This is a genomic window from Pseudomonas sp. GP01-A4 (genome assembly GCF_058780865.1).
The window spans coordinates 1-47,768 of the sequence record NZ_JBYSWF010000060.1; the positions used below are offsets into that span (position 1 = coordinate 1).

At 60.1% G+C, this 47,768-nt stretch carries 40 protein-coding genes and 1 pseudogene; 29 read left to right on the forward strand and 12 right to left on the reverse strand.

The features are described from left to right. The 5 genes from AC3WKX_RS26510 to AC3WKX_RS26530 form a co-directional block, all read left to right on the forward strand. Positions 1 to 1,327 (forward strand): efflux RND transporter permease subunit (locus AC3WKX_RS26510; RefSeq protein ID WP_173910804.1); only part of this gene is annotated, 1,327 nt, incomplete at its 5' end. Next, the gene (locus AC3WKX_RS26515) at positions 1,324 to 2,745 is read left to right on the forward strand and encodes an efflux transporter outer membrane subunit (protein ID WP_102606465.1); all 1,422 of its coding nucleotides are present in this window, start codon (positions 1,324 to 1,326) and stop codon (positions 2,743 to 2,745) included. The genes AC3WKX_RS26510 and AC3WKX_RS26515, both read left to right, overlap by 4 nt. A gap of 67 nt (positions 2,746 to 2,812) precedes the next feature. Then, entirely contained in the window at positions 2,813 to 3,718 is a 906-nt protein-coding gene (locus AC3WKX_RS26520; protein ID WP_102606464.1) for a DUF808 domain-containing protein, read from the forward strand. 34 nt (positions 3,719 to 3,752) lie between these two features. Then, positions 3,753 to 4,736, forward strand: coding sequence for a GlxA family transcriptional regulator (locus AC3WKX_RS26525; protein WP_087694455.1), 984 nt, complete (start codon positions 3,753 to 3,755; stop codon positions 4,734 to 4,736). Between the two features lie 71 nt (positions 4,737 to 4,807). Next, complete coding sequence (locus AC3WKX_RS26530) at positions 4,808 to 6,799, forward strand: FUSC family protein (RefSeq protein WP_102606463.1); 1,992 nt, start codon at positions 4,808 to 4,810, stop codon at positions 6,797 to 6,799. A 30-nt stretch (positions 6,800 to 6,829) separates the two neighbouring features. Here the strand turns inward: AC3WKX_RS26530 and AC3WKX_RS26535 are convergent, their stop codons facing one another. Both AC3WKX_RS26535 and AC3WKX_RS26540 read right to left on the reverse strand, forming a co-directional pair. After that, positions 6,830 to 7,618 carry an MlaA family lipoprotein gene (locus AC3WKX_RS26535; RefSeq protein WP_003210582.1) on the reverse strand — a complete coding sequence of 263 codons (789 nt, stop codon included), beginning with the start codon at positions 7,616 to 7,618 and terminating at the stop codon, positions 6,830 to 6,832. Continuing rightward, positions 7,611 to 8,909, reverse strand: coding sequence for a hypothetical protein (locus AC3WKX_RS26540; protein WP_003210581.1), 1,299 nt, complete (start codon positions 8,907 to 8,909; stop codon positions 7,611 to 7,613). Before AC3WKX_RS26540 ends, AC3WKX_RS26535 begins: the two co-directional genes overlap by 8 nt. A gap of 236 nt (positions 8,910 to 9,145) precedes the next feature. Between AC3WKX_RS26540 and AC3WKX_RS26545 the strand changes: the two genes are divergently transcribed. Further along, entirely contained in the window at positions 9,146 to 9,514 is a 369-nt protein-coding gene (locus tag AC3WKX_RS26545) for a hypothetical protein (RefSeq protein WP_003210580.1), read from the forward strand. 98 nt (positions 9,515 to 9,612) lie between these two features. On the opposite strand, the gene AC3WKX_RS26550 is transcribed toward AC3WKX_RS26545, so the two are convergent. Beyond that, entirely contained in the window at positions 9,613 to 11,166 is a 1,554-nt protein-coding gene (locus AC3WKX_RS26550) for a glycoside hydrolase family 17 protein (RefSeq protein ID WP_102604581.1), read from the reverse strand. Between the two features lie 330 nt (positions 11,167 to 11,496). Between AC3WKX_RS26550 and AC3WKX_RS26555 the strand changes: the two genes are divergently transcribed. The 3 genes from AC3WKX_RS26555 to AC3WKX_RS26565 all read left to right on the forward strand — a co-directional run bounded on the left by AC3WKX_RS26555 (position 11,497) and on the right by AC3WKX_RS26565 (position 14,554). Next, positions 11,497 to 12,348, forward strand: coding sequence for a glycine betaine ABC transporter substrate-binding protein (locus AC3WKX_RS26555; RefSeq protein ID WP_008433997.1), 852 nt, complete (start codon positions 11,497 to 11,499; stop codon positions 12,346 to 12,348). Positions 12,349 to 12,587: 239 nt separating this feature from the next. After that, positions 12,588 to 12,899, forward strand: coding sequence for a DUF485 domain-containing protein (locus AC3WKX_RS26560; RefSeq protein ID WP_003210577.1), 312 nt, complete (start codon positions 12,588 to 12,590; stop codon positions 12,897 to 12,899). Next, on the forward strand, positions 12,896 to 14,554 hold the full coding sequence (locus AC3WKX_RS26565; RefSeq protein WP_003210576.1) for a cation acetate symporter: 1,659 nt from the start codon (positions 12,896 to 12,898) through the stop codon (positions 14,552 to 14,554). Before AC3WKX_RS26560 ends, AC3WKX_RS26565 begins: the two co-directional genes overlap by 4 nt. 162 nt (positions 14,555 to 14,716) lie before the next feature. Here AC3WKX_RS26565 and gltA read toward each other — a convergent pair whose 3' ends face one another. After that, on the reverse strand, positions 14,717 to 16,006 hold the full coding sequence (gltA, locus tag AC3WKX_RS26570) for a citrate synthase (protein WP_003210575.1): 1,290 nt from the start codon (positions 16,004 to 16,006) through the stop codon (positions 14,717 to 14,719). A gap of 363 nt (positions 16,007 to 16,369) precedes the next feature. On the opposite strand from gltA, the gene sdhC reads away from it, so the two are divergent. The 10 genes from sdhC to brnQ all read left to right on the forward strand — a co-directional run bounded on the left by sdhC (position 16,370) and on the right by brnQ (position 29,497). Further along, the gene (sdhC, locus tag AC3WKX_RS26575; protein ID WP_008433998.1) at positions 16,370 to 16,744 is read left to right on the forward strand and encodes a succinate dehydrogenase, cytochrome b556 subunit; all 375 of its coding nucleotides are present in this window, start codon (positions 16,370 to 16,372) and stop codon (positions 16,742 to 16,744) included. Then, entirely contained in the window at positions 16,738 to 17,106 is a 369-nt protein-coding gene (sdhD, locus tag AC3WKX_RS26580; protein WP_003210573.1) for a succinate dehydrogenase, hydrophobic membrane anchor protein, read from the forward strand. Before sdhC ends, sdhD begins: the two co-directional genes overlap by 7 nt. Positions 17,107 to 17,109: 3 nt before the next feature. Further along, positions 17,110 to 18,885, forward strand: a complete 1,776-nt coding sequence (gene sdhA, locus AC3WKX_RS26585) for a succinate dehydrogenase flavoprotein subunit (protein ID WP_003210572.1) — start codon at positions 17,110 to 17,112, stop codon at positions 18,883 to 18,885. Between the two features lie 11 nt (positions 18,886 to 18,896). Continuing rightward, complete coding sequence (locus tag AC3WKX_RS26590; RefSeq protein ID WP_003210571.1) at positions 18,897 to 19,601, forward strand: succinate dehydrogenase iron-sulfur subunit; 705 nt, start codon at positions 18,897 to 18,899, stop codon at positions 19,599 to 19,601. Positions 19,602 to 19,863: 262 nt separating this feature from the next. After that, on the forward strand, positions 19,864 to 22,695 hold the full coding sequence (locus tag AC3WKX_RS26595) for a 2-oxoglutarate dehydrogenase E1 component (RefSeq protein ID WP_003210570.1): 2,832 nt from the start codon (positions 19,864 to 19,866) through the stop codon (positions 22,693 to 22,695). A 44-nt stretch (positions 22,696 to 22,739) separates the two neighbouring features. Next, positions 22,740 to 23,972 carry a 2-oxoglutarate dehydrogenase complex dihydrolipoyllysine-residue succinyltransferase gene (gene odhB, locus AC3WKX_RS26600; RefSeq protein ID WP_008434003.1) on the forward strand — a complete coding sequence of 411 codons (1,233 nt, stop codon included), beginning with the start codon at positions 22,740 to 22,742 and terminating at the stop codon, positions 23,970 to 23,972. A 95-nt stretch (positions 23,973 to 24,067) separates the two neighbouring features. Continuing rightward, entirely contained in the window at positions 24,068 to 25,504 is a 1,437-nt protein-coding gene (gene lpdA / locus AC3WKX_RS26605) for a dihydrolipoyl dehydrogenase (protein ID WP_003210568.1), read from the forward strand. 214 nt (positions 25,505 to 25,718) lie between these two features. Beyond that, positions 25,719 to 26,885 (forward strand): ADP-forming succinate--CoA ligase subunit beta, encoded by a 1,167-nt coding sequence (gene sucC / locus AC3WKX_RS26610; protein WP_003210567.1) that lies wholly within the window; start codon positions 25,719 to 25,721, stop codon positions 26,883 to 26,885. Next, positions 26,885 to 27,766 carry a succinate--CoA ligase subunit alpha gene (gene sucD / locus AC3WKX_RS26615; protein WP_003210566.1) on the forward strand — a complete coding sequence of 294 codons (882 nt, stop codon included), beginning with the start codon at positions 26,885 to 26,887 and terminating at the stop codon, positions 27,764 to 27,766. Before sucC ends, sucD begins: the two co-directional genes overlap by 1 nt. 417 nt (positions 27,767 to 28,183) lie before the next feature. Next, on the forward strand, positions 28,184 to 29,497 hold the full coding sequence (gene brnQ / locus AC3WKX_RS26620) for a branched-chain amino acid transport system II carrier protein (RefSeq protein WP_003210565.1): 1,314 nt from the start codon (positions 28,184 to 28,186) through the stop codon (positions 29,495 to 29,497). 149 nt (positions 29,498 to 29,646) lie between these two features. Here the strand turns inward: brnQ and AC3WKX_RS26625 are convergent, their stop codons facing one another. After that, positions 29,647 to 29,889, reverse strand: a complete 243-nt coding sequence (locus AC3WKX_RS26625) for a hypothetical protein (RefSeq protein WP_003210564.1) — start codon at positions 29,887 to 29,889, stop codon at positions 29,647 to 29,649. 157 nt (positions 29,890 to 30,046) lie between these two features. Here AC3WKX_RS26625 and AC3WKX_RS26630 point away from each other — a divergent pair, with 157 nt between their 5' ends. The 4 genes from AC3WKX_RS26630 (at position 30,047) to AC3WKX_RS26645 (ending at position 33,761) form a co-directional block, all read left to right on the forward strand. Beyond that, the gene (locus AC3WKX_RS26630; protein WP_003210563.1) at positions 30,047 to 30,523 is read left to right on the forward strand and encodes a PaaI family thioesterase; all 477 of its coding nucleotides are present in this window, start codon (positions 30,047 to 30,049) and stop codon (positions 30,521 to 30,523) included. Next, on the forward strand, positions 30,520 to 30,972 hold the full coding sequence (locus tag AC3WKX_RS26635) for a PaaI family thioesterase (protein WP_102606230.1): 453 nt from the start codon (positions 30,520 to 30,522) through the stop codon (positions 30,970 to 30,972). The genes AC3WKX_RS26630 and AC3WKX_RS26635 overlap by 4 nt, the downstream gene beginning before the upstream one ends. An 89-nt stretch (positions 30,973 to 31,061) precedes the next feature. Then, positions 31,062 to 32,966: a molecular chaperone HtpG gene (gene htpG / locus AC3WKX_RS26640; protein WP_003210561.1), complete on the forward strand. Its 1,905-nt coding sequence runs from the start codon at positions 31,062 to 31,064 to the stop codon at positions 32,964 to 32,966. A 66-nt stretch (positions 32,967 to 33,032) separates the two neighbouring features. Beyond that, positions 33,033 to 33,761 (forward strand): dienelactone hydrolase family protein, encoded by a 729-nt coding sequence (locus AC3WKX_RS26645; RefSeq protein ID WP_008434010.1) that lies wholly within the window; start codon positions 33,033 to 33,035, stop codon positions 33,759 to 33,761. Between the two features lie 135 nt (positions 33,762 to 33,896). Here AC3WKX_RS26645 and AC3WKX_RS26650 read toward each other — a convergent pair whose 3' ends face one another. Next, entirely contained in the window at positions 33,897 to 34,769 is an 873-nt protein-coding gene (locus AC3WKX_RS26650) for a pirin family protein (RefSeq protein ID WP_102606229.1), read from the reverse strand. Positions 34,770 to 34,833: 64 nt separating this feature from the next. After that, complete coding sequence (locus AC3WKX_RS26655; protein WP_003210558.1) at positions 34,834 to 35,250, reverse strand: OsmC family protein; 417 nt, start codon at positions 35,248 to 35,250, stop codon at positions 34,834 to 34,836. 140 nt (positions 35,251 to 35,390) lie between these two features. On the opposite strand from AC3WKX_RS26655, the gene AC3WKX_RS26660 reads away from it, so the two are divergent. From AC3WKX_RS26660 to AC3WKX_RS26670, 3 genes and pseudogenes are all read left to right on the forward strand, one after another. Next, positions 35,391 to 36,395 (forward strand): amidohydrolase family protein, encoded by a 1,005-nt coding sequence (locus AC3WKX_RS26660; RefSeq protein ID WP_008434016.1) that lies wholly within the window; start codon positions 35,391 to 35,393, stop codon positions 36,393 to 36,395. A gap of 148 nt (positions 36,396 to 36,543) precedes the next feature. After that, positions 36,544 to 37,314: pseudogene (locus tag AC3WKX_RS26665) on the forward strand (MCP four helix bundle domain-containing protein); the annotation flags it as partial. Beyond that, on the forward strand, positions 37,306 to 38,169 hold the full coding sequence (locus AC3WKX_RS26670) for a methyl-accepting chemotaxis protein (RefSeq protein WP_404942412.1): 864 nt from the start codon (positions 37,306 to 37,308) through the stop codon (positions 38,167 to 38,169). The pseudogene AC3WKX_RS26665 and the gene AC3WKX_RS26670, both read left to right, overlap by 9 nt. A 503-nt stretch (positions 38,170 to 38,672) precedes the next feature. Here AC3WKX_RS26670 and fabB read toward each other — a convergent pair. From fabB to AC3WKX_RS26695, 5 genes are all read right to left on the reverse strand, one after another. Next, a complete protein-coding gene (gene fabB / locus AC3WKX_RS26675) occupies positions 38,673 to 39,893 on the reverse strand; it encodes a beta-ketoacyl-ACP synthase I (protein WP_003210553.1) in 1,221 nt (406 codons plus the stop codon). Positions 39,894 to 39,904: 11 nt separating this feature from the next. After that, positions 39,905 to 40,420: a 3-hydroxyacyl-[acyl-carrier-protein] dehydratase FabA gene (gene fabA, locus AC3WKX_RS26680; RefSeq protein WP_003210552.1), complete on the reverse strand. Its 516-nt coding sequence runs from the start codon at positions 40,418 to 40,420 to the stop codon at positions 39,905 to 39,907. Positions 40,421 to 40,668: 248 nt separating this feature from the next. Next, a complete protein-coding gene (locus tag AC3WKX_RS26685) occupies positions 40,669 to 42,570 on the reverse strand; it encodes an ATP-binding protein (protein WP_003210551.1) in 1,902 nt (633 codons plus the stop codon). After that, positions 42,567 to 43,478 carry an ABC transporter substrate-binding protein gene (locus AC3WKX_RS26690; protein ID WP_052024261.1) on the reverse strand — a complete coding sequence of 304 codons (912 nt, stop codon included), beginning with the start codon at positions 43,476 to 43,478 and terminating at the stop codon, positions 42,567 to 42,569. The genes AC3WKX_RS26685 and AC3WKX_RS26690 overlap by 4 nt, the downstream gene beginning before the upstream one ends. 20 nt (positions 43,479 to 43,498) lie before the next feature. Further along, positions 43,499 to 45,631 carry a TonB-dependent receptor plug domain-containing protein gene (locus AC3WKX_RS26695; protein ID WP_085984626.1) on the reverse strand — a complete coding sequence of 711 codons (2,133 nt, stop codon included), beginning with the start codon at positions 45,629 to 45,631 and terminating at the stop codon, positions 43,499 to 43,501. Between the two features lie 195 nt (positions 45,632 to 45,826). Between AC3WKX_RS26695 and AC3WKX_RS26700 the strand changes: the two genes are divergently transcribed. The 3 genes from AC3WKX_RS26700 to sixA are packed head-to-tail and all read left to right on the forward strand — an operon-like array spanning position 45,827 to position 47,656. Further along, positions 45,827 to 46,852 carry an NAD(P)H-dependent glycerol-3-phosphate dehydrogenase gene (locus AC3WKX_RS26700; RefSeq protein WP_003210548.1) on the forward strand — a complete coding sequence of 342 codons (1,026 nt, stop codon included), beginning with the start codon at positions 45,827 to 45,829 and terminating at the stop codon, positions 46,850 to 46,852. 10 nt (positions 46,853 to 46,862) lie between these two features. Continuing rightward, positions 46,863 to 47,210 carry a DUF4389 domain-containing protein gene (locus AC3WKX_RS26705; protein WP_063028225.1) on the forward strand — a complete coding sequence of 116 codons (348 nt, stop codon included), beginning with the start codon at positions 46,863 to 46,865 and terminating at the stop codon, positions 47,208 to 47,210. Further along, complete coding sequence (sixA, locus tag AC3WKX_RS26710) at positions 47,207 to 47,656, forward strand: phosphohistidine phosphatase SixA (protein ID WP_102606228.1); 450 nt, start codon at positions 47,207 to 47,209, stop codon at positions 47,654 to 47,656. Before AC3WKX_RS26705 ends, sixA begins: the two co-directional genes overlap by 4 nt. The last annotated feature ends 112 nt before the right edge of the window (positions 47,657 to 47,768 follow it).

The window sequence follows — 47,768 nt, forward strand, 5'->3', positions numbered from 1 at the left end:
GGGCGGCGGGGCGGTCAACAGCGCGCAGATGTTTGTATTGCTCAAGCCCCTGGGCGAGCGCAAGGACAACGCCACCGAAATCATCGGCCAGATCCGCCGCAGCCTCGGCGACTTGCCGGGCACCAAGCTGTATTTGCAGTCGGCCCAGGACATCACCGTGGGTGGCCGGCAAAGTGGCGCGCAATACCAATACACCCTGACCGCCGATGACCAGGAGTCGCTGGACGAATGGGTGCCCAAGGTGGTGGCGGTGCTGCGCAAATTGCCGCAACTCACCGACCTCAATACCGACCAGCAAGACAACAGCTTGCTGGCCAATGTGCAAATCAACCGGGACACGGCGGCGCGCCTCGGGGTGAGTGTCTCGGCGGTCGACCAGACGCTGTACGACGCCTTTGGCCAGCGCCAGGTCGCGACCCTGTATCGCGCGGCCAACCAGTACCACGTGGTGATGGAAATCGCGCCGGAATACTGGACCGACCCTTCCGCGCTCAAGGGCATTTATGTGCCGACGGGCACCCAGGCCACGACCACCAAGGGCACCACGGCGGCGCCCAACCTGACCACCGGGCAGACCCTGGTGCCACTCTCGGCACTGGCGGATAACACGGTGGCGCGCACCGCAATTTCCATCAGTCACCAGGGCACGTTCCCGGCGGTGACAGTCTCGTTCAACCTGGCGCCCGGCACGTCCATCGGCCAGGCCACGGCGATGGTGGACGATGCGGTGAAGCAACTGCGCATGCCCGCCAGTGTGGTCGGCCAGTTTGCCGGTACGGCCCAGGTGTTCCAGTCGTCGGTGGCCAGTGAGCCACTGCTGATCGTCGCTGCGTTGCTGTGCGTGTATATCGTGCTGGGCATCCTCTACGAAAACCTGACGCACCCGCTGACCATTCTTTCGACCCTGCCCTCGGCCGGCGTCGGTGCGTTGATCGCCTTGCTGCTGACCGGCACCGAGCTGTCGATCATTGCGCTGGTGGGGGTGATTCTGTTGATTGGTATCGTGAAGAAAAACGCGATCATGATGATCGACTTCGCGATCACCGAGCGGCGGGAGTTCGGCCTCACGGCCAAGGAAGCGATTCGCCGAGCGTGCCTGATCCGTTTCCGGCCGATCATGATGACCACCCTGGCGGCGATCCTTGGCGCGCTGCCGCTGGTGCTCGGCACCGGTTATGGCTCTGAGTTGCGCCGGCCGTTGGGGATTTCGATTATTGGTGGCCTGCTGTTCAGCCAGGTGCTGACGCTGTACACCACCCCGGTGATCTACCTGTGGCTCGACCGGGCGTCACAGCGCCTGGGTCGGCGTAAGGAAGCAAGGTTATGAACGTGAAATACAGCGTGCTTTGCATCAGCCTGCTGCTCGGCGGCTGCATGGTCGGGCCCGATTACCAGAAGCCCGCCATGGAGCTGCCGCAGACCTTCAAGGAAGGCGCGCAGTGGCAGCGTGCGGCGGCCAACCCCCAGGGGGCCATGGACAGCCAGTGGTGGCTGGCCTATCAGGACCCGGTACTGAACGATTTGGTGGCGCGCTCGGCCAAGGCCAACCAGTCGATCATCGCGGCGGAGGCGGCTTATCGTCTGGCCCAGGCGCAGGTGGCGTCCAGCCGGGCAGGGTTGTGGCCCACCGTTGGCGTAGGGTTGTCGGGTTCGCGGGGAACGGCGGGCAGCGGCAGCGGTACGTCGACTACCGGCACCACGACGGGCGGCGTGCAGAACAGTGTCAGCGCAACCTTGACCGCCAGTTGGGAGCCGGACCTGTGGGGCCTGGTGCGGCGCGGGATAGAGTCCAGCCAGGCGACGGCCCAGCAATCGGATGCGTTGCTGGCCGGGGTGCGGCTGTCCATCAGTTCCAGCGTGGCGAGTAACTACCTCGCCCTGCGGCAGATGGACATCGACGTGCGCCTGTTGCAGCAACAACAGAAGATCAACCAGCAACTGCTGGACATGATCCAGGTGCAGTTCACTCAGGGCGTCGCCACCAACGACCAGTTGCTGGTGGCGCAGGACCAGTTGACCACTTCGATTGCCGACTTGCAGACCTCCCTGCGCGACCGCGAGCAATACGAACACGCGCTGGCCGTGCTGGTGGGCGTGGCGCCGAGTGAATTCAGCGTGGCGGTGCGCAATGACTACAGCTTCGTGGTCCCGCGGCCACCGTTGACCTTGCCGTCGACCCTGCTGCAACGGCGTCCCGATGTGGTGGCGGCGGAGCGCTCGGCAGCGGCGGCCAACGCGAAAATCGGCGTGGCCGAAGCTGCGTTCTTCCCTACGCTGGATCTGACTGCCGAGGCCGGTTACCGCGGCAGTGCGTTGGGCGGGTTGTTCTCCCTGCCCAATCGCATCTGGACGTTGGGCCCGGCGCTGGCGGAAACCCTGTTTGACGGCGGCGCCCGCGAAGCGGCGGTCAAGCAGGCCGAGGCCAGCTATGACCAGATCGCCGCGACCTACAAGGGTACCGTGCTCAGCGCCTTGCAGAACGTTGAAGACAACCTGTCGGCAATCAACCACCTGCAAACCCAGGCCGATGCGTTCCAGCAGGTGTACCAGCGTAATCAGCAACTGTTCGGCAGCCAGGAAGCACAGTTGCGCGCCGGCACTGTGAGCCAGGAGGCCGTGCTGACCCAGCAACTGGTGTTGCTGCAAGCCGAGCAGAATCTTCGCGACACCCAGGGCCAGCTCAGCCAGGGCAGTGTGGCGCTGATCCAGAGCCTTGGCGGGGGCTGGCAAACGCCTGCGCTCTGAACGGCTCGCTAACCCGGTGTGCGCCGCGTTATTCTCGGCGCACTTTGAATCACGGGAAGCCTGAGCCATGGCAGGAAGCAGTTTGCTGGTATTGATCGACGACATCGCTGCGGTGCTCGACGATGTGGCGTTGATGACCAAGATGGCTGCGAAGAAAACCGCCGGCGTGCTGGGGGACGACCTGGCGCTGAATGCCCAGCAAGTCTCCGGGGTGCGCGCCGAGCGGGAAATTCCGGTGGTGTGGGCGGTGGCCAAGGGCTCGTTCGTCAACAAGCTGATTTTGGTGCCGGCTGCGTTGCTGATCAGCGCGTTTGCGCCGTGGGCGGTCACGCCGTTGTTGATGCTGGGCGGCGCTTACCTGTGTTTTGAAGGTTTCGAAAAACTCGCCCATAGCTTTTTCCACAAACGCGCCGAAGAGCAGGCGCACCTGGTGGAAGCCGTGGCGGATCCGGCCACGGACCTGGTGGCCTTCGAGAAGGACAAGATCAAAGGCGCGATCCGTACCGACTTCATCCTCTCCGCCGAAATCATCGCCATCACCCTCGGTACCGTGGCCGATGCACCGCTGATGCAGCAAGTGATCGTGTTGTCGGGTATCGCCATCGTCATGACCATCGGCGTCTACGGCTTGGTGGCCGGTATCGTCAAACTCGATGACCTGGGCCTGTGGCTCACCCAGAAGCCCGGCCAGGCGGCGCGCAGCATCGGCGGGGCGATCCTGCGGGCGGCGCCGTACATGATGAAAAGCCTGTCGGTGATCGGTACGGCGGCGATGTTCATGGTCGGCGGTGGCATCCTGACCCATGGTGTGCCGGTGGTGCATCACTGGATCGAGACCGTGAGCCAGAGTACTGGCGGCCTGGCGTGGTTGATGCCGACGTTGCTCAATGCAGTGGCGGGGATCATTGCCGGGGCCGTGGTGTTGGCGGTGGTCAGCGTGGTGGGTAACCTCTGGAAGCGTGTGAGGGCATAGGCATTTGATCGAGCGACGGCAATTCAGCGGGGGCATGAAAGGCAAGAACCTCCGTTACCTGAATGAAAATCCCGGCGACGCCCGCCAGACGGTGCGTGCGGGATTTGTGTTGCTCGAACATTTTTCGCTGCCGGCGTTTACCCAGGCGCTGGATACGCTGATCACCGCCAACCTGCTGCGGCCCGCTTCTTTTTCTACATCGACCTTCGGCTTGCGGGAAGGCGAGGTGATCAGTGACCTGGGGCTGGTGATCCGGCCCGATGCGCGGCTTGAGTCTTCGGTGCTTAAAGAGTTGGACCTGTTGGTGATATGCGGTGGCTATCGCACTGAACTGAAGGCTGCGGAGGAGTTTATCCACCTGCTGAAAAGCGCCTCGGAGCAGGGTGTGAGCCTGGCCGGTTTGTGGAATGGTGCGTGGTTCCTGGGGCGTGCGGGATTGCTGGGCGGCTACCGCTGCGCCGTGCACCCGGAACATCGCCCGGCCCTCGCTGATTTTTGCAAGGCGACGCAGGTCAGCAGCGAACCCTATGTGATTGATCGCGACCGGCTGACGGCATCGAGCCCTTCCGGTGCGTTTCATATGGCGCTGGACTGGATCAAGGGGCTGTACGGCAAAGCGCTTGTGGAGGGGATCGAGGACATCCTGGCGTTTGAGGAGTCGCGCTACCGGCGGGTGAAACCCACGGAAAACGTGTGCTTGAGCGCGCCCCTGCGCGAGGTGGTCAACCTGATGGACGCCAACCTCGAAGAGCCTCTGGAGCTTGAGCAACTGGCCGTTTATGCGGGCCGTTCCCGACGCCAGTTGGAGCGTTTGTTCAAGGAGCAGCTTGGCACCACGCCCCAGCGTTATTACCTGGAACTGCGCATCACCGAGGCCCGTCGGCTGCTGCAACACACCGAGCTGTCCCAGGTGGACGTGCTGGTGGCCTGCGGGTTTGTCTCGCCGAGCCATTTCAGCAAGTGCTACAGCGCCTACTTTGGCTACAGGCCATCCAAGGAAAAGCGCCTGGTCAAATAGCCTGAGATTGGCATTCGCCACAAATATAGATACGATGCTAATCATTAGCTTGCTATCTATATGTAGGTTTAATGAAATCCTCCACCTTCCAGCTCCCTGATTTCTGGCAGGCGACGTTGACCCCGTCCCGTAGCGATCTGCTGTTTGCCTTGCGCAACATGATCGCCGGCGGGGTCGCGTTGTACCTGGCCTTCTGTTTTGACTTGCAGCAACCGCAATGGGCCCTGACCACCGTATTTATCGTGGGCCAGTCCACCAGCGGCATGGTCCTGGCCAAAGGCGCCTATCGGCTGGTGGGTACGTTTGTCGGGGCCATGGTTTCCATCGCGATGATCGGTGTATTTGGCCAGGCGCCGCTGCTGTTCCTGCTGTGCATGGCGCTGTGGCTGGCGTTCTGCACCACGGGGGCATCCTTGCTGCGCAATCATGCGTCCTATGGGTTTGTGCTGGCGGGTTACACCACGGCGATTATTGCGCTACCCGCTACGGCGGCACCGCTGGGAGTGTTCGATGAGGCGGTGGCACGCTGCCAGGAGATCAGCCTGGGGATTCTTTGTGCCTCCATCGCCAGTACGATTCTGTGGCCGCGCCGGGTCGAGCAGGTGCTGGCGGTTCAGGCGCGCGCCGCCTGGCAGGCCGGGGTGCGGGCTGCCGCTTCGGAGCTGTTGGGTACCGACCAGCGTAAAGGCTTGCTCGAAGCATTGAGCCGCCTGGTGGCGGTGGACAGCCAGCGCGACCATGCCTGGTTTGAAGGGCCCAAGGGCCGGCGCCGCTCCCAGGCCTTGCGGGTGCTCAGCCGTGATCTGCTTAGCCTGCTGCGGGCGGCGCGGGGCGTGGCGCGCCAGCGGATGATGCTCGATGAAACGGCGGCGGTCGGGCCACTGATTGAAGCGGTGGCTTTGGCGTTGCAGCAGGAGCGTCTTGATGAACTGCCCGGGTTGTCACAACGGCTTGGCCTGGCGTTGCAGGATCCGCAGCTTGGCCAGGAGGCGCACTTTTGCCTGGTGCAACTGGCGCAGGTGTTGCGCTTGATTGAGCGGGGTGCATTGACGCTGTCGGCGGTCGAGCAGGGCAGGGTGCCGCCCGGCGCACCGGGGGCGATGTCCTGGCACCGGGATATCGAGCAGGGGGTGCTTGGTGGGCTGCGCAGTGCGTTGGCGTTTCTGGCGGTCGCGGCGTTCTGGATCTTTACGGCATGGCCTTCGGGTTTGGGCGCGGTATCGATTTGTGGCGTGGTGTTGAGCCTGTTTGCAGCGCGGGAAAACCCGTCGGCCTCCAGCCTGAATTTCCTCAAGGGCATAGCGCTGTCGATCCCGGTGGCCGGTTTTGTGTGCTTCGTGCTGTTGCCCGGCTTCGATGGCTTTCCCTTGTTATGCCTGGCGTTGGGAGTGCCGCTGTTTTTCGCCTCGTTGTGCATGAGCCGCCTCAAGCTGGCGGCCACGGCCTCGGCGTTCTGCATCTTTTTCGTCAACAACGTCGGGCCCAGCAATGTGATGACCTATGACTTCGCCGCGTTCCTCAACAAGGCCATCGCGACGCTGGTGGGGGTCGGGATTGCCGTGGTGGTGTTTCGGCTGATCCAGCTCAATCCCGGCGAGCATCACTATCGGCGGATGTTCAAGGCTTCATTGTTCGACCTGGCGCAATTGACTTCCCGTCCCCTGGAGCAGGCTGAAAGCTGGTTTGGCGGGCGCATGGCGGACCGGCTGATTCGCTTGTCGCGCTACAGCGAAACCTTGCCTGCCGATCGCCGTGTCCACTGGGATAACGGATTGCTGGGGCTGGACCTGGGGGATGAGTTGCTGGAGTTGCGCGCCTGCCTGGCGGACAGCCGGGGTGCGTTGGCGATTGAGCGCGATCGCTATTTGCGGGCATTGGAGTCGGTGTTGGAGGAGGGTGGACCGAGCGTGGCGAATGAGTCGCTGATGGATGTGGCCAGCGTTGCGATGCTTGAAGCGCTTGAACAGCCTTCGGGATTGGCGGAGCAGGATCGGGAAATGGCCAGGGCGGTGGTGCTGCAACTGCGGTTTACGTGGCGTAAGTGGTGTCGGCGGGGGATGTAGGCGCTGGCAAGCCAGCGCCTACACGGGGCATTACTCGGCGATCTGCAACTTGCGCGCCTCGGTGTACACGTAGCGCACCTTTTCATACTCGAACGGCGAGTTCATCTGGCCGTAGCGGAAGCTGGTCTGGTAGCGCTTGTCGACGGCGCGCAGGGCCCAGATTTCCGGGTGGTTTTCGCTGACCTTGGACACGTTCAGGAAGTTGATCTCGGTCTCGGCGCCGTAGTCCACCAGCAGGCCGGTGGTATCCCGCAGGTTCGACGGACCAAACAGCGGCAGCACCAGGTAGGCGCCGCCCGGTACACCGTAGAAGCCCAGGGTCTGGCCGAAGTCTTCGCTCTGGCGCGGCAGGCCCATGGCGGTGGCCGGGTCCCACAGGCCGGCGATGCCGATGGTGGTGTTGAGCAGCAGGCGGCCGGTGGTTTCCAGGGAACGATGGCCCTTGAGCTGCAGCAGGCTGTTCAGCAGGTTGGGTACATCCCCGAGGTTGTTGAAGAAGTTGCTGACGCCGGTACGCAGGAAGCTCGGGGTGACATAGCGGTAACCGTCCACCACGGGCAGGAACACCCACTGGTCGAAGCGGTAGTTGAAGTGGTAGACCCGGCGGTTCCACGACTCCAGCGGGTCGTAGACATTCAGGGCGTTGACCGACGAGCGCTCGAACTCACGCTGGTCCAGGCCAGGGTTGAACTTGAGGTGGCTCAGGGGCTCCTTGAAGCCGTCGGAGTCCACTACGGTCGGCGTGTGGGCCTTGCTGTTGTCGGCATTGGCCACGCCTGCGCACATCAGGGCGGCGAGCAGCAGAAGATATTTAGCCACGGAAGAACTCCAGCATGGCGTCGGCGTTGACGCGGTAGTTGAGGTTGCCGCAATGGCCGCCCAGGGGGTAGACGGTCAAGCGATCGCCGAAGGTTTTACGCAGGAAGCCAAGGTCGCCAGGGCCCAGGATCACGTCGTCGGCGTTGTGCATGACGGCGATTTTCGGGCTGTCGTGCAGGTAGTCCTTGAGGGCATACAGGCTGACCTGGTCAACCAGTTGCAACAGGCTGCCACCGTCGGAACGGGCGCGCCACATCGGGATCACCTGTTCGGTGAGGTAGCAGTCGAAGTCGCACTGCAGCGCACGCTTGAGGAATGGGGTGAGGCTGGTGCCTTCGCTGATCGGGTACTTGGGCGGGATGATCAGGCCGCGGCGGTTGATCAGGTCCGAGGTGAAGGCAATGTCGGCCGCCGAGAAGCGGAACGAAGTGCCGATCAGCATCGCCATTTGTTCGTTGGTCAGGTGTTCCTTGGAGTTCTGGAAGTCGTACAGCAGGGCATCGTTGAGGTCGATGTAGCCCTTTTGCTGGAAGTAGCGGGTCAGTTTGTTCAACACCAGCTCATAGAAGGTGGTGCTGTTGTTGATGCCCTTGACCTCGGTCTGCACCAGCTTGTCGAGGTTGGTGATCGAGGTATAGAGGTTGACCGGCGGGTTCAGCAGCAGGACTTTCTTGAAGTTGAAGCTGCGACGGGTTTCATCCAGCTTGCTGACAAAGGCTGCGTCGAGGGCGCCGAGGCTGTAGCCGGTGAGGTAGAAGTCGGTCACGGGCAGCGTCGGGTTTTGCGCGCGTACGGCCTGCATCACGCGGTACATGTCTTCGGCGTCTTCCTGGCTGATGCCGGGAGTGGCGAAGCGCGAGGCGGCAGCGATGAAGTCGAAGCTGGTGGGGGACGACAGCTGGACGACGTGGTAACCGGCCTTGTAGTAGAGCTTTTTCAGGTATTCGTTGATGGTGCTGTCAAAGCGTGCGCCGGTGCCGGCGATCAGGAAGATCAGCGGTGCGGCACGGTCCTGCTTGGCGATGCGGTAGGTGAGTTTCTTCACCGCCCAGAAGTTGTCAGGCAGGCTGAACTCGCGCTCGGGGCGCATCGTCAGGGTGTAGTCGGACTGATTGATTTGATCGTCCGATGGCAGTTCCGGCCGCAGGTTCGGCGGGGTGGTGGCGATGGTCGCTTCAAACGGGTTGGTCAAAGGGTAGCCATAGCTGGCCTGGTCGATATCGACCGCCAGTGCTGACGCACTCAGAAAAAGGCTGCCCAACAGGGCCGCACAGCGCAAGGAACGGAGCATGACTAAATCCCTAAGAGGAAAACGTGCTGAAGTGGAGTTCGCAGGCTATGACCACCGCGTTGCTGCCGAAGTGCCAGCCTTCGGCACTAAAAGTCGGAAAAAACGTCGGAATCGGGGTAATAGTAGCGAGACGATACACTTTGGCACGCCTTAATGAACACTTATCTGTTTGCAAAACTTGCCAACGGCCACCGGGGGATTAAGCTGGGCGCCGTTTTCGCCTATCGGAGTGCCCCATGTCCCGCCGTTTTCCGCTGATCCTGTTGCTTATTGCCCTGCCGCTTTGGCTGGCCGCCAGTTATGGCGCGCGTTACGGATTCATGGAGGATGGCCGTTGGGTGGGCATTTGCGCTGACGAAGCCAGCCGCTGGGAATGCCAGGTGCGTTCCAACCTGGGGTTGATGATTCACTTCAAGGTGCTGGGCTGGGCGGCGCTGGTCACGGCGGTGCTGGCGTTTTTCGTGCCGGGCCGGGCCGGGTGGGGTTTGGCGGTGTTGGCGCTGGTGTTCGGATTTCCGGCGTTGGCGTTGTACAACACGACGTTTGCGGTGTTTGCGGTGGTGATTGCGGGGTTGCGGTTGGTCCGTAAGCCTCGCGTTGCCTGACAGGGCCTCTTCGCGAGCAAGCCCGCTCCCACATTTGACCGAGTACATCCCTTGGAATGCGGTCGAGTGTGGGAGCGGGCTTGCTCGCGAAAGCGGTCTTAAGCCTTGCGCACCCGCAAGCAACGCCACAAGGCTACGACCATGAACAGGCTAACCACCGCCCAACCCCACGCCTGCTGGTTCATCAACCCTTCACGGAACAACTGCGGCGCAATGCCGGCACCGATGATGAACGCCAGCAACGCAATCTCCCGCCGCAGCCCGCTCACCGGACGCACCAGGTACACCAGCGCCGGCAGCACCAGCGCGGCACTCGGGAAGCTGCGGTAACGCGGGTCAAATACCAGCGCCAGCATCATTACCGCACCGGCAAACCCGGCGATTGCCACCAGCCAGCCAGCGCGCTGCTCCAGCCAGTTGAAGGCGCGTTCGCGCCAACCTTCTCGCGTACTCAACGCCAGGGCGGCGTGAGCAAGTACCGCAAGGTTCAAGGCCACCAGCAATCCAGCCCACACCCACTCATCCGTGAAGCGCGCGGTGACCCGGTTCAACTCGGCCCAGGTGCCGATCGAGCAGGCCGCCACGGCGCCCAGCAATGGCAACAACAACGCAGCCCGGGCCGTGCGCACGCGGCCACCCAGCAGCAGCGTGCCCAGCAGGATAATTCCGCCAACCCCCAGCCACAGCGGCCAGTACGGCACATTGGTCACCGGGCCGGCGAGCACGCCCTTGTCCTGGCGGTCCGCATCAAACAGGCCCCAGTAACCCCCCACCGCCCCTTCACTGGCACGTTTCCACGGCTGGTCAAAGGCTTCGATCAGGTTGTAGTGCCAGCCATTGGCCTCGGCCATGGCCACGAACCCGCGCATGAATTTCGCTTCGTTGACCCGGCTCGGCACCGCCGTTTCCCGCTGGCGGCCTTCGCTCGGCCAGCCGGTCTCGCCGATCATCACGTCCTTGGGCGCGAATTTGTTGCCGAAGGTCTGGCGCACATCGCCCACGTGCTTGAGCGCCTGGTCGATGCCCGAGGGGTCATCTTCCCAGTACGGCAGCAGGTGGATGGTCAGGAAGTCCACGGCCGGGGCGATTTCCGGGTGTTGTAGCCAGAACTCCCACACATCGGCGTAGGTGACCGGTTGCTTGATATGGTCCTTGACGTGATGGATCAACTTGACCAACTGCCCGGCAGTGACTTCCTTGCGCAGCAGGGTTTCGTTGCCGACGATCACCGAGGTGACGACGTCGGGGTTGGCATTGGCCGAAGCGATCAGTGCCTCGACTTCCTTGGCGGTGGCCACCGGATCACTGCTGACCCATGCGCCGCTCATCAGCTTCAGGCCGTGTTTGCGCGCCAGTGCCGGCAAGTCTTCAAGGCCGGTCTGGGAGTAGGTGCGAATGCATTCGAAACGGGTGGCCAGCAACGCCAGGTCGGCGTCCATGCGCTCGGGGCGCAGTTTGAACGGCTGGTCGAACGGCGACTGGTCTTTGTCGAAGGGCGTGTAGGACGCACATTGCAGCTTGTGGCTGGCGCTGGCCACGTCCGGCAGCACCACCGGTTGGCCAAGGCCGTACCAATAGCCACCGAGGGCCAGCACACCGAGGATCAGGGCAAATAAATAGGGCAGGAGCGGGAAACGTGCAGTCGCGGGCATGATCAGGCCGTCTGGGGGCAAAGGCGCGCATCTTACCCGGATTTGAGCCGTCCCAGTGGGGCCGCATAATTTTGACATGCAAAGTTCGGGCGGGATCGTCGGTGAATGTCCTACAAATCATCCTGCTGGCGATGTGATGTCGTTTCTTGCTTACCTGAGGTCGCAGTCAGAGCAGGTCGCTTGTGGCAGCAGGTTGATTATCGAAGTGTCAGCCCTCCACTGATGAGGCACCCACGTGATCGATGCGCGTGAAGGGGGCGCGGTGCACCACATAACAACAGGTTGACGTCGCTCGGCATCCGTCGGGCGCAGCACTTTCGGGGAAGCACTATGAAGATGCGACGACTCTTGGGCGCAGCTGCCACTCTGGTAGTTGCGATGAGCTCCACACTGGCCAGCGCCGACAGCAAAACCCTGAGCATCGGCTATGTGGATGGCTGGTCGGACAGTGTCGCCACCACCCACGTGGCGGCAGAAGTGATCAAGCAAAAGCTCGGTTATGACGTGAAACTGCAAGCGGTCGCCACCGGGATCATGTGGCAAGGCGTGGCCACCGGCAAACTCGACGCCATGCTCTCCGCCTGGTTGCCGGTGACCCACGGTGAATACTGGGCCAAGAACAAGGACAAGGTGGTCGACTACGGCCCCAACTTCAAGGACGCCAAGATCGGCCTGATCGTGCCTGAGTACGTGAAAGCCAAATCCATCGAAGACCTCAAGACCGACACCACCTTCAAGAACAAGATCGTGGGTATCGACGCCGGTTCAGGTGTGATGCTCAAGACCGACGAAGCAATCAAGGCCTATGGCCTGGACTACAAGCTGCAAGCCAGCTCGGGCGCGGCGATGATCGCCGAGTTGACCCGTGCCGAAGACAAACAGGAATCCATTGCGGTCACCGGCTGGGTGCCACACTGGATGTTCGCCAAGTGGAAACTGCGTTTCCTGGACGACCCAAAAGGAATTTATGGTGCTGCTGAGACCGTCAACAGCATCGGCAGCAAAGGCCTGGAAAAGAAAGCCCCGGAAGTCGTGGCGTTCCTGAAGAAATTCCAGTGGGCCTCCAAGGATGAAATCGGCGAAGTCATGCTGGCGATCCAAGAGGGCGCCAAGCCTGAAGCGGCGGCCAAGGACTGGGTGGCCAAGCACCCTGAGCGCGTCGCCGAGTGGACTGCTAAGTAAGTCTCTTGTGGGAGCTGGCTTGCCTGCGATGCAGACGCCTCGGTGCACTTGATGTATCGAGGTAATCCCATCGCGGGCAAGCCCGGCTCCCACATTATTTCGCCCCCGCAATTATTCCTGCACCTTCAATATCCCTCGCTACACTCCTTCTACTACTAAGGTCGTCTGGAACCTGTTCCTCAGCCGCATACAGTGGATATGTTCCAATAATAAAAAGCTGTGCTGCGAGGATAAAAACAATGAACGACAGCATTTACCTCTCGATTCAAAACAGCCCGCGTTTCAAGGAGCTGGTTAGTAAAAGGGAAAGATTCGCCTGGATTCTCTCGGCAATCATGCTTGGGCTGTACTCCGCTTTCATTCTTCTGATTGCCTATGGGCCGCAAATACTGGGGGCCAAGATCAGCCCCGGTTCGTCCATCACGTGGGGGATCCCTATCGGGGTCGGGCTGATTGTGTCGGCCTTCGTCCTCACCGGCATCTATGTACGACGCGCCAACGGCGAATTCGACGACTTGAACAATGCGATTCTCAAGGAGGCTGCGCAATGATCCGTCGTCTATTGGCTGTACTCGGCGCTTCGGCCTTTGCACCTGCCGTTTGGGCGGCCGATGCACTGACCGGCGAAGTGCATAAACAACCGCTGAATATCGCAGCGATCCTGATGTTCGTGGCCTTCGTCGGCGCGACCTTGTGCATCACCTACTGGGCGTCCAAGCGCAACAAGTCGGCGGCCGACTACTATGCGGCCGGCGGCAAGATCACCGGGTTCCAGAACGGTCTGGCGATTGCCGGTGACTACATGTCGGCAGCCTCCTTCCTGGGGATTTCCGCGCTGGTGTTCACCTCCGGCTACGACGGCCTGATCTACTCCATCGGCTTCCTGGTGGGCTGGCCGATCATTCTGTTCCTGATCGCCGAGCGCCTGCGTAACCTGGGCAAATACACCTTTGCCGACGTGGCGTCCTATCGCCTGGGGCAAACCCAGATCCGCAGCCTGTCGGCGTGCGGCTCTTTGGTGGTGGTGGCGTTCTACCTGATCGCGCAGATGGTTGGCGCGGGCAAGCTGATCCAGCTGCTGTTCGGCCTGGATTATCACGTCGCGGTGATCCTGGTAGGCATCCTGATGTGCCTCTATGTGTTGTTCGGCGGCATGCTGGCGACCACCTGGGTGCAGATCATCAAGGCAGTGCTGTTGCTGTCCGGTGCCTCGTTCATGGCGCTGATGGTGATGAAACACGTCAACTTCGACTTCAACATGCTGTTTGCCGAGGCGATCAAGGTTCACCCTAAAGGTGAAGCGATCATGAGCCCGGGCGGTCTGGTGAAAGACCCGATTTCGGCGTTCTCCCTCGGCCTGGCACTGATGTTCGGTACCGCCGGCCTGCCGCACATCCTGATGCGCTTCTTCACTGTGAGTGACGCAAAGGAAGCTCGCAAGAGCGTGCTGTATGCCACTGGCTTCATCGGCTACTTCTATATCCTGACCTTCATCATCGGCTTCGGCGCGATCCTGCTGGTCAGCACCAACCCGGCGTTCAAGGATGCTGCAGGTGCCTTGCTCGGCGGTAACAACATGGCGGCGGTGCACCTGGCCAACGCGGTGGGCGGCAGTATCTTCCTGGGCTTCATCTCGGCCGTGGCGTTTGCCACCATCCTGGCAGTGGTTGCCGGTTTGACCCTCGCGGGTGCTTCGGCGGTGTCCCATGACCTGTACGCCAGCGTGATCAAGAAAGGCAAGGCCAACGAGAAGGATGAGATTCGCGTATCGAAGATCACCACCATCGCCCTGGCAGTACTGGCGATTGGCTTGGGCATCCTGTTTGAAAGCCAGAACATCGCGTTCATGGTGGGCCTGGCGTTCTCCATTGCGGCCAGCTGTAACTTCCCGGTGCTGCTGCTTTCCATGTACTGGAAAAACCTCACCACCCGCGGTGCGATGATAGGTGGCTGGCTGGGCTTGATCAGTGCCGTTGGCCTGATGATCCTCGGCCCGACCATCTGGGTCTCGATCCTGCACCATGAGAAGGCGATCTTCCCTTACGAGTACCCGGCGCTCTTCTCGATGATCATTGCGTTCATCGGCATCTGGTTCTTCTCCATCACCGACAAGTCGGCGGCGGCAGAGAAGGAACGTGCGCTGTACTTCCCGCAGTTTGTGCGTTCGCAGACTGGCCTGGGGGCGAGTGGGGCGGTTAGCCACTAAGCCTGTAACAGTTACAAAAAAATGCCCCGGTCGTGAGATCGGGGCTTTTTTTTGCCTTTATTGGTAACAGATACGACAAAACTGTTTCTCAAATCCGGCACAAATAAAAACGGCCTCTCTATCAAGGGAGGCCGTTTTCGGTGTAGCCAAGTAGCGATCAGCTTACTTGCGGTCTTCCAGCTTGGTGATGTCACGCGACTCGTAGCCGGTGTACAGCTGGCGCGGACGGCCAATCTTGTACGGGCTGGAGAGCATTTCTTTCCAGTGGGAGATCCAGCCCACGGTCCGCGCCAGGGCGAAGATCACGGTGAACATGCTGGTTGGAATGCCGATCGCCTTGAGGATGATCCCCGAGTAGAAGTCGACGTTCGGGTACAGCGAGCGCTCGATGAAGTACGGGTCGGTCAGGGCGATCTCTTCCAGGCGCATGGCCAGTTCGAGTTGCGGATCGTTCTTGATGCCCAGTTCCTTCAACACTTCGTCGCAGGTCTTCTTCATTACGGTGGCGCGCGGGTCGCGGTTCTTGTAGACCCGGTGACCGAAGCCCATCAACTTGAACGGATCGTTCTTGTCCTTGGCCTTGGCGATGAACTTGTCGATGTTCGAGACATCGCCGATTTCATCGAGCATGGTCAATACGGCTTCGTTCGCACCGCCGTGGGCAGGGCCCCACAGTGCGGCGATACCGGCGGCGATACAGGCGAACGGGTTGGCGCCCGAGGAGCCCGCCAGGCGCACGGTAGAGGTCGAGGCGTTCTGTTCGTGGTCGGCGTGGAGGATGAAGATCTTGTCCATCGCGGCGGCCAGCACCGGGCTGATCGGTTTGATCTCGCACGGGGTGTTGAACATCATGTGCAGGAAGTTTTCCGCGTACGTCAGGTCGTTGCGCGGGTACATCATGGGTTGGCCCATGGAGTACTTGTAAACCATTGCGGCCAGGGTCGGCATCTTGGCAACCAGGCGGATCGCGGAGATTTCGCGATGCTGCGGGTTATTGATGTCCAGGGAGTCGTGATAGAAGGCCGACAGGGCGCCGACTACGCCGCACATGACGGCCATCGGGTGGGCGTCGCGACGGAAGCCGTTGAAGAAGGTCTTCAACTGCTCGTGAACCATGGTGTGGTTCTTCACGGTGCTGACAAACTGGGCCTTTTGCTCAGCTGTTGGCAATTCGCCATTAAGCAGCAAGTAGCAGGTTTCCAGGTAGTCCGACTGTTCAGCAAGCTGTTCGATCGGGTAGCCGCGGTGCAGCAAGATACCGTTATCACCGTCGATATAGGTGATCTTCGACTCGCATGAGGCGGTCGACATGAAGCCTGGGTCGAATGTAAAACGGCCCGTGGCCGTCAGGCCCCGTACGTCGATAACATCGGGACCAACGGTGCCGGTTAAAATGGGCAGCTCGACGGGGGCTGCGCCCTCGATGATCAACTGCGCTTTTTTGTCAGCCATGTGGCCTCCTATTTATGCTTCAAATCATCAGACAGACCCCCCACGCAGGGCCCGCACCACTATAGTGAGATAAATTCAGATGTCAATTTGCCTAAAGTCTTGCTCCAGAAGGCTTTAACCGTACTTTTTCCTCGAAATTACCTGCCATTTACGCCTTTTATGCCGCCAGCGCAATGCGCTATTAGGGTGAGGAGTGCGCGTTGTCATTAGTTGCCTAACTGTCTATACTCGGCCTCCGACCGCCAGGGGCTTTTGGGCCCGTTTTGATGGGGGTCGCACTCCCTGGGTGGTGGTTACCTGACCAGTGCACTCCCCAACAACTTTGCCCTGATTGTTAGGGGCTCTTCAGTGTGAAAAAAAGCCGTGAATAGCCAACGACCTGTAAACCTAGACCTAAGGACCATCAAACTCCCCATCACCGGCGTAACGTCGTTCCTGCACCGTGTATCCGGCATCATCCTGTTTCTTGGCCTGGGCATCATGCTTTATGCATTGAGCAAATCCCTGGGTTCGGAAGAAGGGTACGCCGAGGTGAAGGCATGCTTGACCAGTCCGCTGGCCAAATTCGTCGCCTGGGGCCTCCTGTCCGCTCTGCTTTATCACCTTGTGGCCGGTATTCGCCACTTGATCATGGACATGGGTATCGGTGAGACGCTGGAAGGCGGCAAGCTGGGCTCGAAAATCGTCATCGCCATTTCCGTGGTGCTGATCGTTCTGGCGGGAGTTTGGATATGGTAACCAGCGTTACGAACCTGTCGCGTTCGGGCCTCTATGACTGGATGGCGCAACGTGTGTCTGCGGTTGTTCTCGCGGCTTATTTCATCTTCCTGATCGGGTACCTCGCGGCGAACCCTGGTATTGGCTACGCCCAATGGCACGGCCTGTTCGCTCACAACGGGATGCGCATCTTCAGTCTGCTGGCCCTTGTAGCCCTGGGCGCTCACGCCTGGGTTGGCATGTGGACCATCGCGACCGACTACCTGACGCCGATGGCGCTGGGCAAGTCCGCGACAGCAGTACGGTTTCTCTTCCAGGCAGTATGCGGCGTCGCGATGTTCGCTTACTTCGTCTGGGGTGTGCAGATTCTTTGGGGTATCTGATTCATGGCTAACACAGTTAATACGCTTTCATTCGACGCCATCATCATTGGCGGCGGCGGTGCCGGCATGCGCGCTGCGCTGCAACTGGCCCAGGGCGGTCACAAGACTGCCGTGATCACCAAGGTGTTCCCGACCCGTTCCCACACCGTTTCGGCCCAGGGTGGCATCACCTGCGCCATCGCCTCCGCCGATCCAAACGATGACTGGCGCTGGCACATGTACGATACCGTCAAGGGTTCCGACTATATCGGTGACCAGGACGCTATCGAATACATGTGCTCCGTAGGCCCGGAAGCGGTCTTCGAGCTGGAGCACATGGGTCTGCCGTTCTCCCGTACCGAACAGGGTCGCATCTACCAGCGTCCGTTCGGCGGCCAGTCGAAAGACTTCGGTAAGGGTGGCCAGGCCGCTCGTACCTGTGCCGCAGCCGACCGTACCGGTCACGCGCTGTTGCACACCCTGTACCAGGCCAACCTGAAGGCCGGCACCGTATTCCTCAACGAATACTACGGCGTCGACCTGGTGAAGAACGAAGACGGTGCCTTTGTAGGCATGATCGTTATCTGCATCGAAACCGGCGAAACCTCTTACGTGCGGGCTAATGCCACCGTATTGGCGACCGGCGGTGCAGGCCGTATCTACTCTTCGACTACCAACGCCCTGATCAACACCGGTGACGGTATCGGCATGGCCCTGCGTGCAGGCGTTCCGGTACAAGACATCGAAATGTGGCAGTTCCACCCGACCGGCATCGCCGGCGCCGGTGTACTGGTTACAGAAGGTTGCCGTGGTGAAGGTGGTTACCTGATCAACAAGAACGGCGAGCGCTTCATGGAGCGTTATGCTCCGAACGCCAAAGACCTTGCCGGTCGTGACGTTGTAGCCCGTTCCATGGTTAAAGAGATCATCGCCGGTAACGGCTGTGGTCCCGATGGCGACCACGTGATGCTGAAGCTCGATCACCTCGGTGAAGAAGTGCTGCACAGCCGTCTGCCAGGCATCATGGAGCTGTCCAAGACCTTTGCCCACGTTGACCCGGCTGTTGCGCCGATCCCGGTTGTTCCAACTTGCCACTATATGATGGGCGGCGTTGCCACCAACATTCATGGCCAGGCGATCACCCAGGACGCCGACGGTGTCGACCAGATCATCCCTGGTCTGTTTGCGGTAGGTGAAGTGGCGTGCGTATCGGTTCACGGTGCCAACCGTCTGGGCGGCAACTCGCTGCTCGACCTGGTGGTATTCGGTCGTGCCGCCGGCCTGTTCCTGGAACAGACCCTGAAGGAAGGCGTTGATTACGCGCGTCCACGCCAGTCCGACATCGACGCTGCCCTGGCACGTCTGGATGGCCTGAACTCGCGTACCGATGGCGAAGACGTTGCCTCCCTGCGCAAAGAGCTGCAAAGCTGCATGCAGAACTACTTCGGTGTGTTCCGTACCGGCGAATACATGCAGAAAGGTATCGCCCAGCTGGCTGACCTGCGTACGCGCATCGCCAACGTCAAGATCAACGACAAGAGCCAGGCGTTCAACACCGCTCGAATCGAAGCCCTTGAGCTGCAAAACCTGCTGGAAGTGGCTGAAGCGACTGCGATCGCCGCCGAGGTTCGTAAAGAATCCCGTGGTGCTCACGCTCGTGAAGACTATGAAGACCGCGACGACGAAAACTGGTTGTGCCACACCCTGTACTTCCCGGGTGACAAGCGCGTAACCAAGCGTGCCGTGAACTTCTCGCCGAAGACGGTTCCGACGTTTGAACCGAAGATTCGGACTTACTAAGGGTGGCTGCCATGTTGAAAGTCAGTGTTTATCGCTACAACCCTGATCAGGACGCTGCGCCGTTCATGCAGGAATTCCAGGTCGATACCGGTGGTAAGGACCTGATGGTGCTGGACGTGCTGGCCCTGGTTAAAGAGCAGGACGAAGGTTTCTCCTATCGTCGCTCTTGCCGTGAGGGTGTCTGCGGCTCCGACGGCATGAACATCAACGGCAAGAACGGCCTGGCGTGCATCACGCCGCTGTCTTCCGTGGTGAAAGGCAACAAGTTGGTTGTTCGTCCGCTGCCAGGTTTGCCGGTTATCCGTGACCTGGTCGTCGATATGAGCATCTTCTACAAGCAATACGAGAAGGTTAAGCCATTCCTGCAGAACGACACGCCGGCTCCGGCCATCGAGCGTCTGCAGACTCCGGAAGAGCGCGAGAAGCTGGACGGTCTGTACGAGTGCATCCTGTGCGCTTGCTGCTCGACTTCCTGCCCGTCCTTCTGGTGGAACCCCGACAAGTTCCTGGGCCCAGCTGCCCTGCTGCAAGCGTACCGCTTCCTGGCAGACAGCCGTGACACCAAGACTGCCGAGCGTCTGGCTTCGCTGGATGACCCGTTCAGCGTATTCCGCTGCCGCGGGATCATGAACTGCGTCAACGTATGTCCCAAAGGCCTGAACCCGACTAAGGCCATTGGTCACGTACGTAGCATGCTGCTGCAAAGCGGCGTGTAACCGACGTTGTAGTAAAAGCAGGACCGTTGTGCCCGTAGATGCTACGGCGCAGGCTTCAACCGGCGCCGTAGTTTTAACTTGAGCAGCGACTTACAAAGACGCGGCTCTTATTTTGAAGAAATGAGACAAGCAGGGGCATTCGGGTTGGTACCCGAACTATCAGCGTGATCCTAAGTGGCTTGTTTTGGTCGCTGCACTTGGCCTTTTGCAAGCAAACTCGGTGTTTTCGCCGGTGGTGTCCCCAAATCGAGGGTGACCAAGCATGCAAGAAAGCGTGATGCAGCGCATGTGGAACAGCGGCTATCTTTCAGGTGGTAACGCTGCCTATGTGGAAGAGCTTTATGAGCTCTACCTGCACGACCCTAACGCTGTGCCAGAAGAATGGCGCACCAAATTTCAGACGTTGTCTTCAGACGGCAACGCTGCCACCGATGTATCGCACGCAACAATTCGCGATCAGTTCGTGCTGCTGGCAAAGAACCAGCGCCGCGCCCAGCCGGTTTCTGCCGCAAGCGTGAGCAGTGAGCACGAGAAGAAGCAAGTTGAAGTACTGCGACTGATCCAGGCCTACCGTATGCGTGGCCACCAGGCAGCCCAGCTTGACCCGCTGGGGCTGTGGCAGCGTCCTGCACCTGCAGACCTGTCGATCAATCATTACGGCTTGACCAATGCCGATCTTGATACGACCTTCCGTGCCGGCGACCTGTTCATCGGCAAAGAGGAAGCGAGCCTACGCGAAATTCACGAAGCGTTGCAGCAGACATATTGCCGCACCATCGGTGCCGAATTTACGCACATCACTGATTCCGAGCAGCGCCACTGGTTCCAGCACCGCCTTGAAGGCGTGCGTGGTCGCCCGGTGCTGTCTGCGGACGTAAAGAGCCACTTGCTCGAGCGCGTCACTGCAGCGGAAGGCCTGGAAAAATACCTGGGCACCAAATACCCGGGCACCAAGCGTTTCGGCCTGGAAGGCGGCGAAAGCCTGATCCCGATGCTCGACGAGCTGATCCAGCGTTCCGGTTCCTACGGCACCAAGGAAATCGTGATCGGCATGGCCCACCGTGGCCGCTTGAACGTGCTGGTCAACACCTTCGGCAAGAACCCGCGCGAGCTGTTCGACGAGTTCGAAGGCAAGAAGAAGGTCGAGCTGGGTTCCGGTGACGTTAAATATCACCAGGGCTTCTCGTCCAACGTAATGACCACCGGCGGTGAAGTTCACCTGGCCATGGCGTTCAACCCATCCCACCTGGAGATCGTTTCTCCAGTGGTCGAGGGGTCGGTACGTGCGCGCCAGGATCGTCGTAACGATTCCACCGGTGAGAAGGTCCTGCCGATTTCCATCCACGGTGACGCGGCGTTCGCCGGTCAGGGCGTGGTCCTGGAAACGTTCCAGATGTCGCAGACTCGCGGCTTCAAGACCGGCGGTACCGTTCACATCGTCATCAACAACCAGGTGGGCTTCACCATCAGCAACCCGCTGGACGCACGCTCTACCGAGTACGCGACCGACGTTGCCAAGATGATTCAGGCGCCGATCCTCCATGTGAATGGTGATGATCCGGAAGCCGTGTTGTTCGTGACCCAGTTGGCCATCGATTACCGCATGCAGTTCAAGCGTGACGTGGTCATCGACCTGGTCTGCTACCGTCGTCGCGGTCACAACGAAGCGGATGAGCCTAGCGGCACCCAACCGTTGATGTACCAGCAAATCACCAAGCAGCGCACCACCCGTGAGCTGTATGCCGATAGCCTGATCAAGGCCGGCGTGGTGGACGATGCACGTGTTCAGGCGAAGATCGATGAATACCGCAACGCGCTGGACAACGGCCTGCATGTCGTGAAAAGCCTGGTTAAAGAGCCGAACAAAGAGTTGTTCGTTGACTGGCGTCCGTACCTGGGCCACGCCTGGACGGCGCGTCACGACACCTCGTTCGATCTGAAGACCCTGCAGGAACTGTCGGCCAAGCTGCTGGAAATCCCAGACGGTTTCGTCGTACAGCGCCAGGTTGCGAAGATCTACGAAGACCGTCAGAAGATGCAAGCCGGCGGCCTGCCGATCAACTGGGGTTACGCTGAAACCATGGCGTACGCGACCCTGGCGTTCGAAGGTCACCCGATCCGCATGACCGGCCAGGACATCGGCCGCGGTACGTTCTCGCACCGTCACGCTGTGTTGCACAACCAGAAAGACGCGGGCACCTACATCCCGTTGCAGAACCTGTACGAAGGCCAGCCACGTTTCGACCTGTACGATTCGTTCCTGTCCGAAGAAGCCGTACTGGCGTTCGAATACGGTTACTCGACCACCACGCCTCAGGCGCTGGTGATCTGGGAAGCCCAGTTCGGCGACTTCGCCAACGGTGCCCAGGTGGTTATCGACCAGTTCATCACCAGCGGCGAGCACAAGTGGGGCCGTCTGTGCGGTCTGACCATGCTGCTGCCACACGGTTATGAAGGTCAGGGTCCGGAGCACTCCTCGGCCCGTCTGGAGCGTTACCTGCAATTGTGCGCCGAGCACAACATCCAGGTGTGCGTGCCGACTACCCCGGCCCAGATCTACCACTTGCTGCGTCGCCAGGTGATCCGCCCGCTGCGCAAGCCGCTGGTAGTGCTGACGCCGAAATCGCTGCTGCGTCATAAATTGGCCATCTCGACCCTGGAAGATCTGGCGGATGGTTCGTTCCAGACCGTTATTTCAGAAATCGACACCCTGGACGCGGCCAAGGTCACTCGCCTGATCCTGTGCAGCGGCAAGGTTTACTACGATTTGCTGGAAAAACGCCGTGCCGAAGGCCGCGAAGACATCGCCATCGTGCGGATCGAGCAGCTTTACCCGTTCCCGGAAGACGACCTGATGGAGGCCATCGCGCCTTACACCAACCTCACCAATGTGGTGTGGTGTCAGGAAGAACCGATGAACCAGGGCGCGTGGTACAGCAGCCAGCATCATCTGCGTCGCAGCATCGGCAATCACAAACAGGCACTGGGCCTGGAGTACGCCGGTCGTGATGCTTCTGCTGCACCTGCGTGTGGTTATGCGTCGATGCACGCCGAGCAGCAGGAAAAACTGCTGCAAGATGCTTTCACTGTTTAACGCCTTCGCGCTGACTGAAACCGAATTTTAAGGACCCACAGATAATGGCTATCGAAATCAAAGCCCCGTCATTCCCGGAATCGGTTGCCGATGGCACCGTTGCCACCTGGCACAAGAAACCAGGCGAGGCCGTCAAGCGTGACGACCTGATCGTCGACATCGAAACCGACAAGGTCGTGCTCGAAGTGTTGGCTGAAGCTGACGGCGTGCTGGGCGCAATCGTTGCCGAAGAAGGCGCTACCGTCCTGTCGAACCAGGTACTGGGCTCGATCGAAGAGGGCGGTGCTGCTGCCGCTGCTCCTGCTCCTGCCGCCGCTGCTGCACCGGCTGCTGCCGCAGCTCCAGCTGCTGCACCGGCTGCGGGTGGCGAAGATCCAATCGCTGCACCGGCTGCGCGTCAGCTGGCTGACGAAAACGGTATCAACCTGGCGTCCATCAAGGGCACCGGCAAAGATGGCCGTGTGACCAAGGAAGACGTGGTTGCCGCCGTTGAAGCCAAGAAAAACGCTCCAGCTGCTGCGCCTGCCAAGGCTGCCGCCCCGGCTGCCGCTGCTCCTGTGTTCGCCGCTGGCGACCGCACCGAGAAGCGCGTACCGATGACCCGCGTGCGTGCCACCGTGGCCAAGCGCCTGGTTGAAGCACAGTCGAACATGGCGATGCTGACCACGTTCAACGAAGTCGACATGACCGAAGTCATGGCCCTGCGTTCGAAGTACAAGGACCTGTTCGAGAAGTCCCACAACGGCGTACGCCTGGGCTTCATGTCGTTCTTCGTGAAAGCGGCCACCGAAGCGCTGAAACGCTTCCCGGCAGTCAACGCTTCCATCGACGGCGGCGACATCGTTTACCACGGTTATGCTGACGTCGGCGTTGCCGTCTCCAGCGACCGTGGCCTGGTGGTACCGGTTCTGCGTAACGCCGAGCTGATGAGCCTGGCTGAAATCGAAGGCGGCATCGCCAACTTCGGCAAGAAGGCCCGTGACGGCAAACTGACCATCGACGAGATGACCGGTGGTACCTTCACCATCACCAACGGTGGTACTTTCGGTTCGATGATGTCGACTCCGATCGTCAACCCGCCACAAGCTGCGATCCTGGGCATGCACAACATTCTGCAGCGTCCTATGGCGATCAACGGCCAAGTGGTTATCCGCCCGATGATGTACCTGGCGCTGTCGTACGATCACCGCCTGATCGATGGTAAAGAAGCCGTGACTTTCCTGGTGACCATCAAGAACCTGCTGGAAGACCCGGCTCGTCTGCTGCTGGATATCTGATAAAGCGGCGGTGCGCCGTACCACCCGGTCTGCCGCGAGGCAGGCCGGAGTGCGGCTCACGGCTTGAAGCTTTTAGCTAAAGAGGATTTTTTTTCATGTCGCAGAAATTTGACGTTGTAGTGATTGGCGCAGGCCCTGGCGGCTACGTTGCCGCCATCAAGGCCGCACAACTGGGCCTCTCGACTGCTTGCATCGAAAAATACACCGACAAGGAAGGCAAACTGGCGCTGGGCGGTACTTGCCTGAACGTTGGCTGCATTCCTTCCAAGGCGCTGCTGGACAGCTCCTGGAAATTCCACGAAGCGCAAGACGGTTTTGCCATCCACGGCATCAACCACGCTGGCGTGACCATGGACGTGCCAGCGATGGTCGGCCGCAAGGCCAACATCGTTAAAGGCCTGACTTCCGGCGTTGCTACCCTGTTCAAGGCCAACGGCGTTACTTCCCTGCAAGGCCACGGCAAACTGCTGGCCGGCAAGAAAGTTGAAATCACCAAGCCTGACGGTTCGACCGAAATCATCGAAGCCGAGAACGTGATCCTGGCTCCAGGTTCGCGTCCAATCGACATTCCACCGGCTCCGGTCGACCAGAACGTGATCGTTGATTCGACCGGCGCCCTGGAATTCCAAGCGGTTCCAAAACGTCTGGGCGTGATCGGCGCTGGCGTGATCGGCCTGGAACTGGGTTCGGTCTGGTCCCGCCTGGGTTCCGAAGTGACCGTGCTGGAAGCCCTGGACACGTTCCTGCTGGCTGCCGACACCGCAGTGTCCAAAGAAGCGCTGAAAACCCTGACCAAACAAGGTCTGGACATCAAGCTGGGCGCTCGTGTTACCGGTTCCAAGGTTAACGGCGAAGAAGTTGTCGTGACCTACACCGACAAGGATGGCGAACAGACCATCACTTTCGACAAGCTGATCGTAGCCGTTGGTCGCCGTCCGGTGACCACTGACCTGCTGGCTTCCGACAGCGGCGTGAACATCGACGAGCGTGGTTTCATCCACGTTGACGATCACTGCGCTACCACCGTGCCGGGCGTCTACGCCATTGGCGACGTGGTTCGCGGCATGATGCTGGCGCACAAGGCTTCCGAAGAAGGCATCATGGTTGTCGAGCGCATCAAGGGTCACAAGACCCAGATGAACTACGACCTGATCCCGTCTGTTATCTACACCCACCCGGAAATTGCATGGGTCGGCAAGAACGAACAGCAGTTGAAAGCTGAAGGCGTTGAAGTTAACGTCGGCACCTTCCCGTTTGCCGCTTCTGGCCGTGCCATGGCAGCCAACGACACCGGTGGTTTTGTCAAAGTCATCGCTGATGCCAAGACTGACCGCGTATTGGGCGTCCACGTGATCGGCCCAGGCGCAGCAGAACTGGTTCAGCAAGGCGCAATCGGTATGGAATTCGGCACCAGCGCCGAAGACATCGGCATGATGGTTTTCTCCCATCCGACCCTGTCCGAAGCGCTGCACGAAGCCGCGTTGGCAGTGAATGGCCATGCCATCCACATCGCCAACAAGAAGAAGCGCTAAGCGAGATAATAAGAAACCACGGCGGTTGCCCGTCGTGAGCCTTGTGCGCAAGACTCACCGCGGAATATCCGCTGGACGCAGTCTTGCGCAGTTTCACCACCCAGGGTTCAGGCCTTTGGTGGTTTGACTGTGCAAGCAGCAGTCACAGGTGGCGCGGCACTCAATAAAGAGCGCAGCGCCGAATGCGCAGTACCTAACGAAGACGGTAATAAGCATGAATCTTCACGAGTATCAGGGTAAGCAGCTGTTCGCTGAATACGGCCTGCCAGTATCCAAGGGTTACGCAGTAGACACCCCGGAAGCAGCAGCAGAAGCTTGCGACAAAATCGGCGGCACCGAGTGGGTTGTCAAAGCCCAGGTCCACGCTGGTGGTCGCGGTAAAGCGGGCGGCGTTAAGCTGGTTCGCAGCAAAGAAGACGCCAAAGCCTTCGCTCAGCAGTGGCTGGGCAAGCGTCTGGTGACTTACCAGACTGATGCCAATGGCCAGCCAGTCACCAAGATCCTGGTTGAATCGTGCACTGATATCGCTAAAGAGCTGTACCTGGGCGCTGTCGTTGACCGTTCGAGCCGTCGCATCGTGTTCATGGCCTCCACCGAAGGTGGCGTGGACATTGAGAAGATCGCTGAAGAAACCCCAGAAAAAATTCTGAAAGCCACTATCGATCCACTGGTTGGCGCTCAGCCATTCCAGGGTCGCGAGCTGGCATTCCAGTTGGGTCTGGAAGGCAAGCAAGTTGCCCAGTTTGCCAAGATCTTCGTAGGTCTGGCCAAACTGTTCCAGGATCACGATCTGGCCCTGCTGGAAGTGAACCCGCTGGTGATCAAGGCCGACGGCGATCTGCATTGCCTCGATGCCAAGATCAACATCGACGCCAACGCCATGTACCGTCAGCCTAAGCTGAAGACTTTCCACGATCCGTCGCAAGACGATCCGCGCGAAGCGCACGCTGCCAAGTTCGAACTGAACTACGTAGCCCTGGAAGGTAACATCGGTTGCATGGTCAACGGTGCTGGCCTGGCCATGGGTACCATGGACATCGTCAACCTGCATGGCGGCAAACCAGCCAACTTCCTCGACGTAGGCGGCGGTGCCACCAAAGAACGCGTTACCGAAGCGTTCAAGATCATCCTGTCCGACTCCAACGTCGCTGCAGTACTGGTCAACATCTTCGGCGGCATCGTTCGTTGCGACATGATTGCCGAAGGCATCATCGGTGCAGTGAAAGAAGTCGGCGTTAAAATCCCGGTTGTTGTGCGCCTTGAAGGTAACAACGCTGAACTGGGCGCTAAAGTACTGGCAGAAAGCGGTTTGAACATCATCGCTGCTACCAGCCTGACCGACGCTGCTCAACAAGTTGTCAAAGCTGCGGAGGGCAAATAATGAGCGTCCTGATCAATAAAGACACCAAGGTTATCTGCCAGGGTATTACCGGTTCCCAAGGTAGTTTCCACACCCAGCAAGCCATCGAATACGGCACCAAGATGGTGGGTGGCGTTACTCCTGGTAAAGGCGGTACCGAGCACCTGGGCCTGCCAGTGTTCAACACCGTGAAAGATGCTGTAGCTGCCACTGGCGCCACCGCCAGCGTGATCTACGTTCCAGCTCCTTTCTGCAAGGACTCCATCCTGGAAGCAGCATTCGGCGGCATCAAGCTGATCGTTTGCATCACCGAAGGCATTCCTACCCTGGACATGCTGGACGCTAAAGTTAAGTGCGACGAGCTGGGCGTAGTCCTGATCGGCCCTAACTGCCCAGGCGTGATCACTCCAGGCGAATGCAAGATCGGCATCATGCCAGGTCACATTCACTTGCCAGGTAAAGTCGGTATCGTTTCCCGTTCCGGCACCCTGACCTACGAAGCTGTCAAGCAGACTACTGACGCCGGTTTCGGTCAGTCGACTTGCGTCGGCATCGGCGGTGACCCGATCCCAGGCTCGAACTTCATCGACATCCTGAAGCTGTTCCAGGAAGACCCGAAGACCGAAGCGATCGTAATGATCGGTGAGATCGGCGGTTCGGCTGAAGAAGAAGCGGCTGCCTACATCAAGGCACACGTGACCAAGCCGGTTGTTTCCTACATCGCTGGTGTGACTGCCCCTGCTGGCAAGCGCATGGGCCATGCTGGCGCAATTATCTCTGGCGGCAAGGGTACTGCAGACGAGAAGTTTGCTGCCCTGGAAGACGCAGGCGTTAAAACCGTGCGTTCGCTGGCAGACATCGGCAAGGCTTTGTCCGAGCTGACCGGTTGGGCTGTCAAGTAAGCCTCGCGCTTAACTGACGCTTCACCCCACAAAGGCCACCTTCGGGTGGCCTTTGTGCATTCTGAAGGTTGGTGGAGATCAAAATGTGGGAGCGGGCTTGCTCGCGAAAGCGGTGTGTCAGTCAGCTCATGAGTGGCTGATACACCGCTTTCGCGAGCAAGCCCGCTCCCACATTCGATCGTATTTCAAAATTTAGATATAAAAACGCGACATAAAAATGTCGCTTATCGGACAGTTCGCCCCGCAACAGTGCGTTTGACCCGCAAATTCGTTAGGCTAGCCGCCTCTTTATGCGTACGCATCCCAAAAGGAAGCCTCGCGCCAGACCGGTCGGTCCCCATCCGGACCGGCAGTATTTCCCTCATCCATAGGGAAGCCCTCTCTAAATTCCGATTCAGTAGTGTGGTATTTCCTCAAATGAAAGTGTTGAAAAGCCAGGACATCCTGGCGTTGGGCTTTATGACTTTTGCCCTGTTCGTGGGCGCCGGCAACATCATCTTCCCGCCAATCGTCGGTTTACAGTCCGGGCCTCATGTCTGGATGGCAGCGCTGGGCTTCCTGATCACCGCGGTCGGTTTGCCGGTGATCACCGTTGTCGCCCTGGCCAAAGTCGGTGGTGGCATGGACGCGTTGAGCAGTCCGATCGGCAAGATTGCCGGTGGCTTGCTGGCAGCGGCGGCCTACCTGGCTGTCGGCCCATTGTTCGCCACCCCGCGAACCGCCACCGTTTCCTTTGAAGTGGGCCTGGCGCCGCTGACCGGTGAAAGCCCGCTGGCGCTGTTCCTCTACAGCTCGGTGTACTTCCTGTTGGTGTTCTTCATCTCCCTGTACCCGGGCCGTCTGCTGGATACGGTTGGTCGTTTCCTGGCACCGTTGAAGATCATCGCCCTGGCCGTATTGGGCATTGCTGCCTTTGCCTTGCCGGCCGGCGATGTGGGTGTTGCCACCCCTGAGTACGTGGCCGCACCGTTCTCCCAGGGCTTTATCAATGGTTACCTGACCATGGATACCCTCGGCGCGCTGGTATTCGGCATTGTGATCGTCAACGCGATCCGCTCCCGTGGCGTCGAGTCGCCGAAGCTGATCACCCGCTACGCGATCATCGCCGGGCTGATTGCCGGTGTGGGCCTGGCGCTGGTGTACATCAGCCTGTTCCGCCTCGGTTCGGGCAGCCACGAAGTGGCGGCCGGTGCCGCCAACGGCGCCGCCGTGCTGCACGCCTACGTCCAGCACACCTTCGGCTCCCTGGGCAGCGGCTTCCTCGCCGTGCTGATTTCCCTGGCGTGCCTGGTAACCGCGGTGGGCCTGACCTGCGCCTGCGCCGAGTACTTCAGCCGCGTACTGCCGCTGTCCTATAAGACCCTGGTGGTGATCCTGGCGGTATTCTCGCTGTTTGTGTCCAACCTGGGCCTGACCAAGCTGATCGCGTTCTCGATCCCGGTGCTGACAGCCATCTACCCGCCGTGCATCGTGCTGGTGGCCCTGAGCTTCTGTAAGGACTTCTGGCAGGAGCAGGGCCGGATCGTTGGCCCGGTGATGCTGGTGTCGTTCATCTTCGGTTGCATTGACGCGCTGAAGGGCGCGGGCCTGGCTGACTGGATGCCATCGCAACTGGCTCACCTGCCGCTGAGCGAGCAGGGCCTGGCGTGGCTGGTGCCTTCGGTGATGACGCTGGTGGTTGCGGTGGTGATTGACCGCCTGCTGGGCAAACGCAGTGAAGCGATGGCTTAAACGTTTAGCCACTAACTTGTGCCGAGGTTTAGTTCGAAGTTTCGAGCTGCCCGGCCGGGTTAAAAACACCGGACAAAGTAAAGCCCGCTATTAAGCGGGCTTTCTTTTGCAACATGACTTTTCACGTCACAGTGTTCAAGTCGTCAGACTCAAGAACCGGTTGCAGGTGTTGCTTCTTTCGCAGCAGCTTCGTTCGATTCAGCCTGAGCTTTGGCAGCATCGGCGTTTTCTTTCGCAGCGTCGTTCACTTTATCCTGTGCTTTCGCCATGTCTTTCTGAGCTTGCTCAGAGTGGGCTGCGGCGTCTTGGGCTTTGTCTTCGGATTTTTTGTCGCAGGCAGCGAGGCCGAGGGCAGCAGCCAGCATCATGGAAATAGCTAAAGTCTTGCGCATGGGGTGTTTCTCCTTATTGAAGATATCTACTGGCCTTTCGAGCCTATGCCCAACGCTTAGTTCCTTAAATCTCACAGATATATAAGGCTTTTCCCTAGGGAACTTTCAGCAAGGTTGTCTACTCCGCCGGCTCCACACTAATAAGAGTCTTTAACGAATGACCGAAAATCCTCTTTTATCCCGTGCCACGCGCTTTGTTTCAGCCTTGCGCCACTGCCAGGTGCTGGGCATCCAGGTGCACGCCGCCAGTGAGGACGGCATGACGCTGGTGCTGCCCTATGCTCCGCATATCGTCGGTGACCCGCAGACCGGCGTGATCCACGGCGGCGCCATCACATCCTTGATGGACACCGCCTGTGGCATGGCTACCTTGTGCGTACTGCCGGAGTTCGAGGTTTGCCCGACCCTGGACCTGCGCATCGACTACATGCACCCGGCCGAGCCCCATAAACCGGTATTCGGCTTTGCCCAGTGCTACCGGGTGACCACCGACGTGATCTTCACCCGCGGCTTCGCCTACCAGGACGATCCGCAGCAACCGATTGCCCACGTGGTGGGCACGTTCATGCGCATGGGCAAGCGCCTCAAGGGCAGCCAGGGCCTGGGCAATGCAATCAAGGGAGAACAGGCATGAAACATCAGTTCAAGACCCGTCTGCAGCAAGCCCACGAACGGGGCAACTATGAGGCGCTGCTCAACCTGATTCCCTACGCCAAGCTGATTGGCATCGAATGCACGCGGCTGGGGGATGAATTGCTGTTTCGCATGCCGGCCAACAAGGACAACATTGGTAACCCGATATTGCCGGCGATCCACGGCGGGGTGATCGCGGGCTTCATGGAGCTGTCCGCAGCCTTGCATTTGCTGGTATTCACCGGTGCGCCTGGCGTTCCCAAGATCATCGATTTCTCCCTGGATTACCTGCGCGCCGGCCAGTTTCGTGACACCTACGCCAAATGCCAGGTGTGGCGCCAGGGCCGGCGGGTGGCCAACGTGGCGATTACCGCGTGGCAAAGTACCCAGGCCGAACCGATTGCCACCGCCCGTGCGCATTTCAAGATTGAGGAACCTGCTCGCCCTTGAAATCCTGGTCTTAGCCCCCAACTTTGATGACAACCCGCCGCCAACCCTCAAGGGCGCGGCCACTGCCATCCAATTGGAGTTTGATGACCATGAGTGTGGAAACTCAAAAGGAAACCCTGGGCTTCCAGACCGAGGTGAAGCAACTGCTGCACCTCATGATCCATTCGCTGTATTCCAACAAGGAAATTTTCCTTCGCGAATTGATCTCGAACGCCTCTGACGCTGTCGACAAATTACGTTTCGAAGCCCTGTCCAAGCCTGAGTTGCTGGAAGGTGGCGCGGAACTGAAAATCCGTGTGAGCTTCGACAAGGACGCGAAAACCGTCACCCTCGAAGACAACGGTATCGGCATGAGCCGTGACGATGCGATCACCCACCTGGGGACCATCGCCAAATCCGGCACCGCTGATTTCATGAAGAACCTGTCGGGCGACCAGAAGAAAGATTCGCACCTGATCGGCCAGTTCGGCGTGGGCTTCTACTCGGCCTTCATCGTTGCCGACAAGGTTGAAGTATTCAGCCGCCGTGCCGGCCTTGCCGCCAGCGAAGGCGTGCACTGGTCTTCCAAGGGCGAGGGCGAATTTGAAATCGCCACTGTCGACAAGGCTGATCGTGGTACCCGCATCGTCCTGCACCTGAAGTCCGGTGAAGACGAGTTCGCCGATGGCTGGCGTCTGCGCAATATCATCAAGAAGTACTCCGACCACATCGCGTTGCCGATCGAGTTGCCGAAAGAACAAGCGGCGGCCGAAGGCGAAGAAGCCCCAGCCCAGGAATGGGAAGTGGTCAACCGCGCCAGCGCCCTGTGGACCCGTCCTCGTACCGAAGTCAAGGACGAGGAATACCAGGAGTTCTACAAGCACATTGCCCACGATTACGAAAACCCGCTGAGCTGGAGCCACAACAAGGTCGAAGGCAAGCTGGAATACAGCTCGCTGCTCTACGTACCGGCCCGTGCTCCGTTCGACCTGTACCAGCGTGAAGCGCCGAAAGGCCTGAAGCTGTATGTGCAGCGCGTATTCGTGATGGACCAGGCGGAATCGTTCCTGCCGTTGTACCTGCGCTTTATCAAGGGTGTGGTTGACTCCAACGACCTGTCGCTGAACGTGTCGCGGGAAATCCTGCAGAAAGACCCGATCATCGACTCGATGAAGTCGGCGCTGACCAAGCGTGTCCTCGACATGCTGGAAAAGCTGGCGAAAAACGAGCCTGAGCAATACAAGGGCTTCTGGAAAAACTTCGGCCAGGTCATGAAAGAAGGCCCGGCAGAAGATTTCGCCAACAAGGAAAAAATCGCCGGCCTGCTGCGTTTCGCATCGACCAACGGTGACGACGGCGAGCAGAACGTTTCCCTGGCTGAATACCTGGCTCGCGCCAAGGAAGGTCAGGACAAGATCTACTACCTGACCGGTGAAACCTACGCTCAGGTCAAGAACAGCCCGCACCTGGAAGTCTTCCGCAAGAAAGGCATCGAAGTGCTGCTGCTGACCGACCGCATCGACGAGTGGCTGATGAGCTACCTCAGCGACTTCGACGGCAAGAGCTTTGTTGACGTCGCCCGTGGCGACCTGGACCTGGGCAACCTGGATTCCGAAGAAGACAAGAAAGCCGCTGAAGAAGTGGCCAAGTCCAAAGAGGGTCTGGTTGAGCGAATCAAGACCGCCTTGGGCGATGCCGTCAGCGAAGTGCGGGTTTCCCACCGTCTGACCGATTCCCCGGCGATCCTGGCCATCGGCGAGCAGGACCTGGGCATGCAGATGCGTCAGATCCTGGAAGCCAGCGGTCAGAAGGTTCCGGATTCCAAGCCGATCTTCGAATTCAACCCGGCTCACCCGCTGATCGAGAAACTCGACGGCGAGCAGAGCGAAGAGCGGTTTGGCGACCTGTCGCACATCCTCTTCGACCAGGCAGCCCTGGCTGCCGGCGACAGCCTGAAAGACCCGGCCGCTTATGTGCGCCGACTGAACAAGCTGTTGGTTGAACTGTCGGTTTAACACCGTTGTAGAAAAACCCGCTTCGGCGGGTTTTTTCGTTCTGGAGCCTTTCACCTGGAGTAAATGATGAGCCAAATCACCGTGCGTTCCGTGGTCTATCAGATTGATGGCCAGTCTTATGAAAGCCGCCTGGCATTTGATGCCAGTCATAAGGGCCCGCTGCCAGGGTTGTTGATGGCGCCGAACTGGATGGGTGTCAGTGCCGGCGCTGAAGAGATCGCCAAGAGCGTGGCCAGCAAGGGCTACGTGGTGCTGCTTGCCGACCTGTACGGGCAAACCGTCCGCCCTTCGAACGGCGATGAAGCGGGTGCGGCGATGATGCCGTTGAAGAATGACCGGCCGCTGTTGAACAAGCGCATGCAGGTCGCGCTTGATCACCTGAAAACCCAGACTGAAGCGGCGGTGGATACCTCGAAGCTGGCGACCTTTGGTTTCTGCTTCGGTGGTTGCTGCTCCCTGGAGCTGGCACGTACCGGTGCACCGTTGAAAGCTGCCGTTTCGTTCCACGGCAGCCTCGACACGCCGAACCCGGCCGATGCAAAAAACATCAAGGGTTCCGTGCTGGTGTTGCACGGTGCTTCCGACCCGTTGGTGCCGAAGGAGCAACTGCCGGCGTTTGAAGACGAAATGAACGCCGCCGGTGTGGATTGGCAATTGCTGAGCTACGGCGGTGCGGTGCACTCGTTTACCGACCCGCACGCGAATGTGCCGGGCAAGATGATGTATGACGCGAAGACCGCTGCGCGGGCCTTCCAGTCGATGCATAACTTGCTGGATGAAGTGTTCAAGGGCTGATAGTTCGGTTGCCTGAGCTGGCCCCTTCGCGAGCAAGCCCGCTCCCACATTTTAACCGTGTACATCCTGAAGGAACGCGGTCGAAATGTGGGAGGGGGCTTGCTCGCGAAGGCTGTTTCACAGGCAATAAAGCGCTTAAGCCTTGCCTCCAGGCAACTCGATCCGCTCACTTTCCCCCGGCACTGTCGGCCAATCCCCAGCCGCCCAACGCTGCCGAGCCTGCTCGATCAACGCCGGATCACTCGCGACAAAATTCCAGCTAATCCGCCGTGGCCCATCCAGCGCCGCGCCGCCGAACACCACCAGGTGGCAATCAGTCTCGGCAAACAGCCCCATGCTTGCGCCTGCCGGCAACACCACCAGGCTATGCACCTCCAGCGCTTCGCCATCCAACTGCGCCTCACCCTCCAGCACATACACCGCCCGTTCTTCATGCTCATCCGGGATCAGCAGGGTGGTAGCCGTCTGCATCCGCACCTCGGCATACAAGGTGGGCGACAACACCGGCACCGGCGATTCGAGGCAAAAGCCATTGCCGGCAATCAGGCGAATCTGCACGCCGAGGTTATCGCTCACCGGCAAGCTGGCGGCCGGATGATGGCTGTAATGCCCAGGCCCTTGTTCATGTTCCTTGGGGGAGGCCAGCCACACTTGCAACCCGTGCAGGCTGAAACCACTGGCCTTCAACGCCTCGGGGCTGCGTTCAACGTGGGCAATGGCACTGCCGGCTGTCATCCAGCTGACGTCCCCGGCCTTGACCACCTGATCGGAGCCGAGGCTGTCCTTGTGCAGGAGTTCGCCTTCAAACAGGTAGGTCAGGGTAGAGAGGCCGATGTGCGGGTGTTGGCGAATGTTCATGCCGGTACCCGGGGCATAACGGGTTTGCAGCATATGGTCGAAAAACACGAAAGGCCCGACGCTGCGGCATTGCCTGGAGGGCAGTGGGCGCAGGATCGGTTGGCCTTCCACATCTTCGGCGCGCGGGCGAATCACGGTCACGGTGGTCATGGTGCTTCCCAGTCTGAGCGGGTCTGATGGTACTGAGCATAACCCGCTCGACGGGAGGTTGCCGCTACTGGCTGAAGGCGCCTTCGGAGAGCCGGGTCTCGATGGTGACTTCGGCCGTGGTCATCAGCTTGTGCACCGGGCAGCGATCCGCCACGCGGTGCAGCTCGTCGCGCTGCTCGTCGGTGAGTACGCCCTTGAGGGTCAGTTTGACGTTGAGCTTGTATTTGCCCTTTTGCTCTTCGGTGCTGTCATGGGTGACTTCCACGGTCACGCCGGTCAGCGGTATGTCTTTTTTCTGCGCATAGAGCTTGACGGTCAGGGCCTTGCAGGACGCCAGTGCGGCGTCGAAGTAATCGTGGGGGGAGGGCGCCGAATCGTCGCCGCCCAAGCTCTTCGGCAGGTCGGTAAACAGCTCGTGGTTATTGATATTGACGCTGTGGCGGAAGTTTTCGGCGTTCAGCGTGTTCACGGTAACAGGCATGGCAAACCTCACAGGGTGGCAGGAAGAAGCTCATGCAGTTATAGAGCATGCTGGCACGTTGGTGTTCCCCGTTGTTTACCGCTGAACCCGCAGGCGCGGTCCGAGGTCTACCGGCATTAGCCCTTGTTTGAGATACCCCCGTGCGCCGGACCCGCCTGAGTATTGCCCTGTTGCTGACCGCCGCAAGCCTTGCGGTGCAGGCTCGCGACTATGCCTACAGCGATGCACACCTGCATTACGTCGATTTCTTCCAGGAGTCGGCGGGCATGGATAAATTACTCAAGGCCATGGCCGATAATCGCATCGAGCATGTGATGATTTCCGGCATTCCGGTGGCCAAGAAATGGCATGAGGACGAACCCAAGCGGCCGCGCTATTACGCCGGGGACGACGCCGACGCCTATTGGTACAGCGCCACCGACGTGTTCGTCGCCGATGCGGTCAATAAACTGAGCCCGGAGCAACGTCAGCGCTTTCATCCGTTCCTCAGTGGTTTCAATCCCAACGATAAAAATGCCGCATCCCATATCCAGCGCATGCTCGACCTCAATCCTGGGCTCTGGCAAGGCATCGGCGAAGTCTTCACCCGTCACGATGACCTGACCGCGTTGACCTCCGGCGACACCCCAAGGGCCAACAATGAGGCGATGACCCGCATCTATCACCTGGCCGCGGAGAATGATCTGCCGGTGATGGTGCATTCCAACATCACCTCCAAGCGTGAGAAAAATCCGTTGTACCTGGCGGAAATGGAAGAGCCGCTGCGTAATCACCCGCACACCCGGTTTATCTGGGCCCATGCGGGCAGCAGCATGGAGATCCATCGGCACCAGACGCAGATGGATTTTTTGCTGCCGACCCTGGCGCGCATGCTGGAGGCTTACCCGAACCTGTACGTCGACCTGTCCTGGAGCGTGCTCACGCCTTACTTGCTGGATGAGGCGGGAAAGGCACGCCCTGAGTGGGTAAAGCTGGTGGAGCGCTTCCCGGACCGCTTCATGCTTGGCTCAGACGTGGTAGGACGCTTCAACAAGCTCGGTAAGGAAATGCGCAGCTTTGACCCGTTCCTCGATGCGTTGCCTGAGGATGTGGCCAGAAAGGTCGCACGGGACAATTTCCTGGCGATTCTGCCCAAGCCCAGGTGATGGGTTTAGCTGAATCGCTACAGCCGGGGCGGGGCGATCATAAGGCGTTTTGATATCGCGTTTTCGTCTTAGGCAAACGTCTCAACTCGCCGATACCTTTCAAGAGCCCGCTGCAGGTGGATGCAGCGCTTTTGGAAGGATTCCGAGCATGAATATCAGAAGTCTGAATATCGCCCCTCGCGCCGGCCTGGGGTTTGGTTTGCTGGCGCTGATGGTGTTTGCCCTGGGCGGGTTCGCCTTGTTGCAGATGGGCAATATGCGCCAGCAGTCTGACCAGGTGGAAAACAACTGGCTGCCCAGCGTGATGGCGGTCGGCGAGATGAATCAGGACCTGCTGCGGGTGCGGGCCCTGACGTTGCGGCTGCTGCTTAACCGCGACCCGCAGGCAATCACGCAGAATGAGCAGAAAATCACCGAGCTGAAAAGCGGCCTGCACAAGGCTCAGTCCCTCTATGAAGGTTTGATCGTGCTGCCTGAAGAGCGGGTGCTGTTCGATCGCTTTAAAACCGAGGAAGAGCGTTACCTGCAGCGCCAGGAACAGGTGATGGCGTTTTCCCGGGCGAATCAGTTGGAAGACGCGATCAAGGTGGTCAACGGCGAGATGAACCAGTTGGCCGACGAACTGGCCGGCACCCTGCGTGAGCTGGTGACGTTGAACAAGGTCAGTGCCAATCAGGCGGCGAGCCTGGCGCAAAGTGTGTTCACGCAATCGCGCAGTTGGGTGGTTGGCATGATTGCCGTGACGGCGCTGATCACCATCGGCCTGGCATTGTTGCTGACCCGCAGTATTGTGCTGCCGTTATCCCAGTCTTTGAAAGTCGCCCAGGGTGTGGCCAGTGGCGATCTGACCGGGGTGATTACGGTCAGCGGCCAGGATGAGCCGGCGCGTTTGCAGCAGGCGCTGAAAAGCATGCAGGAGAGCCTGCGGGAAACCATTCGGCGTATTTCCGATTCGTCCAGCCAGTTGGCGTCGGCTTCCGAAGAGCTTAGTTGCGTGACCGAAGATGCCACCCGTGGGTTGCATCAGCAGAGTCAGGAAATTGAGCAAGCGGCTACTGCGGTGAACCAGATGACGGCGGCGGTGGAGGAGGTGGCGAGCAACGCGGTGGCTACGTCCCAGGCGTCGCGGGAGTCGGATCGTATCGCTCAGCACGGGCGCGAGCAGGTGCATCAGACGGTGTTGTCGATTGAGTCCCTGGCGGATGATGTGACGGCCAATGCGACTCAGGTGGAGGACCTGGCGCAGAAGGTATATGGCATCAGCAAGGTGCTGGATGTGATTCGTTCGATTGCCGAGCAGACCAATTTGCTGGCGCTGAATGCCGCCATCGAAGCGGCGCGAGCTGGGGATGCCGGGCGTGGGTTTGCGGTGGTGGCGGATGAGGTGCGGGCCTTGGCGCATCGTACGCAGCAGTCGACCCAGGAAATCGAGCAGATGATCAGTGGGATTCAACAGGGGACTGATCAGGCGGTGAGCTCTATGCAGCAGAGCAATACTCGGGCGCGTTCGACGTTGGATATCGCCAAGTCGGCGGGGACGGCGCTGGAGGAGATTGCTTCGGCGTTTACCTTGATCAATGAGCGCAACCTGGTGATTGCCAGTGCCTCGGAAGAACAGGCGGCGGTGGCGCGGGAGGTGGATCGCAATTTGATGAATATTCGCGATTTGGCACAGCAGACGTCGGCGGGGGCGAACCAGACCAGTGCGGCGAGCCAGGAGTTGTCGCGGTTGGCGGTGGATCTCAATACGATGGTGGCTCGGTTTTCGGTTTAGGTTGTTGGGGGAGTATGCCCGTTGCTGTGGTAGGGGCTACTTATGGTTTCGCTCTCGCAGCGAGTCACTTTGCAAAAGCGGCAAAGTAAGCAAAGCGCTCTGCCTCGCCTGTCGGCGGGGCGCCTAAGATCAAAAGCAAGAGCACGGCGGCCTGGAAGCCGACCTGAGTGTTAGAAGCAAAAGCAGAACCGCTTTTCTGTCGGAGCCGGCTTGCCGGCGAAAACCTGAGAACGCCGCGTTGAATCAGTATGCCAGCGTCATCGTTAACGACCTTCGCGAGCAAGCCCGCTCCCACATTGGACCGTGCCCGTTTTAGCTTTTGATTTTGCTTCTAAACACTCAAGCCTGAGCGAGGTGCCGAGTGATCGGGCAAGAGCGTTTTGCTTACTTTTGACTGGGCACGCATTCCGGCTTTCAAAAGTGAGCCACTGTAAGCGCGGTAAACGGGTAAAAAAACGCCCCGAACCAGTCGGGGCGTTTTCAGGCGATCAAGCTGCGGGAGCTTACTTACCCTGCCAACGTTTCAGCACCAGGGTGGCGTTAGTGCCACCAAAGCCGAAGCTGTTGCTCATCACTGTATTGATGGTCGCATCTTCACGAGTCTTGGTCAGGATAGGCATGTCAGCCACGTCCGGGTCCAGTTCCTCGATGTTGGCAGAACCTGCCATGAAGTTGCCTTCCATCATCAGCAGGCAGTAGATCGCTTCGTGAACGCCAGCGGCGCCCAGGGAGTGACCCGACAGGCTCTTGGTAGAGCTGATCGCTGGAGCCTTGTCGCCGAATACCGCACGCACGCCTTCCATTTCCTTGGAGTCGCCGACCGGAGTCGAAGTACCGTGGGTGTTCAGGTAGTCGATCGGGGTATCAACGGTGGACATGGCCATCTGCATGCAGCGGATGGCGCCTTCGCCGCTTGGCGCAACCATGTCGTAGCCGTCGGACGTCGCGCCGTAGCCGACGATTTCCGCGTAGATCTTCGCACCACGGGCCAGGGCGTGTTCCAGCTCCTCGACCACCACCATGCCGCCACCGCCGGCAATGACGAAGCCATCACGGTTCTTGTCATAGGCGCGGGAGGCTTTGTCCGGGGTTTCGTTGTACTGGGTCGACAGGGCGCCCATGGCGTCGAACAGGAACGACTGGCTCCAATGTTCTTCTTCACCGCCGCCGGCAAACACGATGTCCTGCTTGCCCAACTGGATCTGCTCTACAGCGGTACCGATGCAGTGAGCACTGGTGGCGCAAGCGGAGGAGATCGAGTAGTTCACGCCCTTGATCTTGAACGGCGTGGCCAGGCAGGCGGAAACGGTGCTGCCCATGGTCCGCGTGACGCGGTACGGGCCAACGCGCTTGACGCCTTTCTCGCGCAGGATGTCCAGCGCTTCCATCTGGTTCAAGGTCGACGCGCCACCGGAACCGGCGATCAGGCCGGTGCGCACGTTGGATACCTGGTCTTCGCTCAGGCCGGAATCGGTGATCGCGTCCTTCATGGCCAGGTAGGCGTAAGCGGCTGCGTGGCCGACGAAGCGATAGATCTTGCGATCGATCAGTTCTTCGAGGGGCAGGTCGATGGAGCCGGAAACCTGGCTACGCAGACCCATTTCGGCATATTCCGGGTTGAAGCGGATGCCAGGGCGACTTGCACGCAGGTTAGCGGAGACGGTCTCTTTGTCATTGCCCAGGCACGAAACAATGCCCAGACCAGTGATAACGACGCGGCGCATGCGGATAACCCTTAAAAGTTGTCAGTGGAAGTGAATACGCCGACCCGAAGGCCTTCGGCAGTATAAATCTCGCGACCGTCGACAGTCACCGAACCATCGGCAATGGCCAGGTTCAGCTTGCCCTTGAGGACGCGCTTGATTTGAATGTTGTAAGTGACTTTCTTGGCGGTCGGCAAGACCTGGCCAAAGAACTTCACTTCGCCCGAACCCAGGGCGCGACCGCGGCCCGGCAGGCCTTGCCAGCCCAGGTAGAAACCGACCAGCTGCCACATGGCGTCAAGGCCCAGGCAGCCAGGCATCACCGGATCGCCTTCGAAATGGCAGGCGAAAAACCACAGGTCAGGGGTGATATCCAGCTCGGCGACCAATTCACCTTTGCCGTACTTGCCACCCTCTTCGCTGATATGGGTGATGCGATCCACCATCAGCATGTTCGGGGCGGGCAGTTGCGCGTTACCTGGGCCGAACAGCTCACCGCGACTGCAGCGCAGCAGGTCTTCCCGAGTAAAGGCGTTTTGTTTGGTCATGCGAGCTCCTCAATAATCCCATGCGGCAGGGCAGGGCAAATCTTCCCGGCCGACTGAAGCGTTCATGCCTCATATCGGCAGCCTACACATAGACTATTGCGTTGTAGTGAAAGTCACAGCGTCAAGGTCATGAATGTACACTTGTGCACTGAAATTATAAACCGGGCCGGTTTACGGGCCCGTTCGGGTGCCTAAGACTGCCGCACTTTCGTCTTTCACGCCAGTCGCAGTTGGCTGATGGCACCGTGTTACTGCACCCATCTCTGCAGGATTTGCTGCAAATCCGTGCGTTTGAACGGCTTTGCCAGGTAATCGTTCATTCCAGCTGCCAGGCAGGCTTCGCGATCGCCCTGCAAGGCATTGGCCGTGAGGGCAATGATTGGCAGCTCGGCGCAACCGGGCAACTGGCGAATCTGCCGGGTAGCCTCGTAGCCATCGATGCCCGGCAGTCGGCAGTCCATCAGGATTGCGGTAAAAATCAGGCTCTCGGCGCTGCGAATCGCTTCGGCGCCGTCGGTGGCGATGCTCACCTCGAACCCCAGGCTGCGCAGCATGGCTTCGACCACCGTGCGATTGACCGGGTTGTCTTCCACCAGCAACACGTTGCGCCCTTCGCCCGCACGGGCATTGCCTTCGGTATTCGGCGCGAGCACCGGCAAGCTCTGCTGGTAGATCGCCAGCGGAATTTCCAGGGTAAACACCGAGCCGTGGCCTTCTTCGCTCTGGGCGCGCAGGGTGCCGCCCATGCGTTCGGCCAGGGTGCGTGCGATAGGCAGTCCCAGTCCGGTGCCGCCGTAACGTCTTGAAATGGAACTGTCGGCTTGCTGGAACGCATCGAACATCAGTTCCAGGCGCTCGGCGGAAATGCCAATCCCGCTATCGCGCACGGTGCAGGTGAACCACAGCAATTCATGGTCCAGGGTCTGCCAGTGGGGTTCGACGGTGACGGTGCCCTGCTCGGTGAACTTCAGGGCATTGCCGATCAGGTTCACCAAAATCTGCCGGATGCGGGTCGGGTCGCCCTGTACCTGCAGCGAGCCCAGGCCCTGGGGGATCGGCACTTCGAGCGCCAGCCCGCGTTGTTGGGCGGCGTGCTGGAAGGCCTGGGCGCAACTGCCGATCAGCTCCACCAGGTCGAACGGAATGTGCTCAAGCTCCAGGGCCGCGCGCTCGATGCGCGAGAAGTCGAGGATGTCGTTGATCACCTTCAGCAGGTGTTCGGTGGACTCCGAGGCCAGCGCCGCGTATTCGGTCTGTTCCTCGGTCATGTCGGTGGTTTCCAGCAGTTGCAGCATGCCCAGCACCCCGTTCATCGGCGTGCGCAATTCATGGCTCATCATTGCCAGGAAGTCCGACTTGGCATTGTTCGCCCGCTCGGCTTCTTCGCGGGTCTGGATCAACTGGGCCATGGCCTGGTGCTGTTCACGACTGGCCTGGTTCAAGCCATCGGCGAGGTTATTGATGTGGCGCGACAGGTCGCCCAGCTCCGAGTCATCCACGATGGGCAGCGGCGTCTGGTAATCGCCCTGCTGGATCGCCTTGACCGCATTGCCCATGGCGCTGATCGGTTGCGACAGGCTGGCCGCCAGGCGCCGGGCCAGCAGGAAGGTAAACAGCAGGGCGAACAGCGCGAGAATCCCGGCCTTGAACAGGATTTCCTGCTGGCGCTGGCTGAACGCATCGTTGGACATGCCGACAATCACTCGCCCCAGGTAGTCCGCGCGCGGGGCCTTGGGCTCGGCAGTACTGTCCTGGAAGAAGTCATTGCCCAGCTGGATATGTTGCAGGCGAATCGGCGCCTGGAAGACTTTCACCGACAGCGAGCGATCGTGCTTCTCCGACGGTTGCTCGACATACACCAGGATATTTTCTGCGCTGTCCTGAATCTCCAGGAAGCGCACGTGCGGCGTGGCGAGGGTGGCCCGCAACAGGCTTTCAAGCACGTCGTTGTTGCCGGAAATCACCCCGTATTCGGTGGCCGGCGCCAGTTGGTTGGCGATCAACTGGCCGGTGTGGTCCAGTTCCTGGCGCAGGTCCTGGATCCGCACGAAGGTGAAGAAGCTGATCAACAGCAGCGTCAGCAGGAGTGCCGGGCCCAGGGTAATGAGCTGGGTCCGGGTGTTGATGTCCCAACGGCGACGAAATGTCATGGGCGTTTTTCTCCTTCGGCCAGGCGGGCGGCGACGTTGGTTTCGTCCACCTGTTCGATCCCCAGTGAGCGCGCAACCTGCGGGTTGCCTACGACTTTGAAACGTTCCGGGTACAGCGAGCGCGGCCAACTGGCCGGCGCATGATCCAGCAGGCGGTCGAGCACATCCAGCCAGTCGGTCTGATCGCTGTAGGTGCTGGCCAGGCTGCCGGCCTTGACGAACCCGGCGTTGGGCCCGACCAGTGGCAATTGCCTGGCGTAGCTGCTGAGCAGCAGGTTTTTCGCGGTTTTCGGGTTGTACAGCTGGGGATCATCCAGCCCCAGCAAGACGTCGCTGTTCTTGAACAGGCTTTGCAGCGGGCGACTGTCATTAATGTTTTCCCAAAGCTGGGGCACGATCTCCAGGCCCATGGGCGCGGCGTACTGGCGCAGCTCGCGCAGCAGGAACTCGCTGTCGATGCCATAGAGCACGCCGATGCGCCGGGCCTGAGGCAGGATGCCGGTGATCAGGCGCAGTTGTCGGTCCAGCGGTGGGTCGCTCCACAGCAGGCTGATCTTCGCAGGCAACGTGGCACCCAGGCGCTGGCGCGCTTGCAGGCGGCTGATGCGCAGCACCAGGGTCGGTGGGCCCTGGGCGTCTTGCAGGCGCCAGTCAAGGCTGGGCAGGTCCAGCAGGATCAGGCGGGTGCTGGTCGGCAAGTTTGCAGGGGCGGGCAGGTCCTTGAGCGGGGTGAACTTCACGCTGTCTTCGGGACGCTGCAGGGCCAGGGCCTGGACGAATGTTTGTACGCCCGGGCCGTCTTCGTCGGCGGTCAGCAGGATATCCGCTGCCCATGTCGGTGCGCCGAACAGTAAAACCCCAAGCAACACACAGCACCGCCAGAGCCGGGCGGTAAAGGGCAGGGTCATCCGTGACGAGTCGCTGTCCACTAGAACTCTAACTCCGCACTGAAGTAGAGCACGTGGCGTTGGTCATAGTTGTTGTCGGGCCAGGTGGTGGGCTGATTGTCGAGGCGTTGTTGCAACATGCCGGCCAGCTCCACGTTGGCTTTGCCCAAGGCAATGCGCTTGGCCACCCTCAGGTCGACCCGTTCGAAGCGATACTGGTTGAGCGCATCGTCGCCATAGTAGAACACCGCGCTGGACCAGCCATGGCCCCATTCCCGCATCCAGCCGGCCGAGCCGCTGTTGCGGGCGGTCTGCTGCCTGTCCAGGGGGTTGGTGGCGCTGGCATCCACATAAGCATAGGTGACGCGCAGCCGGTCGGCGGTGCTCATGTGCCAGTCGAGCTGGGTTTCGGTGCCGGTAAAGCGCGAGCTGTTCGAGTTGCTGGCGATGTACTGGTTGTTGCGCAGCGGCTCGCTGACCATTTCGCTGATTTCGTCGTAGAACAGCTTCACGTCGACGTTCAGCCCGATGTCGGCAAAAAAGCCGTTGTAGCCCAGCTCCCGGGAGCGCATCAGCTCTTTGTCGAGGTTGCCCGGGCCGCGGGTCACCACGAAGTATTGGCCGGAGTTCTGGCCGTAAGCCGGCGAGCTGAGGTTGGTGACGCGGTAGCTCCAGTTGACGTTGTTCTCGAACATGTCCGGGGAGCGAATGGCTTCGGAGTACACCGCGCGCAGGCCGTGGCGCGGGTTGATCAGGTAGTTGACGGCCACCCGTGGCGTCAGCGAGTTGCCGCTCAGGTGGGTGTCTTCGTACATCGCGCCGCCCTGCAGCAGCCAGTGTTCGCTGGCCCGCCATTCCAGGTGGCCGAACAGGCGCCAGGTGGTGTCGTCCAGGGTGCCGTTGAAGTAGGTGTCGGAGTCGGCGCGGTCGTAGCGGTAGTTCATGCCGCTGACCAGGCGCAGGCTGTCGGACAGGCTGAGGGTGTCTTGCAGCTCCAGGTCGTAGCGGCTTTCCTTGGTGCTTTGGTCGATGTTGCCGCAGACCGGGTCCTTGCCGCCGTCCCCCCATTGCTGGAGCACCTGGCGGGCCAGTGCCTGCTCGGCGGCGCTGCCGGGTGGAAGGTTGCCTGGGTTGAAGTTGTTCATGTGCCGGGCCAGTCGCTCGGCATAGTTGGGGTTGAGCTGCCACAGCTGCGTCAGTTCCGGGCTGAACGAGACCTTGGCATCGCACGCGCGCCAGATCTGCCGGCGATCCCATTGCTGGGCCGAACCCTGGATATACAGGCTGTGATCGGGGTTGAAGTCGAAGTTCCAGCGCAGGGAACCGGCATAGTCCTTGGCGCTGACGTCGGAATTGTTACCGCCTTCGGTAATCCCGTCGAACACCGGTTGGTAGGTGTAAGGGCGCTGGTTGGTGCCTTCCTTGGCGTCCAGTTGCCAGTCGATGCTTTGTTGCGCATTCAGGGTCTGGCTCACGGCCAGGCTGAAGCGGTTCAGGCGGCGCCCGTCGCGGCGGTCAGCGCCCACGCGGTCGCTGTCAAAGCCATCGTCCTGTTGACCGGAGAGTGACAGGCGCAAATCGCCGGTGTCCCAGCCCATGCCCTGGCTGGCGTACCAGTCGTTGATCCCTCGGCCGCCCTGGGTGAGTTTCATCCGCGTGCCATGGCTGTTGGCCGGCGAGCGGGTGAGGATGTTGACGACGGCCATCAGCGCGTTGGCGCCGTAGCTGACGGTATTGGGGCCGCGGAAGACCTCGATGCGGTCGATGTCTTCCAGGGCTACCGGAATATCGCTCCAGTCCACCGTGGCCAGGCCCGCGCGGTACACCGAGCGCCCATCGATCAACACCTGCATGCGCCGCGCATCGCCCGCCTGGGTGCCGTGGTAATTCACGGCGGCCTGGTTGCCGGTGGTGTAGCCGACCATCATCCCGGGCACCAGCCGCAGCAGTTCGGGGATATCCCGTGCGCCGCTGGCCTTGATCAGCTCGCTGTCGATCACCGTCATGCTGCCGGGCACGGCGGCGGCCGATTGCTTGAGCCGGGTGGCGGTCAGCACCTGCGGCAGCGGCTGGCTGTCGAGGAACAGGTCGTCAGCCAGCACCGGCACACTGCACCACGGCATGCACAACAACGTCAGCAAAAGGGATGAGCGAGGAGGAGGGCCCAAATACACGGCACGGCCTTGATAATTACGGATAGCCGCCCATGTTAACTGAGGTGGGGCCTTTTGCCAGTCGTCGGCCTTGTAATTACTTCGCACAAATGTCGCATTTTCCGACAAGCGTTTGAATTGACGCGGGGGCTGGCCGCAGGCGGGTCGCTCCGTATAATGCGGCCATCGCCACTGCTATGGATTAACGGATTGCATATGACTGAACAGCGCCCTATTGCGGTCCTGGGAGGCGGAAGTTTTGGTACCGCCGTGGCTAATCTGCTGGCTGAAAATGGTCACCGGGTGCGTCAATGGATGCGTGACCCCGAGCAAGCCGAAGCCATTCGGGTCAACCGGGAAAACCCCCGTTACCTTAAAGGCATCAAGATTCTGCCGGCCGTGGAGCCGGTGACTGATTTACAGGCGACGCTGGACGAATGCGACCTGTGCTTCGTCGCGCTGCCCTCCAGCGCTTTGCGTTCGGTGCTTGCACCCCATGCCGAGCGGCTGGCGGGCAAGCTGCTGGTGAGCCTGACCAAGGGCATTGAGGCGCACACCTTCAAGTTGATGAGCGAGATCCTTGAAGAAATCGCCCCCGAAGCGCGGATTGGCGTGTTGTCCGGGCCGAACCTGGCGCGGGAAGTGGCTGAGCACGCGCTGACTGCCACGGTGATCGCCAGTGAAGACGAAGAACTCTGCGAGCGGGTGCAGGAGGTGCTGCACGGTCGCACCTTCCGCGTGTACGCCAGTGCCGACCGTTTCGGCGTCGAGTTGGGCGGGGCGTTGAAAAACGTCTACGCGATCATCGCCGGCATGGCGGTTGCGCTGGGCATGGGTGAAAACACCAAGAGCATGCTGATCACTCGCGCCCTGGCCGAGATGACCCGGTTTGCGGTCAATCAGGGCGCCAACCCGATGACCTTCCTTGGCCTGGCGGGTGTGGGCGACCTGATCGTCACCTGCTCGTCACCGAAAAGCCGCAACTATCAGGTCGGTTTTGCCCTTGGCCAGGGCTTGAGCCTGGAAGACGCCGTGACACGTTTGGGCGAAGTGGCGGAAGGCGTCAACACCCTGAAGGTGCTGAAGGCCAAGTCTCAGGAGGTCGGGGTGTATATGCCGCTGGTTGCCGGGTTGCACGCGATCCTGTTTGAAGGGCGCACCTTGAACCAGGTCATCGAGTTGCTGATGCGCGCCGAGCCGAAGACCGATGTCGACTTTATTTCCACCAGTGGTTTCAACTGAGGAACGCGTCATGAACGATCCGAAAGCAGCTCCCAAGTACGAATCCATTGGCCTGCGTGTGCTGTGGATGCTGGTGTTTGCCCTGGTGTGGCAAGTGGCGCAGTTTCTGCTGGGGGCGCTGGTGGTAGTGCAGCTGGTTTACCGGTTGGTGTACGGCGCGCCGAACCTGGGGCTGATGAATTTTGGTGACAGTTTGAGCCAGTTTTTGGCGCAGATTGGGCGGTTTGGCAGCTTTCACAGTGATCAGAAGCCTTGGCCGTTTGCTGATTGGCCGACGCCGCGTGCGCCGGAAGGTGAGGCTGCCCACAGTGTGCCGCCGGCGCCGCATCCTGTGCGTGATGAGGAACCCAAGCTATGAAGGTGTGGGTGTTGCGTCACGGTGAGGCCGAGGGGCATGCGCGTACGGATGCTGAGCGTAATTTGACGGCCCATGGGCGCGATGAGGTTTTGCGCAGTGCGGGGCATCTGATTGGGCAGCCTGTGCGGGCGATTATTGCCAGTCCGTATGTGCGGGCGCAGCAGACGGCGCAGTTGGTGCGGGAGGCGTTGGGGTTTGAGCCTGAGATCCGCACTGTGCCTTGGTTGACGCCCGAGAGTAATCCGCTGGAGGTGCTCAAGCATCTCGATAATGACGATGATGTGTTGTTGGTCAGTCATCAGCCGTTTGTGGGGGGGCTGATCAGTTATTTGCAGCATGGGCATTTTCGGCAGCCGCAGGCTATGAGTACGGCGAGTTTGGCGGAGTTGGAGGGGGATTTTCCGTTGGCGGGGTTGATGAGTCTTTTGAGTGTTCGGAATCCTTAAGGTTGGGTTTGGTTTTGGGTACATATCCGTTTCTTCGGTAACGGCCACTTAGGGTTCCGCTCTTACAGCGGGTCACTTTTGGCAAACGCCCCAAAAGTAACCAAAAGGTCTT

Bases quoted from the DNA above. Each gene is read 5' to 3' on its own strand.
- AC3WKX_RS26515 (WP_102606465.1), top strand. From the start codon at position 1,324: ATGAACGTGAAATACAGCGTGCTTTGCATCAGCCTGCTGCTCGGCGGC.
- AC3WKX_RS26520 (WP_102606464.1), top strand. From the start codon at position 2,813: ATGGCAGGAAGCAGTTTGCTGGTATTGATCGACGACATCGCTGCGGTG.
- AC3WKX_RS26525 (WP_087694455.1), top strand. From the start codon at position 3,753: ATGAAAGGCAAGAACCTCCGTTACCTGAATGAAAATCCCGGCGACGCC.
- AC3WKX_RS26530 (WP_102606463.1), top strand. From the start codon at position 4,808: ATGAAATCCTCCACCTTCCAGCTCCCTGATTTCTGGCAGGCGACGTTG.
- AC3WKX_RS26540 (WP_003210581.1), bottom strand. From the start codon at position 8,909: ATGCTCCGTTCCTTGCGCTGTGCGGCCCTGTTGGGCAGCCTTTTTCTG.
- AC3WKX_RS26545 (WP_003210580.1), top strand. From the start codon at position 9,146: ATGTCCCGCCGTTTTCCGCTGATCCTGTTGCTTATTGCCCTGCCGCTT.
- AC3WKX_RS26550 (WP_102604581.1), bottom strand. From the start codon at position 11,166: ATGCCCGCGACTGCACGTTTCCCGCTCCTGCCCTATTTATTTGCCCTG.
- AC3WKX_RS26555 (WP_008433997.1), top strand. From the start codon at position 11,497: ATGAAGATGCGACGACTCTTGGGCGCAGCTGCCACTCTGGTAGTTGCG.
- AC3WKX_RS26560 (WP_003210577.1), top strand. From the start codon at position 12,588: ATGAACGACAGCATTTACCTCTCGATTCAAAACAGCCCGCGTTTCAAG.
- AC3WKX_RS26565 (WP_003210576.1), top strand. From the start codon at position 12,896: ATGATCCGTCGTCTATTGGCTGTACTCGGCGCTTCGGCCTTTGCACCT.
- gltA (WP_003210575.1), bottom strand. From the start codon at position 16,006: ATGGCTGACAAAAAAGCGCAGTTGATCATCGAGGGCGCAGCCCCCGTC.
- sdhD (WP_003210573.1), top strand. From the start codon at position 16,738: ATGGTAACCAGCGTTACGAACCTGTCGCGTTCGGGCCTCTATGACTGG.
- sdhA (WP_003210572.1), top strand. From the start codon at position 17,110: ATGGCTAACACAGTTAATACGCTTTCATTCGACGCCATCATCATTGGC.
- AC3WKX_RS26590 (WP_003210571.1), top strand. From the start codon at position 18,897: ATGTTGAAAGTCAGTGTTTATCGCTACAACCCTGATCAGGACGCTGCG.
- AC3WKX_RS26595 (WP_003210570.1), top strand. From the start codon at position 19,864: ATGCAAGAAAGCGTGATGCAGCGCATGTGGAACAGCGGCTATCTTTCA.
- odhB (WP_008434003.1), top strand. From the start codon at position 22,740: ATGGCTATCGAAATCAAAGCCCCGTCATTCCCGGAATCGGTTGCCGAT.
- lpdA (WP_003210568.1), top strand. From the start codon at position 24,068: ATGTCGCAGAAATTTGACGTTGTAGTGATTGGCGCAGGCCCTGGCGGC.
- sucC (WP_003210567.1), top strand. From the start codon at position 25,719: ATGAATCTTCACGAGTATCAGGGTAAGCAGCTGTTCGCTGAATACGGC.
- sucD (WP_003210566.1), top strand. From the start codon at position 26,885: ATGAGCGTCCTGATCAATAAAGACACCAAGGTTATCTGCCAGGGTATT.
- brnQ (WP_003210565.1), top strand. From the start codon at position 28,184: ATGAAAGTGTTGAAAAGCCAGGACATCCTGGCGTTGGGCTTTATGACT.
- AC3WKX_RS26625 (WP_003210564.1), bottom strand. From the start codon at position 29,889: ATGCGCAAGACTTTAGCTATTTCCATGATGCTGGCTGCTGCCCTCGGC.
- AC3WKX_RS26630 (WP_003210563.1), top strand. From the start codon at position 30,047: ATGACCGAAAATCCTCTTTTATCCCGTGCCACGCGCTTTGTTTCAGCC.
- AC3WKX_RS26635 (WP_102606230.1), top strand. From the start codon at position 30,520: ATGAAACATCAGTTCAAGACCCGTCTGCAGCAAGCCCACGAACGGGGC.
- htpG (WP_003210561.1), top strand. From the start codon at position 31,062: ATGAGTGTGGAAACTCAAAAGGAAACCCTGGGCTTCCAGACCGAGGTG.
- AC3WKX_RS26645 (WP_008434010.1), top strand. From the start codon at position 33,033: ATGAGCCAAATCACCGTGCGTTCCGTGGTCTATCAGATTGATGGCCAG.
- AC3WKX_RS26650 (WP_102606229.1), bottom strand. From the start codon at position 34,769: ATGACCACCGTGACCGTGATTCGCCCGCGCGCCGAAGATGTGGAAGGC.
- AC3WKX_RS26655 (WP_003210558.1), bottom strand. From the start codon at position 35,250: ATGCCTGTTACCGTGAACACGCTGAACGCCGAAAACTTCCGCCACAGC.
- AC3WKX_RS26670 (WP_404942412.1), top strand. From the start codon at position 37,306: ATGCAGGAGAGCCTGCGGGAAACCATTCGGCGTATTTCCGATTCGTCC.
- fabB (WP_003210553.1), bottom strand. From the start codon at position 39,893: ATGCGCCGCGTCGTTATCACTGGTCTGGGCATTGTTTCGTGCCTGGGC.
- fabA (WP_003210552.1), bottom strand. From the start codon at position 40,420: ATGACCAAACAAAACGCCTTTACTCGGGAAGACCTGCTGCGCTGCAGT.
- AC3WKX_RS26685 (WP_003210551.1), bottom strand. From the start codon at position 42,570: ATGACATTTCGTCGCCGTTGGGACATCAACACCCGGACCCAGCTCATT.
- AC3WKX_RS26690 (WP_052024261.1), bottom strand. From the start codon at position 43,478: ATGACCCTGCCCTTTACCGCCCGGCTCTGGCGGTGCTGTGTGTTGCTT.
- AC3WKX_RS26700 (WP_003210548.1), top strand. From the start codon at position 45,827: ATGACTGAACAGCGCCCTATTGCGGTCCTGGGAGGCGGAAGTTTTGGT.
- AC3WKX_RS26705 (WP_063028225.1), top strand. From the start codon at position 46,863: ATGAACGATCCGAAAGCAGCTCCCAAGTACGAATCCATTGGCCTGCGT.
- sixA (WP_102606228.1), top strand. From the start codon at position 47,207: ATGAAGGTGTGGGTGTTGCGTCACGGTGAGGCCGAGGGGCATGCGCGT.